Raw genomic sequence first — 55,450 nt, forward strand, 5'->3', positions numbered from 1 at the left:
GACGTGGATCTGCGTTCCATCATTGAGGGCGACCGCCGGTTCAAGGATGACGAGGATTCCTATGGCGACTACGGCTTCAGCAAGCAGGAGTTCGACGGTGAGGAACTGGTAGATGTACAGGAAGATCCGGATGATTCCGACGAGAGCTTTTCGGACTTCGATGGAGATTTTGAAGAAGAATAAGGAAGGGAGTGCCATTCATGCCAGAAACAACGAATCAGGCTGTATATCAGCCGATGACTTTCGACGCGATTCGTATCGGACTTGCGTCCCCGGAGAAGATCCGGGAGTGGTCAAGAGGCGAGGTGAAGAAGCCTGAAACCATCAATTACAGAACCCTGAAACCGGAAAAAGACGGCTTATTCTGTGAAAGAATCTTCGGACCCAGCAAGGACTGGGAGTGCCACTGCGGAAAGTACAAAAAGATTCGCTATAAAGGTGTAGTCTGCGACCGTTGTGGAGTAGAGGTTACAAAGTCAAATGTCCGCCGTGAGCGTATGGGCCACATCGAGTTGGCCGCTCCGGTGTCTCATATCTGGTACTTTAAGGGCATCCCCAGCCGGATGGGACTGATCCTGGATTTGTCTCCCCGTACACTGGAGAAGGTTCTGTACTTCGCATCCTACATTGTGCTGGACGCAGGCGATACCGAGCTTCAGTATAAGCAGGTACTGTCTGAAAAAGAGTATCAGGATATGCGTGAGAAGTATGGCAATCGTTTCCGGGTAGGCATGGGAGCAGAGTCCATCAAAGAGCTGCTGCAGGCCATCGATCTGGAGAAGGAGTCCGTAGAACTGAAAGCAGGCCTGAAGGATGCCAGCGGCCAGAAGCGTGCCCGTATCATCAAGCGTTTGGAGGTCGTAGAGGCCTTCCGTGAGTCCGGAAACAAACCGGAATGGATGATTCTGGATGCGGTTCCGGTTATTCCGCCCGATCTGCGTCCCATGGTACAGCTGGATGGAGGACGTTTCGCTACCTCCGACCTGAACGATCTGTATCGTAGAATTATCAACAGAAATAACCGACTGACCCGTCTTCTTGAGCTGGGTGCGCCGGATATCATCGTCCGCAACGAGAAGCGTATGCTGCAGGAGGCTGTAGACGCGCTGATCGATAACGGACGCCGTGGCCGTCCCGTAACCGGTCCGGGTAACAGAGCCCTGAAGTCTCTGTCTGACATGCTGAAAGGTAAGTCCGGACGTTTCCGTCAGAACCTGCTGGGTAAGCGTGTTGACTATTCCGGACGTTCCGTTATCGTCGTAGGTCCGGAGCTGAAGATTTACCAGTGCGGTCTTCCGAAGGAGATGGCTATCGAGCTGTTCAAGCCCTTCGTTATGAAGGAGCTGGTACAGAACGGTACCGCACATAATATTAAGAGCGCGAAGAAAATGGTAGAGCGCCAGGTACAGCCTGAAGTATGGGATGTACTGGAAGACGTGATCAAAGAGCATCCGGTTATGCTGAACCGTGCTCCTACACTGCATCGTCTTGGTATTCAGGCCTTCGAGCCGATTCTGGTAGAAGGTAAGGCTATCAAGCTGCATCCGCTGGTTTGTACCGCATTCAACGCAGACTTCGACGGAGACCAGATGGCAGTACATCTTCCCCTGTCCGTAGAGGCGCAGGCGGAGTGCCGTTTCCTGCTGCTCTCCCCGAACAACCTGCTGAAGCCGTCTGATGGCGGCCCCGTAGCCGTACCGTCTCAGGATATGGTTCTGGGTATCTACTACCTGACACAGGAGCGTCCGGGTATCGAAGGCGAAGGCAAGTTCTTTAAGAACCTGAACGAAGCCATCCTGGCTTATGAGAATAAAGTGATCCGTCTGCAGTCCAGAATTAAGGTTCGTGTAACCCGAAACCTGGCTGACGGAACCGAGATGACAGGTATCGTAGAGTCTACCCTGGGACGTTTCCTCTTCAATGAGATTCTGCCGCAGGATCTGGGCTTCGTAGACCGTACCATCCCGGGTAATGAGTTGGTACTGGAAGTAGACTTCCACGTAGGTAAGAAGGGCCTGAAGCAGATTCTGGAGAAGGTCATCAATACCCACGGAGCCACCAGAACCGCAGAGGTGCTGGATGACATCAAGGCCATGGGATACAAGTATTCCACCCGTGCGGCCATGACCGTATCCATTTCCGACATGACCGTGCCGCCTGAGAAGCCGGAGCTGATTCAGAAGGCACAGGATACCGTAGATAAGATTACACGGAACTATAAGCGTGGTCTGATTACGGAAGAAGAGCGTTATAAAGAGGTTGTTGAGACCTGGAAGGATACGGACGCGATCCTGACTAAGGCATTGCTGGACGGCCTGGATCGTTACAACAACATCTACATGATGGCCGATTCCGGAGCCCGTGGTTCCGATAAGCAGATCAAGCAGCTTGCAGGTATGCGAGGACTGATGGCCGATACCACCGGTCACACCATCGAGCTTCCTATCAAGTCTAACTTCCGTGAGGGTCTGGACGTTCTGGAGTACTTCATGTCAGCCCATGGAGCACGAAAGGGTATGTCCGATACCGCTCTGCGTACCGCAGACTCCGGTTATCTGACCCGTCGAATGGTAGACGTATCTCAGGATCTGATTGTCCGTGAGGTTGACTGCTGCGAAGGCAAGGGTGAGATCCCGGGCATGGTAGTAAAGGCCTTCATGGATGGCAAGGAAGAGATCGAGAGCCTGCAGGATCGTATCACCGGACGTTTCGCGTGCGAGACTGTATACGATAAGGACGGCAACGTACTGGTTAAGGCAAATCATATGATTACCCCGAGACGTGCAGCCGCTATTATAAAAAAAGGCGTAGATAAGGACGGCAATCCCATTGACAGCCTGAAGATCCGTACGATTCTGACCTGTAAATCCCACATCGGTGTATGTGCGAAGTGCTACGGCGCGAACATGGCAACCGGTGAGGCTGTACAGGTGGGTGAGGCAGTCGGTATCATTGCAGCGCAGTCTATCGGTGAGCCGGGTACACAGCTGACCATGAGAACCTTCCACAGCGGCGGTGTCGCAGGTGGAGATATCACACAGGGTCTTCCCCGTGTCGAGGAGCTTTTCGAGGCCAGAAAGCCGAAGGGACTTGCGATTATTACAGAGATTGCCGGAACCGTTACCATTCTGGATACCAAGAAGAAGCGCGAGATTCAGGTGACAGGCGAGGATGGAGAGTCCAAGATATACCTGATTCCTTACGGTTCCCGTATCAAGGTTCAGGACGGCCAGGTACTGGAGGCCGGCGATGAGCTGACAGAAGGTAGTGTAAACCCCCATGACATTCTGAAGATCAAGGGTGTACGTGCCGTACAGGATTACATGATCCGTGAAGTTCAGCGTGTATATCGTCTGCAGGGTGTAGAAATCGCCGATAAGCATATCGAGATGCTGGTACACCAGATGCTGAAGAAGATTCGCATCGAGGACAACGGAGATTCTGATTTCCTGCCGGGTACCTTAGTAGATATTCTGGAGTACGAGGATGCCAATGAGCGTCTGCTCGCAGAGGGCAAGCAGCCCGCAGAAGGCAAGCAGATTATGCTTGGTATCACCAAAGCATCTCTGGCTACAAATTCCTTCCTGTCCGCAGCATCCTTCCAGGAGACCACCAAGGTTCTGACCGAAGCTGCTATCAAGGGTAAAGTTGACCCGCTGATCGGTCTGAAGGAGAACGTACTGATCGGTAAGCTGATTCCTGCCGGAACCGGTATGAAGCGTTATCAGAACGTAAGACTGGATACCGATATGGAAGAGGAGAACGAACTGGACTTCGATGAGGAGCTGGATCTGGATGAAGAACTGGATGTGAACGAGGAGACCGATGAGAGTGCTGAGGAGACAGCCCTGGAGACAGAGGATGCCGAGGCAGAGGAGCCGGTTGAGGAGTAATCCGTAACAGAATCCGCATAGCATTTATAAAATAGAACTGCCGTTTCACAGAGATGTGGAACGGCAGTTTTTTATGGAATAGGAAATTCCGATAGAATTCCCTATTCCATAAAAGCAAGCAGAGCTTGCAAAGATGCGCACTCGGCGCAGTGGTAGATGGTTGCTGAAGCAACCGCGCCTCGGCGCGAGAATGTGCCAATGGCACATTCTTTCTTGTGGAATAGGAGAAATTTAGTTGACACTTACTTCTCCGGCCAGAATCTTCTGATAATCCTCGTAATTCTTCTGAAGGAGTTCCGGCGTGTTCAGCTCGTAGGGACATTTCTCCATACACTGTCCGCAGTGGAGACAGTCTTCGATTTTTTTCATATTCGCCTGCCAGGTTTCATTGAGCCAGGAGGCGGAAGGCGCCCGGCGCACCATCAGGGACATGCGGGCGCAGTTGTTGATGAGGATGCCGGCAGGACAGGGCATGCAGTAACCGCATCCCCGGCAGAATTCCCCGTTCAGTTCCTGCTTCTCTTTTTCGATAAAGGCGGAAATCTCCGCGTCCAGAGCGGGCGGTTCATCCATGTAGGAGAGCCATTCCTCCAGCTCTGTCATCTTCTGAATTCCCCAGATGGGAAGCACATTGTCAAACTGGGACATAAAGGCAAATGCGGCCCGGGAGTTATTGATGAGGCCTCCGGCCAGGCCTTTCATGGCGATAAAGCCCATGTGATGCTCCTCACAGAGCTTCACCAGCTCCAGCTCTTTTTCGGAAGAAAGGTAGCTTAAGGGATACTGGAGCGTCTCGTACAGGCCGGACTCGATACATTCTCTGGCCACGCCCAGCTTGTGGGCGGTGACGCCGATGTGGCGGATCTTTCCGGCAGCTTTGGCCTCCAGCATACACTCATACATGCCGGTGCCGTCGCCGGGGCGGTAGCACTGATCCACACAATGGAACTGGTAGATATCCAGATGATCGGTTTTCAGAAGCGTTAAAGAGGTCTCCAGCTGTTCCCGGAAGACCTCCGGGGTGCGTCCCATGGTCTTGCTGGCCAGATAGATCTGATCCCGCATTCCCTCAAAGGCATGGCCAAGCTTTTCCTCGCTGTCGCTGTAGGCCCGGGCCGTGTCGAAGAAGCGCATGCCTCCCTCATAGGCCCTGCGGAGAATGGAGGTGGCAGTCTCCAGATCCACGCGCTGGATGGGAAGGGCGCCAAAGGCATTCTGGGGAACCGTGATGCCGGTAGTTCCTAAAGTAATGGTTTTCATAGACAGTCTCCTTATCTTGTAATACCTGTTAAGTAATTGAGAAATCTTCTCAGATTCTGTTTGGATAGTTCTATTCTAGTACGGGGGAGAAAAATCTTCAAGAAAAACCTGATTTCAGAAAAAGCTGTACCTTCCGGCCGGAATCTGTGTATAATAAAAGACAGAAATAAGAGGAAAGAAGAAGGGAGCCGGCAATATGGTGAAGGTGGATCTGATCACCGGATTTCTGGGTTCGGGCAAAACCACATTTATCCGAACCTACGCTTCGTGGCTGATCAAGCAGGGATATCATATCGGAATTCTGGAAAATGATTTTGGGGCGGTGAATGTGGACATGATGCTGCTTCAGGATCTGGAGGGAGACCGGTGCGAACTGGAGATGGTCTCCGGCGGCTGCGATAGGGACTGCCACAGACGGCGGTTCAAGACCAAGCTCATTGCCATGGGCATGAGCGGCTACGACCGGGTGCTGGTGGAGCCCTCGGGCATCTTTGACGTGGACGAGTTCTTTGACGTGCTCCATGAGGAGCCGCTGGATCGCTGGTATGAGATCGGCAATGTGCTGGCCGTCGTGGACGCAAAGCTGGAGCCGAAGCTCTCCGTGGAGGCGGACTATCTGTTGGCCACGGAGGTGGCGGACGCCGGAATAGTCCTTCTCAGCAGAACCCAGGAGTCTTCCCAAGAGCAGATCCGGGAGACCAAGGCCCATCTGAACCGGGCCCTGGAGCAGGTAGGCTGCAGCAGAAGGCTGAAGGATATGGAGATTCTGGAAAAGAACTGGGCAGAGCTGTCAGATGGGGATTTTCAGCAGCTCTTGTCCTGCGGTTATGTGCCCTCGGACTATGAAAAGGCGGATATGGAAGAGGATCAGATCTTCGATTCCCTGTTTTTCATGCACCTGTGTCTGCCTGTGGACGAGCTGAAGCGGAGAGTGGAGGCAGTATTTCGGGATCCGGCCTGCGGTTCCCCCTTTCGGATCAAGGGCTTTATGCAGGTGGATGGGGACGGCTGGATCGAACTGAACGCCACCCGGCATGAGACAGTGATCCGCCCCATTTCCCGGGGCCAGGAGATTCTGATTGTCATCGGAGAACGGCTCTGTAAAGGGGCTGTGAAAGCTTATTTCCCGGAAGCGGGAGTATAAAAGGAGAAGGAGAACACTATGGCTGACTATGTAATGGCATTGGATGCGGGAACCACAAGCAACCGCTGTATTCTGTTTAACAAAAAGGGAGAGATCTGTAGTCTGGCTCAGCGGGAATTTAAACAGTATTTTCCCAAACCGGGCTGGGTGGAGCACGACGCGGATGAGATATGGGCCAGCATGCTGGGAGTAGCTGTGGAGGCCATGAACCGGATCGGAGCTTCCGCGGAACAGATCGCCGGAATCGGCATCACGAACCAGAGAGAGACGGCTATCGTCTGGGACAGGACCACCGGAGACCCCATCTATCACGCCATTGTGTGGCAGTGCCGCCGTACTTCAGAGTACTGTGATTCCCTGAAGGAAAAAGGGCTGACAGAGAAGTTCCGGGAAAAGACGGGACTGGTTATCGACGCATATTTTTCCGGTACCAAAATCAAATGGATCCTGGATCACGTTCCGGGAGCCCGGGAAAAGGCGGAGCGGGGCGAGCTTCTCTTCGGAACCGTGGAGACCTGGCTTATCTGGAAGCTGACTAAGGGAGCGGTTCATGTGACGGACTACTCCAATGCCTCCCGGACCATGCTCTTTAACATCAACACCCTGGAATGGGATCCGGAGATTTTGGAGGAGCTTCAGATTCCGAGGGTTATGCTGCCGGAGGTAAAGCCCTCCAGCTGCATCTATGGCGAGACGGATCCTTCCTTTCTGGGCGGAGCGATTCCATTGGCGGGAGCCGCAGGCGATCAGCAGGCAGCGCTGTTCGGCCAGACCTGTTTCCGACCGGGGGAAGCCAAAAATACATACGGAACCGGCTGTTTCATGCTGATGAATACCGGCGAGAAGCCCGTATTTTCCAGGCATGGTCTGGTAACCACCATCGCCTGGGGACTGGATAGTAAGGTGACTTACGCCCTGGAGGGGTCGATTTTCGTGGCCGGAGCAGCGATCCAGTGGCTGCGGGACGAGATGCATCTAATCGAATCCTCGGAGGATTCCGAGTACATGGCCATGAAGGTAAAGGATACCAACGGCTGCTATGTGGTTCCGGCATTTACGGGATTGGGCGCGCCCTACTGGGACCAGTACGCCCGGGGCACCATCGTGGGCATCACCCGGGGAGTGAACAAGTACCATATTATCCGGGCCACCCTGGAATCCCTGGCTTATCAGGTCCATGACGTACTGGTGGCCATGGAGGCAGACTCCGGTATTCGGCTGGAGGCTCTGAAGGTGGACGGCGGCGCCAGCGCCAATAACTTCCTGATGCAGACCCAGGCTGACATCATTGACGCGCCGGTGAACCGCCCCTGCTGTGTGGAAACTACGGCCATGGGAGCCGCTTATCTGGCAGGCTTGGCCACAGGCTACTGGTCCGGCGTCGACGAGGTCCGGAAAAACTGGGCCAGCGACCGGATTTTTGAGCCGGCCATCGGCGAAAAGGCCCGTCAGGAGAAGCTAAAGGGCTGGAAGAAGGCAGTGAAGTATGCCTACGGATGGGCGAAGGAAGAATAAATGGAAAAATCAGACAATAAAAATGATAGAAAACATTTGATAAAAAATTGACAAAGTATTCGATAAACTATATAATTAAATCTACTGAGAGACAGGAGAATTCAAAAGCTTCCAAAAGCTTAAAAAGGAGGAAAAGAGGGAATGCAGGAATTTGATGTAATAGTAATTGGAGGCGGCCCGGCGGGCTATAACTGCGCGGAGTACGCGGCGCACCATGGAAAAAAGGTGCTGCTGGTGGAAAAGAAGAGCCTGGGGGGAACCTGCCTGAATGTGGGATGTATCCCGACAAAAACCTTTCTCTACGCGGGGAAAATGTACCATTACGCGTCGGGAGCCGGAGAAGCGTACGGCGTAACGGCGGAGGGCGCGGTTCATGTGGATCAGGCTGCAGTAGTGGCAAAAAAAGACGAGGTTGTGAAAATGCTGGTGCAGGGCGTAGGCAGTGCCCTTCGCCGTAAGAAGGTAAAGGTAGTAAACGGAACAGCAAAGCTTGGCAAAGTGGAAGAAAAACCGGCGGTATTTGTAGAAGACGAGACCTACACAGCGGAGGATTTGATTCTGGCCACGGGTTCCACTCCGTCAGTGCCGCCCATTGAAGGCGTAAAAGAAGGTATGGCGGACGGAACGGTCATGACCAGCGACGAGATCCTGGATATGAAGGAGATCCCGAAGAAGCTTCTGGTTGTGGGCGGTGGAGTCATCGGCTTTGAGATGGCGGCTTATTTTCAGGAGGTTGGAGCGAAGGTAACCGTGATCGAGATGCTGGATAAGGTCCTGGGCGGCAATGATCGGGAGGTCAGCGAACTGCTTCAGAAAGAGCTGGAGAAAAAGGGCGTGACCTTCCATCTGTCCTCCGGAGTGAAAAAGCTGGCGGGAGGAGTCGTGACTTATGAAAAGGACGGAAAGCTTCAGCTGGCAGCCTATGATAAGGCTCTGATGTGCGTGGGCCGTCGGGCCAACAGCCAGATCGAGGGCCTGGAGAAGCTGGGCGTACAGACCGAGCGGGGAGCCATCGTGACAGATGAGCACATGCAGACCAACGTGCCGCATGTCTATGCCATCGGCGATGTGAACGGCAAAGTCATGCTGGCCCATGTGGGCTACCGGGAAGGTGAAGTGGCCGTGAACCACATCCTGGGGGAGGACGACGCCATGAGCTATGATGCGATCAGCGGCGTGGTTTACACCAGTCCGGAGGCGGCCTTTGTAGGTTTGTCCGAGGAGCAGGCGAAGGCGTCAGGCCGGAACTATGAGGTGAAAAAGGTATCCATCAATTTCAGCGGACGCCATGTGGCGGAGAACGGCTTAAGCAATGGTATCTGCAAGCTGATTGTGGACAGGGACAAAAAAACGCTTATCGGGGCGGCGCTGATGTCATCTTACGCGTCAGAGTATATCTATGCGCTGGCGCTGATGATTGACCTGAAGCTTCCGCTGAGACAGATTCGACGGACAATTTTCCCGCATCCCACGGTATGCGAGATTATCAGGGAAGCACTTATGGATTAAAGATACGACGGAATGAATGATGGGAACGGAAATGACAGCCTGGCACACGGGCAATGCGGGAATCGTAATACAGGTTTATAATATAGAAGGAAAAAGCAGTGCAGCCATCGGCTTCGACGTGTTCGCGAAGCAGCCCGGCGGAATTTACCCTGACACGCCGGAGGCGATCCGGCAGGAACTTCTGCGGGATATCCGGGAAAAGAAGCTGGAAACGCTGGTATTTACCCATGAGCACGCAGATCATTTCTGCCCGGAGGACGTGGCGGAGGCCCTGAAAATGAATCCGGATCTCCGCATCATTTCCACGGAGGAGACCATTCGGCGGATCCGGGCGCTGGAGCCGGAGGCGGGACGCCTTACGGCTGTGGAGGCGTCTGAACAGAAATACCGGATCGTGACCCTGCCGGGTATGCGACTGACCCTGTTCAACAGTATCCACATGGGCGACCGGTTTGCGGATATCCAGAACCTGGTCTGCCTTCTGGAGGCAGGTGGAAAGCAGCTGATGCTGCCCGGCGACGCCAGACCCGCAAAGTTTTTATATGAAAGGGCGGCAGCCTGGTCGCAGAAGATGGACTGGCTGATTGGCCCATTTCCACTGATGGGTCTGCCCTCCTCCCGGAGGCTGATAGCCCGGTATCTGGAATTGGGCCAGGTGCTGGCGGTTCATCTGCCCCGTCCCGATAAGGACACGGAGGGCTGGCGGAAAAACGCGCAGCATATCTGCGAGACGGCGGGCGACGGCCTGCCGGTACCGGTGTTCGGTGACGAGCCCGGAAAGCGCTACGAACTCTGAAAAATACCCAAAAAAGTCCCGAAAATCCAACGGATTTTTACAGAAAACCCCCTTGACACAGGGGGCTTTTCTTATTATACTAATCTAGTGTGCGCGAAAAGCATATGGTATTTTTGCGCGCCTGAAACAGTCGAATTACCGACACAGCAGCCTGACAGGGCCGGCAACATTGCCTGCCACTCATCACAGGAGGTGAAAGGAATGCCAACATTCAACCAGTTAGTTAGAAAAGGACGTCAGACAACTGTAAAGAAGTCTACAGCGCCCGCCCTTCAGAAAGGATTTAACTCTCTGAAGAAGAAAGCAACTGATACAGCCGCACCGCAGAAGCGTGGCGTTTGTACCGCAGTAAAGACCGCTACCCCGAAGAAACCGAACTCTGCTCTTCGTAAGATCGCCAGAGTACGTCTTTCCAACGGTATCGAGGTAACAAGCTACATCCCCGGAGAAGGACATAACCTTCAGGAGCATAGCGTTGTTATGATCCGTGGCGGTAGAGTAAAGGACCTGCCCGGTACCAGATATCACATCATCCGTGGTACCCTGGATACAGCAGGAGTTGCAAAGAGAAGACAGGCACGTTCCAAGTACGGTGCCAAGAGACCGAAAGACGCAAAGAAATAATTAAACGTATTTCAGCCGTCATCTGGTTTTGTAACAACGGTGTATCACAAACAGAACTATTCGTTGGATAGACAATTGTCTATATTGCCGGAATGAAATATCGTCCCTTAGGCTGCGGGTCGTATATAGATTTGCCGTGCACGACACAAGTAGAAAGACACATGTGAGTACCTGAGAATTAAGAGTGAATCTTACTGAATCACGGATTCGGTAAGCATGTATTAAGGAGGGAAGTATTGTGGCACGTAAAGGACATACTCAGAAAAGAGATGTATTAGCGGATCCGCTGTACAACAACAAGGTAGTCACCAAGCTTATCAACAACATCATGCTGGATGGTAAGAAGGGCGTGGCTCAGAAAATTGTTTACGGAGCATTCGAGAGAGTAGAGGCTAAGACAGAAAAGCCGGCTCTGGAAGTATTCGAAGAGGCAATGAACAACATCATGCCGCTTCTCGAGGTAAAGGCAAGACGTGTCGGCGGAGCGACCTACCAGGTTCCCATCGAGGTTCGCGCTGATCGTCGTCAGGCTCTGGCTCTGCGCTGGATGACTATGTTCTCCCGTAAGCGCGGTGAGAAGACCATGGAAGAGCGTCTGGCAAATGAGATTATGGATGCAGCAAACAACACAGGCGCATCTGTAAAGAGAAAAGAGGACATGCACAAGATGGCAGAGGCAAACAAGGCGTTTGCTCACTATCGTTTCTAATTATTTGAGGAGGAAAATCCCGTGGCTGGAAGAGAATATCCATTGGAGAGAACCAGAAATATCGGAATCATGGCTCATATCGATGCTGGTAAGACCACACTGACTGAGCGTATTCTGTATTACACTGGTGTAAACTATAAGATCGGTGATACTCATGAAGGTACTGCTACCATGGACTGGATGGAGCAGGAGCAGGAGCGTGGTATCACCATCACTTCCGCTGCTACAACCTGTCACTGGACGCTGCAGGAGCACTGCAAGCCGAAGCCGGGCGCATTAGAGAACCGTATCAATATCATTGATACCCCGGGTCACGTAGACTTTACGGTTGAGGTAGAGCGTTCCCTTCGTGTACTGGACGGCGCTGTCGGCGTGTTCTGTGCGAAGGGTGGTGTAGAGCCGCAGTCTGAGAACGTATGGCGTCAGGCTGATACCTACAATGTTCCCCGTATGGCATTCATCAACAAGATGGATATCCTGGGAGCAGATTTCTACAATGCAGTAGATATGATTAAGACCAGACTTGGCAAGAATGCCATCTGTCTGCAGCTTCCGATTGGTAAGGAAGACGAGTTCAAGGGAATCATCGACCTGTTCGAGATGCAGGCCTACATCTACAACGATGAGAAGGGTGAGGACATCTCCATCACAGAGATTCCGGAGGACATGAAGGACGAAGCAGAGCTCTATCACCAGGAGCTGATCGAGAAGATCTGCGAGCTGGATGACGACCTGATGATGCAGTACCTTGAGGACGAGGGAGCATCTATCGCGGTTGAGGATCTGAAGAGAGTTCTTCGTAAAGCAACCTGTGAGTGTACAGCTGTTCCGGTTTGCTGCGGTACCGCATACAGAAATAAGGGAGTTCAGAAGCTTCTGGACGCTATTATCGAGTACATGCCGGCTCCGACAGACATCCCGTCTATCAAGGGAACTGATATGGATGGCAACGAAGTAGAGCGTCACTCCTCTGATGACGAGCCGTTCGCTGCGCTTGCATTCAAGATCATGGCTGACCCGTTCGTAGGAAAGCTTGCATTCTTCCGTGTATACTCAGGAACCATGAATTCTGGTTCTTATGTATATAACTCTACAAAGCAGAAGAAGGAGCGTGTAGGACGTATCCTTCAGATGCACGCAAACAAGAGAGCAGAGCTGGACAAGGTATATTCCGGTGACATCGCTGCAGCAGTTGGATTCAAGTTCACCACAACCGGTGATACCATCTGTGACGAGCAGCATCCGGTAATTCTGGAGTCCATGGAGTTCCCGGAGCCGGTTATCGAGCTGGCTATCGAGCCGAAGACCAAAGCAGGTCAGGGCAAGATGGGCGAGGCTCTTGCAAAGCTGGCAGAGGAGGACCCGACTTTCCGTGCGCATACCGATCAGGAGACCGGTCAGACTATCATCGCGGGAATGGGAGAGCTGCATCTGGAAATCATCGTAGACCGTCTGCTGCGTGAGTTCAAGGTAGAGGCTAACGTAGGCGCACCGCAGGTAGCTTACAAGGAGACCTTCACCAAGGCTGTTGATGTAGACAGCAAGTATGCTAAGCAGTCCGGTGGACGTGGACAGTACGGACACTGTAAAGTCCGCTTTGAGCCGATGGACGCCAACGGAGAAGAGCTGTTTAAGTTCGAGTCTCAGGTTGTCGGTGGTGCGATTCCGAAGGAGTATATCCCGGCAGTCGGCGAAGGTATCGAAGAGGCTGCACAGTCCGGTATTCTGGGAGGCTTCCCGGTACTGGGTGTTCATGCTACCGTATACGATGGATCTTACCATGAGGTCGACTCCAGTGAGATGGCATTCCATATCGCTGGTTCCATGGCTTTCAAGGAGGCTATGCAGAAGGGTAATCCGGTACTGCTTGAGCCGATTATGAAGGTTGAGGTTACTACTCCGGAGGAGTACATGGGCGATGTTATCGGTGATATTAACAGCCGTCGTGGACGTATCGAGGGTATGGATGATATCGGCGGCGGTAAGATGATCCGCGGATATGTACCGCTTGCAGAGATGTTCGGTTACTCCACAGACCTGCGTTCCAAGACTCAGGGTCGTGGTAACTACTCCATGTTCTTCGAGAAGTACGAGCAGGTACCGAAGAATATCCAGGAGAAAGTACTCGCTGCTAAGAAATAATTATAAAAATAACTGCAATCCGGTATTTTTAGCCGGATTGCGGTAAAGAAATAAGCAAAATTCCTAAATTTTGCTTGAAAAATAAGGCTCTATGAAATATAATCAGAAGTAGCCGAGTTTTAATATCGAAACAGCAAAAAATCAACTTTTACCCTCAGGGTGAATGAATTCAAGGAGGACAATCAAAATGGCTAAAGCTAAATTTGACAGAACAAAACCGCATTGTAATATCGGTACCATCGGTCACGTAGACCATGGTAAAACTACTCTGACTGCAGCTATCACAAAGGTTCTGGCAGCTCGTGTTGCTGGTAACACAGCTACAGACTTCGAGAACATCGACAAGGCTCCGGAAGAGAGAGAGCGTGGAATTACCATCTCTACCGCACACGTTGAGTATGAGACAGAGAAGAGACACTACGCACACGTTGACTGCCCGGGCCATGCTGACTATGTAAAGAACATGATCACTGGTGCAGCACAGATGGACGGCGCTATCCTGGTAGTAGCAGCTACCGATGGTGTTATGGCTCAGACTAAGGAGCACATCCTTCTGTCCCGTCAGGTAGGCGTTCCCTACATCGTAGTATTCATGAACAAGTGCGACATGGTAGACGATGAGGAGCTGCTTGAGCTGGTAGACATGGAGATCCGTGAGCTGCTGAACGAGTATGAGTTCCCGGGAGATGACACTCCGATCATCCAGGGTTCCGCTCTGAAGGCTCTTGAGGATCCGATGGGACCGTGGGGAGACAAGGTTATGGAGCTGATGGACGCAGTTGATAGCTGGATTCCGGATCCGAAGCGTGCTACAGACCAGCCGTTCCTGATGCCGGTCGAGGACGTATTCACCATCACAGGTCGTGGTACCGTTGCTACCGGCCGTGTTGAGCGTGGTGTTCTGCATCTGAATGAGGAAGTTGAGATCGTTGGTATTAAGGAAGAGACTCGTAAGACCGTTGTAACCGGTATCGAGATGTTCCGTAAGCTGCTTGACGAGGCTCAGGCTGGTGACAACATCGGAGCTCTGCTTCGTGGTGTTCAGAGAACCGAGATCGAAAGAGGTCAGGTTATCGTTAAGCCGGGCAGCATCACCTGCCATACAAAGTTCACCGCTCAGGTTTACGTTCTGACAAAGGACGAGGGTGGCCGTCATACACCGTTCTTCAACAACTACAGACCGCAGTTCTACTTCCGTACAACTGACGTTACTGGCGTTTGCAACCTGCCGGCTGGTACAGAGATGTGCATGCCTGGTGACAACGTAGAGATGACCATCGAGCTGATCCACCCGATCGCTATGGAGCAGGGTCTTACATTCGCTATCCGTGAGGGTGGCCGTACAGTAGGATCTGGACGTGTTGCTACTATCATCGAGTAATCACAATTTATGCAGTAAAATCAAGGCTTCTGGGGAATTCCCCGGAAGCCTTTTTTTCGGTTACAAATGTGTAATTTTCTTGTCGTGGTTCTAGTTTGGTTCTAAAAATTCGTACTTTCTATTTTCAATGGATGTAATCTTCTATCGGAACATTGAATAATCGCAGGGTATCTTCCAGCCACATCTCATATTCTTCCTTATCCAAGAGGCCATCCGCAAGCTGCTGGTTGACTTTGTTCCAGTCAGGAATAAAGGTGGCGATCTGGGCGTTGGGAATGTCCAGAGCCAGGTGCGCCATGAGCTGGTTATCTTTCTGAGAGTAAGTCGTATTTCCTTTTATATGTAAGCCTCTGCGATCCAGGTCAATCAGAATGGCAAGAAAATCGGCAAAGGTTCGGACAGGCACAGTTCTGGGAGTAGAAATCTTTACACCCAACAGCTCATTCATCGAGATTTTTAATATATCACAAAACTTCTGTATTGTTTCCACAGGCGGCTCACTGTAGCCATTTTCATAATTGGAATATGAGGAATTGGTCAGCTCTAGCCGGGTGGCCATTTCTCGCTGGTTGATTCCGGCGTTCATCCGGGCCTGTTTCATTTTCTTTCCTACTTCTAAATATTCTCCTAAACGCATGATTTTATCCTCCTTGATACTAATTTAGCACAATGAGATACAGAAATCAATGTAAAAGATACAAGAATTTTAATAAATCATGTTGACAAATCAAAAAACTTGTATTAAATTAGAAATACAAGAAATTATGTAACAATACAAGGAATAAAAGAGGAGGAGTGAATTATGGGGACAAACTATATGATGACCGCGGACGAAGTAGCTGCGGAACTGGGGATTTCCAAGGGTCATGCTTATAAAATGATCCGGCAGATGAACGAGGAACTGGAAAAAGCCGGGTTCATCGTTGTAGCAGGTAAGATTCCGAGGGCTTTTTGGGAAAAGAAGTTTTTCGGATATCAGACGTCAGCGTAAGGAGGGATGGATATGCCAGCATATAAGGATGAAAAGCAAAATACCTGGTATTGTCTGTTTTATTACAGAGATTGGCAGGGAAACAAGAAGAAAAAGCAAAAAAGGGGGTTCCGAACAAAGAAAGAGGCTCTTGAGTGGGAAAACAACTATAAGTTAACGGCCAATGCAAACATGGATATGACGATGGGAGCGTTCGTGGAGATTTATTTCCGGGATAAAAAGGGAGAATTGAAAGAGAGGTCAGTAAAAAATAAACGATATATGATAGAAGCGCATATTCTTCCGTATTTTAAGGACAGACCCATGAACAGCATTACCCCGTCAGATATTATCCAATGGCAGAATGAAATGCGGACAAAGGGGTTTGCTCAGACCTATCTTCGTATGATACAGAATCAGATCACAGCGCTGTTCAATCATGCGAGCAATATTTACGGCCTGGGGAACAATCCCTGTAAAAAAGTAAAGAAGATGGGAAAGGCGGATGCGGACAAATTGGATTTTTGGACAAAAGATGAATACGACAAATTTATCAGCGGAATGGAGGAAGGGGACAGATATTACACAATTTTCGAGGTACTGTTCTGGACAGGCTGCCGGGAGGGAGAAATGCTGGCCCTGACAAAATCAGATATTGACTTTGCAAGGAATCAAATCAGTATTAGTAAAACCTATTACCGTGCGGAGGGACGGGATATTATTACGACGCCGAAAACGGAGCAGTCGGCAAGAGTCATTGATATTCCACAGTTTTTAACACAGGAGTTGAAAGATTATGTGGATAAACTCTATGGAATATCGGACAACGAGAGGATATTTCCCATCGTGCCGGAGGCGGTGCAGCATAAGCTGAAACGGGAGTGTGAGAAAAGCGGAGTAAAGAAAATCCGCGTACACGATCTCCGTCACAGCCACGTGGCTTATCTGATTCATCAGGGAGTAGAGCCCTTGATTATCAAAGAACGCCTGGGCCACAGGGACATCAAAATGACCCTGAATACCTACGGCCACCTGTATCCGAACCAACAGAGGAAGGTAGCGGATATGTTGAACAACCAAAAAGAAAAGAGCCTCAGCAGTGGCAACGGTAGAGGCACAAGATAACAGGAACACTCTGCTATTTCGATGTAAATACAACATCAGTATAGCAGAGTGTTTTATATATGATAAATAGAAAATGAGGTTTGTTCACAGAGAAACGAGAGCGTGACACGCTCCCGTAAAAGACAACCAGGACGGAAGTCACAGGGCGAGGACGGGAGTTTGAAGCTGCTCCGGGAGAGGCTTTAGAAGCCCTCGGCGTTTGAGAGCGAAATACACCCATCGCACAAACTTCGTTTATGCTCTGTGTATTTCGCCCTTGCAGGGGGCTTAGCTGCCGAAAGGCAGAGAGTTTGTAAACAGGCGCCGGAGCGCCTACTCACAAAGAAAGATGGTGTTGCTTATAGCGAGAAATTCATTTATTCAGTTATCGAAGTTGCCAAACGTAAAGGGCAGGATTAACTATATCGCCAATCCTGCCAGACAGGAAAATCTCTATGCCGTGTATGAAACTACGGAGCGGAAATTCTGGTCAGAACTGGCAAAATGTAATCAGGAAGAGTTCCGGAAGAGTGGAGCAGACGGCCAGTGTATTGAAGCCAGGGAATTGATTATTGCCTTGCCAGAGAGTTTTACGGAGTATTATCCCCGCCGCTATGTATTAGCGTTATTTACAGACCATTTTAAAGAACGGTACGGGGTAGAGTGCATTGCAGCACTGCACCACAATAAGCGAAAGACCAACTACCACATCCATCTGATTTTCTCGGAACGGAAGAAGCTGGAGAAGCCTATTATAAAGGTGGCTTCCAGAAACATGTTCTATGATGAACGAGGCGTCCATGTCAGGACGAAGAAAGAGATACTAGACGAGTATGGGGAGATAAGGCCGGGCTGCAGCGTCATAAAGAAGGGAGAGGTTTACGAAAAAAAGCTATTTGAAGCTAAGAACAGCTGGTTTAAAACGGCGGCTTTCCTGGATGAAGTGAAGCATTCTTACACAGAACTGATCAATCAGGAAGTGCCGGACGAGAAGCAGAAGCTGCAGGTATTCGAGCATGGCAGCTTGTATCTGCCTACTAAGAAAATTGGAAAGAACAATCCCAAGGCCGAGGAGATAGCAAAGGACAATGAAATGCGGAAGGAGTGGAATGCTACGGTGGATCAGGCATTGGTCAGCGGAGCGGCAGAGGAGCAGATCCGGGAGATAAAACGGGAGTGTATTTCGGAAGAGATAAAAGCGAGTATCAATAGGAGAGGAAAAAGGCCAGAGCTGTTTTGGCTGTATCTTTTCGAGGCAGTTTCCAAGCTGAAAGAGCTGATTGAGAAGGTAAGGGAAAGAGTAGCGGAGGCGAAAGAAGAAAGACTGGAGTTTCCGGTAAGAAGCCCGCTTGCAGCCAAATATCAACAGCTTAAAAAAATAAAGGATGAATTAGATAGTTGTAATGGTATTATTTTAAAGAATGAGCGGGAAATCAAAAAAGCTGAAGAAAACCTATCTCATTTAACGGGAGTGTTTCATAGAAAAGAAAGAGGTACGGTGCAAAGGTGGAAAGATGCATTGGAACGAGAAAGTATCAGCATGAAACAGAGACTTTCAAGGATAGTTCAAGAGTATGGCTATGAAACAGTCCAGGAGTTTATGCAAGAATACCAGAAAGCTCGGAATGAATACAAAGCGTATAGGGATGCAGTAGAAGAATGGAAGGAGAGGACAGAAGCGAAAGGGTTTATGGATATGCAGATCCGGGAAGCAAAGAAAAGGACGGAGGCCAAGGAAGAATACAGAGGTTATCATAGCAGTAGCAGAGGAGCCAGATAGTGAAGAATCCCTCAGGAGAGTGTCCTGGGGGATTTCATTCTGTTTGGGAATCCAGTAAAACGGAATAATCAACTTCGAAGATTTTAGCAAAATAGGTTAATTCAATATCCGTGACAAACCGTTTCCGGGCTTCAATTCTCTGGATAGCATTCTTGTCCAAATCTAAGCCAAGAAGCTGCAAAGCGTCAGCCAGTTCTCGTTGAGACCAGCCTTTTTCTATACGAAGATTACGGATAGCAATACCAGAGAGGTTATTCATGTTGTCGATTTTGTTCTTATACATAGCTCACCTTTTGACAATTACTAAATGTCATTTACTTTTCTTATAGTGTATGATAGGATTGCTATACAAATGACATTTACTAAGTGTCAAAGATAAGTTTAAGCGAGGTAAATATAGAAATGGATAGTGAATTAAAACTGACAACAGAGGTCTATCTGCTTTGGCAGACCCTTGATTCTTTACCGGAAAATGAGCAGCGATTCATTCGATTGATTATTGGATATGGTGCTAGTGGCCTGATTTCAGATGATGATTATAGTTTTCTGTTACAATACCTGATGGCGAAGGATAAGAAAATATATGAGCTTCAAAAACTAAAAGAATAGAATATTTGTTCTAAAAATCTTTCTGTTTCGTGAGATTATCTTGATGATATGTGCTAAAAATGTTATACTGATTCCAACCGATAACAAAAGAGAAAATGTTAGGAGAGATACTATGTCGGTATGTTATGATAAATTATGGAAAATTCTAATAGATAGGAAAATGAATAGAACTGAATTAAAAGATATGGCAGGAATTAGTTTTAATGTTCTGGCAAAGATGGGAAAAGGAGAAGCAGTTTCTCTTGAAAGTTTACACAAGATATGCAAGTCGTTGAATTGTGACATAGGAGATGTAATGGAATTTGCAAATGATGAACGGTAAGTGAATATGCTTAAAAAATAGTTTGAAGGAGGATATGTTGTGCAAAGACCATTAACATGTGTAGAAATATGTGCAGGAGCAGGAGGTCAGGCTTTAGGTCTTGCGATGGCTGGATTTGTCCATGTTGCACTTGTTGAATATGAAGCAGATTATTGTAATACATTGAAAATGAATCGGCCGGAATGGAATGTAATATGTGGGGATGTCCGTGAATTTAATGGAAGGCCATATCGGGGAGTAGATTTGTTAGCTGGAGGAGTTCCATGCCCGCCCTTTTCTATTGCAGGAAAGCAATTAGGAAAAGATGATGAAAGAGATTTGTTTCCGGAAGCAATACGGTTAATTAGAGAAATGAGACCAAGAGCTGTTATGTTGGAAAATGTGAGGGGATTTTTAGATAAAAGTTTTGCAGATTATAGGAAATACATATTAAAATCAATCGAAAACCTTGGATATGATGCGCAAATTAAATTGTTAAATGCATCGGATTTTGGAGTTCCACAGTTGAGGCCGAGAGTTGTGATAGTTGCAATTCGAAAAGATGAAAATATTTCATTTTCGTATCCAGAGGCGAATCCAGGCGGAGCGCCTACTGTTGGAGAGGTATTATATGATTTAATGGCGGAAAATAGATGGGAAGGAGCAAAAACTTGGGCTCAGAATGCCAATAAAATTGCGCCAACATTAGTTGGTGGCTCCAAAAAACATGGAGGACCGGATTTAGGACCGGTTAGAGCAAGAAATGCATGGGCCGAATTAGGTGTGGATGGAAAAGGTGTTGCAAATGAGGCACCTGAGATGAACTTTGAAGGTATGCCGCGTTTGACAAGCAGAATGTTGGCTAGAATACAAGGTTTTCCGGATACGTGGACTTTTGGAAAAAAGAAAACAGCAGCATGTCGAATGATAGGAAATGCCTTTCCGCCACCAGTAGCGCAGGCAGTGGGAGAAAAGATAAAGGAGTGTTTAGAATATGAATGCATTAATAGCGAATGCGAGATTTCATTTTCACGAGCGGTTGTTTGAAACAAATACATTAACTTTAACAAATGCAGGAGTAGTATCAAATGCAGATACCAGTAGCAGAGGATCAAAAGCGATAGCCAAAAAAATTGTAGAAATTTTAGTAGATGAGCATCATCACACAGCGAATATTGTTGATAAAATTTCTGGTCAGACACTTGGAAAACAGTTTGAATTGCTAACAATGGAGTTTTTGCAAGAAACGTTTCCGTATCTGCAAAATCTTCGACCAGGCCAGTGGTCTATATTACAGCTCGGAAATAACAACAGACTTAAAACAAGTGACTTTGAACAGTATGAACATTTAGCTTATTTGAGTGCATTAACAGCGGAAAATGCACAGTTAGCTGCGGCACTTGGAAATGATTATCTTGTTGCACCGGATGTAGTAATATATCGTAATCTTTGTGATGATGAGGAAATTAATAAGGAGCAGTGCATAGTAGACGATAATACAGGAAAAATGGCAGATATTAGAAAAGCAAATGGTGGAAAACCATTACTTCATGCCAGTGTATCGGCAAAGTTTACTATGAGAAGCGATAGGGCTCAGAATAGCCGTACAGAAGCATTAAATTTAATTCGTAATAGAAAAGGACATCTGCCACATATTGTTGTGGTAACAGCGGAACCTATGCCGAACAGATTGGCATCATTGGCACTTGGAACAGGTGATATTGACTGCGTGTATCACTTTGCGCTTTATGAATTGATTCGTGCGGTGAAAGAAGTAGGTTCGGAAGATGCTATTGAAACTCTGGAGACATTAGTACAAGGAAAAAGGCTGAAAGATATATCAGACTTACCTTTAGATTTGGCAGTTTAGAGGAAATAGGATAGAATTGCAAATGAAAAGTGTTTTTGTAATATTAGGAAACGGATTTACGATAGATTTTTTGCATAAATATAATGATTTCTTAAAGAATAAAGGAAAAAAGGATATACATATAGATGTTCAAAATTTGTTTCGATATGGAGAAGTAATTGGAACGCCATGGGATTCAAGACCAAGTTTTTTATCTTATAAGGTATGTCCTGCGTTATGGACTTTAGGTGCGCGCCCACATAGTAGCGTGGAGGAAAGTAATGCGCTAATAGAAGAAATCATTTCTTGTGCAAATATGTTTTTTGACTTTATTAATGATCCAGATCAAAAAGCAAAAAGATTGAGTATGATAAATTCAAATGATGATAGAATATACTTGCGTGCTTATTGTGAATTAATAGTTTATTTAAGACAATTATTTTCGTGGTATGATTCATTGATAGATAATACTTTGCTTCAAGAATTTGCCTTAACATATACAGATTGGGGCTGGCTTTCATTTTTGAGAGAGTTAGATTTAAAAGAATATAAGAAAATTATTTTTGTATCATATAATTATGATGTGTGGCTAGAAAGAATATTAGAAGTGCTGGGAATGAAATATGGAGTATATGGTTTTACAAATAACAATGATACGGTTATAGAAATAATAAAACCGCATGGTTCTATCAGTTTTGTACCTAAAAATCATAATGATATGTATGATATAAATTATAATATAGATGTAGATGGATTGAAGATAGACGAATTAACGTTGCAATATGATTCTCTAACAAAATATTCAACAGGAGCAATTATTCCGCCAGCGGGAGATTCTGCAAGATTAAAAATCACTTCATCTTGGGCAGATACTATTCGCAAGGAAGCAATAAAAAAGGCAAAAGAATTATCAAATGAAAATGAGAGCATGGTGATAATGTGTGGAATTTCATATTGGCATGTTGATAGAAGAGAAATTGATGAATTATTGATTAACCTTAATTCGGATACAGAATTTACATTTATTAATCCTGTTCCACCGAGAGATTTAAACGCTGTATTAAGTAGTATTTTTAAAAATTATGTATTGCAGACATCATCAGACAATATAGGAGGAATTATAAATGGCTAAATTCTTTGAAAGAAATTCGACGAAGCTTACAATATCGGAGTTTTATGATAACTATACATTGAAAAAATATAATTTTGATGCAAGTTATCAACGTAAAAGTAATGTGTGGGTTGAAGATAAAAAATCTTTTTTAATAGATTCTATAATGAAGAATTATCCTGTTCCAGCTATATTTATGCGGCCAATTGTGGATGAAAATGGAAAAACAAAATATGATATAGTAGATGGAAAGCAAAGACTTCAAGCAATCATTAGTTTTATAGAGGGAAAAATACCATTGACAACATATTTTGCTGAGGATGGTTTCTTGGACGAAGATAATCGACATCTAGCAGAAAATATTGCTGGAAAAAGTTTTGAAGATATAAAAAATGAAAAAATAAACGGAGATTATATCAAACAATTTTGGACATATGCATTGCAAATTGAGTATCTGTATGAGAATGATTTAGAATTGGTTTCATCTGTATTTGATCGTTTAAATAGGAATGGAGAACCCCTTAATCCCCAAGAACTAAGGAATGCAAAGTATTCAACGACACCGTTATTGAAATTAGTAAAAAAATTATCTGAAATGTCTTTTCTGAAGGATAAATTTGAACGATTAAAAATAGAGCGTATGGAAGACGAAGAATTTATTTCTGAATTGTTATTTTTGGTTTTAAATAAAAAACCGTTAGATTCAACACCAAGTACACTTGATGCACAGTATGAAAAATATAAAGATAATAAAACTGTACTTGCTGAAGGAGAAAAAGAATTTAATAAGATCATAGAATTTATGGAAGAGTTACAATTGGATTATGAAAATAATAAGAGGCTGTGTTGGACAACACATTTATATACATTATTTTCATTGGGGTGGTATTGTATAAATAACGGGGTAGAGGTTGGAAAGATAAAGACTCCGGTAAAAGAATTTTATTGTGAGTATTTTTCAAAAAGTACAAAATACAATGGCCATTTAAAAGAATATAAAGATGCAGCTTCAAGTAGAACACGTTCTGCAAGTCAGAAAAATAATAGAATGAATGCATTGCTTAAATATTGTAAAGTTGAAGTTAAGAAGTCGGTATAGTTGTTGGTTCTAATATGGTTCTAAAAATTTTAAAAACCACAAATATTACACGAAAACCTGAATAATACGAACCAACAAAGCAAGTAAAATCAATCCCAAACAAATAGATTCCTTCTCAAAAGCACCGTGAGGGTGGCCGTACAGTAGGATCTGGACGTGTTGCTTCTATCATCGAGTAATCTCTAATTGTAGAGCCAAATAAAGAGTGAATCTTTCCACAACCCTTGAGAAATCAAGGGTTGTGTTTTTTTATACATCAAAAAGGAATAACGAACAAATGAAAAAGCCACCTACCCCAATTTGATGGTAAATGGCTTAGTGGCTCTAAAATGGCTCTAATTTTTTTTGCTATCGCTCTTTTTTTCTTGAAATTGCTTCTCCAAATACTCGTTTCGCAGCTTCAATCTGGTGACGGTATCCAGCTCCTGATAGGTTTTCCTGGTTACCGGGAATGGAGAGTAGTCGGAGACTTTCTGCTTTTTCCAGATGTCAAACATTTCCTTGGGCGTGAAGTAGGATTCATAACTTTCACGGCTCTCGTTTAAGGAAGCAAGAAATTGGCACATATCAGCATTATATGGGTAGTCTTTCTCATTCCCGTAAAACTTGATACTTGCATACCAGCGGTTTCCCTCGGTTTCTCGGTCATTAAAGAGTTTATCGTTGATTTCTAATTCATATCGAAGTTCCCGTACCTCATTCATTTCCAGAAGAAAATTGACAATATCCCCCATAGAGGCCAGAGAAATCTCATTATCTGAAATACCAAAGAGCCAATCCAGAGATACATGGTACTGCTTGGCGATAGCATAGAGTACCTCATTGGAGGGAGATACTGTACCATTTTCATAACTGGACAGGGTTGACTGCTTAATTCCCAGATTCTTGCAGAAGTCATTCTGGTTTAAATGCAGACGTTTACGGAGCTGTTTAATTCTCTCGGCTATCTGAATTGTATTTTCCATACGGACACCTCTTTCAAACTGGATTTCTTATAGTATAGCATTTTCAATAAATATTGACAATAACAATAAATATAAAAAATATAAATATTTATTATTGACATAAATGATATGCAATGATAAAATATCATTGACACTAATAAATAACAAAAACAATGATAAGAAAGGGGAGATTGAATGAAAGAAAATTATTTACTGACTGCCGGGGATGTGGCAGAAGTATTGGGGATTTCCAAAGGCCATGCGTATAAGCTCATAAGAGAGTTGAACGAGGAATTGAAGGCCAGTGGTTACCTGATTGTTGCCGGGAAGATTCCCAGGGCATTTTTTGAAACGAAATTTTACGGTTATAGTCAGACAGCATGAAAGGGGGAATACGATGTCAGTTTCAAAGGATGAAAAGACCGGAAAATGGACAGTGCAATGTTATTACGAAAACTGGAAAGGGGAGAAGAAGCATAAGAAAAAGCGAGGTTTTACTACGAAAAAGGAAGCTCTGGAGTGGGAAAGAGACTTTTTGAGAAGCACATCTGCGGATCTGGAAATGACGTTGGGAGCTTTCGTGGATATATATTTTCGAGATAAGGCGGGAGAACTCAAAGATCGTACAATTAAAAATAAGCGTTATATGATAGAAGTCCACATTCTACCATATTTTGCGAATAAGCGTATGAGTGAGATTACACCAGCGGACATTATTCAGTGGCAGAACGAAATCAGAGCGAAGGGATATGCAGCGACCTACCTTCGTATGGTACAGAACCAGCTCACAGCGTTGTTTACACATGCGAGTAATATCTATAACCTGAAAAATAATCCCTGCAAAAAGGTTAAGAAAATGGGAAAGGCGGATGCAGATAAATTGAGCTTTTGGACAAAAGCGGAGTATGACACATTTATAAAAAGGATAGATCCGGACAGTCGGTATTATGTGATTTTTGAAATACTCTTCTGGACAGGATGTAGAGAGGGAGAAATGCTGGCGCTTACAAAGGATGATATTGATTTTGAAAATAACCAGATCAGCATCACAAAGACCTATTACAGAACAGGTGGAAAGGACGTTATTACAACACCAAAGACAGAGCAGTCGGTCAGAGTGATTCATATCCCGGAGTTCCTGAAAAAGGAAATTGAATCTTATGTAAACCGATGTTACGGATTGAAAAATGATGAAAGACTGTTCCCGATTGTGGCAGAAGCAGTACAACACAAGTTGAAACGGGAATATGAAAAAGCAGGATTGAAGCCGATTCGGGTGCATGATTTTCGTCATAGTCACGTGGCCTACCTTATCAATCAGGGGGTACAGCCTCTGATTATCAAGGAACGTCTGGGACACACAGATATTAAAATCACAATGAACACCTATGGCCACTTATACCCGAACCAGCAAAAGAATGTGGCCAACATGCTGGAAGCGGCAAGAAATGAAAATGTCCCTGTCGATTGACAAGGACATTTCCCTACAAAGGCAGAGCCTATGTAACTATATCTCGCAAATATAGTATAACAAAAGCTCTGCTGAAACTCAATGGAATGTTTTAGTGGAGGATGTAAATGGAAGAAAAAAGAGAGAAAAATTATCGTTTAATCAATATGAATGATGTGGAGGCCAGAAAGGTAGACTGGCTGTGGTATCCCTATATTCCTTATGGAAAAGTGTCGATTGTGCAGGGCGATCCGGGAGAGGGAAAAACAACATTTATCCTGCGGCTGGCGGCGCTGCTCACAAAGGGAGAACCGCTTCCGGGGGAGGAGGGACAGAATCCCAGGGAACCTATCAACGTGATATATCAGAACGCAGAGGACGGCCTGGAAGACACCATAAAGCCCCGCCTGCTGGAGGCAGGAGCTGACTGCAGCCGGGTGATGGTTATAGACGAAAGCCTTAAGAGCCTGACCATGACGGATGAAAGGCTGGTCAGGGCGATTAAAGAAACAGGGGCGAAAATGGTAGTCTTAGATCCGATACAGGCCTATCTGGGGGCTAACGTGGATATGCACCGGGCAAATGAGATCCGGGCGGTTCTGAAACGGCTGGCAAGGATAGCCGAAGAATGCGACTGCGCTATTATCCTTATCGGTCACATGAACAAGGCCAGCGGCAGCAAATCTACTTACCGGGGGCTTGGTTCGATAGATTTTCAGGCAATGGCCCGGAGTGCGTTGGTGGTTGGCCGGGTAAAGAACGATCCGACCTTGCGTGTAATCGCCCATGACAAGAGCAGCCTTGCACCGGAGGGAGCTTCGATTGCGTTCCGGCTGGACAAGGAGAATGGCTTTTGCTGGGAAGGTCCCTGTGATATCACGGTGGATGAGCTGCTTTCCGGGACGAGTAAAGGAGAGAAAACAAAGGACGCAAAATCTTTTTTGTTGGAGATTCTGGCGGATGGTCAGAAATCCTGCAATGAAATCATGGACGCAGCAAAGGAGAAAGGTATCAAAAAGAAAACACTCTGGAACGCCAAAAAGGAATTGAATATTGATAGCGTAAAGGTTGGAAGTCAGTGGTACTGGATGCTGTAGCCGGGGAAGATGGCAAGATTCCCTTTTCTATAGACAGGGTGATCTTGCTATCTTGAACGGAAGAAGCAGAAAAGCCCCCGGCAGGGCGCAACAGCAGCTTTTGATGGACACTTGTGTCTGTCAAAAGTGCTTTTGCGTTACTTTCGACGAAAGTAACAAAGCCTGCGCCGTTTCCGGCGCTTATAAGACAGATAAAAGGAGAGATACCTATTGGAGAGAACAATCAGCGGAATGATGGGGAAAGGCTCGGTCAACCACAACACGAGAGCATTTAGCGCGAAGAATGTGGACAGAGAGCGGAGTGTCAACAACGTGAAATTTTGCCATAAGAGTATCAAAAAAGTATACCATGAACTTTTCGACGAAGCCCTGGAACGGTACAACGCAAAGCAGAAACGGAGTGATAGAAAGATAGACAGCTATTATGAGAAAATCCGGCAGAGCAAGCAGGAAAAGTTGTTCCATGAGGTCATTTTTCAGATTGGAAATAAGGACGATACCAATGTGAAAAGCGAGGAGGGGCAGCTTGCAAAGGAAATTTTGGTAGATTTCATGCAGGATTTTCAGGAGCGGAATCCCAACCTTTATGTATTTTCGGCACACCTGCACATGAACGAGGAGACGCCGCATGTCCACATAGATTTCGTTCCCTTTATCCGTAATAGCAAGCGTGGCCTTGACACCAGAGTATCGCTGAAAGGCGCACTGGCGGAGCAGGGATTCCGTGGTGGGACACGGGGCGATACAGAGTGGAACCAGTGGATAGAATCAGAGAAGCAGGAGCTTGCTCTGGTCATGGAGCAGTACGGAGTGCGGTGGAAACAGCTCGGAACTCATAACAAGCATTTATCGGTACTGAATTATGAAAAACAGGAACGGGAGAAAGAATTATGGGAGCTGCAGCAGACGATTACGTCGAGCAGGGAAGACCTGCTGGACATCTATGATAGGCAGGACGAAGCAAGAGAACGGATAGAACGTACACGTGAAAGAAAGGAGCGATTAGAGGATGAAATAGACGAGCTATTTGCTACCAGTGAAGAACTTCATTCCGATACAGAAGCATTAAAGGAAACCAGAAATCAGTTGCTGTCAGACAATGAGGAATTGGAGAAACAGCAGAAGAAGTTGCAACGGGAACTGGATAAAATGGTGGAATCGAAAGAGATCATGGAACAAAATATTCATGCTTATGATGAAGAATTGCGGTGGCAGCTTCCGGATCCGGGAGCCTTAATGAGCGCCAAGGCCTATCGGGACAAGAAGGCGTTGCCGCTGCTGGAAAAACTGAAAGAGCTGGTAAAGAACCTGACGATCAAAAGTGTACAGCTTGCAGAGACGGTAAAAAGGCTGACAGACCGGGTAGATACGCTGGAATCACAGGTAAGTTATCTACGGGAGAAAACCAGAGATCAGCGGGACAGAATCGAGGAGCTGGAGGAGAAAGAAATAAATTTCGAATATTTGAAAGATTACCTCGGTAAAAGTGAGGTGGAGGGGATTGTGGAATACGCAAGGTCAAAAGAGCAGGCCGACAGAGAAAAGGAACGTTACTATGGAAGAGACAGATAGCGAGGAAGCGGGAGTATGACAGATATGGAAAAGAAAGTCCTGATGAGGATATGTACTAAAATTGTGGCGGAAACAGAACTTTATGTGACAGATCCGGAAATGCAGAACCTGATAGACTGGGTTTGCGTGTCGGGGCAAATAAAGGAGAATAACAATAGAATCCGGGAACTGACCGGGGAATATAAGCAGATAGAATCGGGCTGCAGGGAGGGGGTGAGAGAGAAGCTGGAACGTATGAAAGAGGTCTGTAGGGAACGGGATAATCTATTTGAACAGCAGAATGATTTAAAAGAGCGGCAGCGGCGGATAGAAAAAGCGTTGTAATAATGAATGCAGGGGCGTGGCAGTATATGCTGCGCCTTATAGCTGACAATGTATTTGCTGTTTGACAGTAGAGGAGGAGACAGGTAAAATAGTACATAAAACTGAATAGTTTGAGCTGAATTTTATTTTTTACCCATATACTAAAGTTTAATAGAGTATATAGTGAAGCAGTATGCGACTAATAAATCTTTTGGTTTATCGGTACAATGTAGGTATCATAGACCAGAGGAGAGGTGTATATTGCTTGCGTGTAGAAGAGTATATTCCATTGAGAATAACAGAGTTATGCGAAAAACGAGGATATACCAAGTATCGCCTATCTCAACTTACAGACATGTCACAAACAGCGTTAGCAAATATTATAAACCAGAAGAGTATACCAACTGTTGTGACACTAGAGAGAATCTGTGAAGCATTCGGCATTACATTAGCGCAGTTCTTTGTCGAAGATGGCGGCAGATTAAATCTGACAGAAGAGCAAAACGAGATACTTGAAATATGGGATGGCTTGGAGACAAAGGAACGGGAAATATTCCTATCCTTTATCAGAAGCCTAAAGAAGTAAGGACAGTTCAACTAGGATTGAGCTGTTCTTTTTTGTATGAGAGGAGAGAACGGGCGCAAAGGAAAAATAAGCAGGAGGATAGACAAATGGAAAAAGAATTAGAATTAACAATAGAAGGATATCTGCTTTGGCAGACCCTTGATTCCTTACCGGAAAATGAACAGCGATTCATTCGATTGATTATTGGATATGGTGCCAGTGGCTTGATTTCAGATGATGATTATAGTTTTCTGTTGCAATACCTGATGGCGAAGGATAAGGAGTTGTATGAGGCCAGGGAGAAGATTAAGAGGCTTTCATAAAGGACGGTTTTGTAGTAGAATAGAGGTGTACAAATCGGAATTTGAAAGGATGATGATATGATGGATAAATTAAAAAAGAACATGGTTTTCTACCTACTGTTGCTGATAGATTTTTATATCGTTCCTTGGTTTATAAAAAACACAGGAAGTGCAATGATTGTTATGTTAGTAATTATTCCTCTAATATGTTTAATAACCTCTGTTTTTTATGGGATTAGGAATGGTTTTAACTTCTGGTATATTTTGATTGTAGCAATAATGTTTGCGCCATCTATATTTATATTTTATAACTCAAGTGCATGGGTTTATGTAGTTGGATATACTGTTATTGCATTATTGGGAAATTTAATAGCATTGCCATTAAGAAAAAGATAACTTCCAGTTTGTAGAAACATTGGTTGTTAATTGTATAAACATGGTGCCAGCACCATGTGACGAGAACTAACACGGAAAAATCATCTGCTGTGAGAGTGGCTCTATTTTGGCTCTAAAAATTTCAAAAACGCCTGAAAACAAGGTGTAAAAATAAATAATACGAAGAAAAATATATAGGAAAATCAATGAAAAACACGTTGATTTAAAAAGGCAAGACTCGTGAGGGTGGCCGTACAGTAGGATCTGGACGTGTTGCTACAATCGTCGAGTAATCTACGCGAAAGCAATGAGATAAGCGCCGAATAGGCGATGAAAAACAGCCCTTTGTGCTTGCACAAAAGGGCTGTTTTTTATTGAATATGCGGGCATTTAACGAATGCCCGCGACCGAGGAAATGCATGGCATTTTCGAGGTTTGGCGCTTGTCTGAATCAAGGCTTCTGGGGATTTCCCCGGAAGCCTTTTTTATGTCTGTATGTGTGAAAATAGAGCTGAGCAGTGCCAAAACGGTGCCAAAAATCAAAATTCCGGTGCTTTTATAGAACCAAAATAGAACCACGGGTGGTATTTTACCAGCCTTTGATCTGTTTGATTTGCTCTGCCCGTTCCGGATCTCGGTGATATTGAAGCTTGAGTTGTATGGTGTCTACGACTTCTTTTCTGGCCTCGTCGTCGAGTTGATAAAAAGATGTAAGTAGATTATCTACGTCCGGCATACTGTTTTTTCCGAAAAGATACATCAGCGGGAACATAGAATTCTTCAGATATGTTTTTACACGGCTGCCATCCAGGGCTCCGTTCAGTCCGTCCGGCAGTGTCGGATAGATTTCTTCTTCCTTAATCGTTCTGGAGAAGGGAGGCAGAATGAATGGCAGATTACAAGTATATGATGAATGCCGAAGATGTAGCAAGGGAGCTAAACTGTTCAAAATCTCATGCCTACAAGCTGGTCAGGAGAATGAATGCTGAGCTGGCACAGCAAGGATATCTTACCATAGCAGGTAAGATTCTGAGAGCATACTGGGCAGGAGTGGAATGCTACGGTGGCTCAGGCATTGGTCAGCGGAGCGGCAGAGGAGCAGATCCGGGAGATAAAGCCGGAGTGTATTTCGGAAGAGATAAAAGCGAGTATCAATAGGAGAGGAAAAAGGCCAGAGCTGTTTTGGCTGTATCTTTTCGAGGCAGTTTCCAAGCTGAAAGAGCTGATTGAGAAGGTAAGGGAAAGAGTAGCGGAGGCGAAAGAAGAAAGACTGGAGTTTCCGGTAAGAAGCCCGCTTGCAGCCAAATATCAACAGCTTGAATCAATCCAAAGAAAGCTGGATGATCAGAACGAAGCCATTTTCAACAGGGAGCTTGAACTGGGACGGGTAAGGAATGAACTGGCCTGTGCGACAGGGATATTTAAGAGGAAAGAGCGGAAAGATCTGCAGGAGCAAGTGGATTCATTGAAACAGCAGGTAGCAAGCATGAAACGCTGGCTATCTGGGATTGTACGGGAGCATGGATATGAAACAGTCCAGGAGTTTATGCAGGAATATCAGGCGGCCAGAAAAGAGTATAAAGCATATAGGGCTGCGGTGGAAGAATGGAGGAGGCGGACAGAAGCGAAAGGGTTTATGGATATGCAGCTCCGGGAAGCAAAGAAAAGAACGGAGGAGAGAGAAGAATACAGAGGTTATCGTAGTAGTGGCAGAGGAGCCAGATAGTGAAGAATCCCTCAGGAGAGTGTCCTGGGGGGATTTTATTCTGCCTGGAAATTCAGTAAAACGGAATAATCAACTTCGAAGATTTTAGCAAAATAGGTTAATTCAATATCCGTGACAAACCGCTTCCGGGCTTCAATTCTCTGGATAGCATTCTTGTCCAAATCCAGGCCAAGAAGCTGCAAAGCGTCAGCCAGTTCTCGTTGAGACCAGCCTTTTTCTATACGAAGATTACGGATAGCAATACCAGAGAGGTTATTCATGTTGTCGATTTTGTTCTTATACATAGCTCACCTTTTGACAATTACTAAATGTCATTTACTTTTCTTATAGTGTATGATAGGATTGCTATACAAATGACATTTACTGAGTGCCAAAAATAAGTTTAAGCGAGGCAAATATAGAAATGGATAGTGAATTAAAACTGACAACAGAGGTCTATCTGCTTTGGCAGACTCTTGATTCTTTACCGGAAAATGAGCAGCGATTCATTCGTTTGATTATTGGATATGGTGCCAGTGGCCTGATTTCGGGTGATGATTATAGTTTTCTGTTGCAATACCTGATGGCGAAGGATAAGGAGTTGTATGAGGCCAGGGAGAAGATTAAGAGGCTTTCATAAAGGACGGTTTTGTAGTAGAATAGGGGTGTACAAATTGGAAGTTACAGAAGGAGAGTTTATGAATATGATGTTTGATTTATTTGATTTGATTTTTCCAGTTATGTTTTTACTGATATTTGGGATGATCCTATTTACCTTTATAAGTGGAATAAGAACTTGGAATAAAAATAATAATTCTCCCCGTTTAACGGTGGAAGCCAGGGTGGCTGCCAAGCGACAGAATACGACACATCACAACGAGCCGGTTGGAGGAGACACTTCAGGAACTCACGGGTATCATACTACCACCAGCACCTCTTATTATGTTACTTTTGAGGTGGAAAGCGGTGATCGGATGGAATTTTCTGTATATGGAAAAGAGTATGGAATGCTGGCAGAAGGAGACGAAGGAAAGCTGACATTCCAGGGAAGTCGTTATCTGGGATTCGAGAGGGCTATTGAAAAATAGAAGTAGAATTTCAAGTTTGTAGAATTAAGAAAATTGGTAGTTGACAAGGAGTTTTGATAGCGTGAAAAAAATATTTCTTAAAATTGTGATAGGGGTTGTTCTTGTTTGTATTTTATTTGTTTGTTTTCTTTATACGAACAATGAGATCGGCGTGACTTCATCTAAGCTGGAGGCAGATATTCGTTCGTCGCAGAAGATTAAGGATGATTGGACGGTCGATGGAAGCGTTTCCAGCACGATGGCTGCATATATTTCTTACCCTCAGGATTTGAGTGACCATTCTTTTTCCGTCTATGTCAACCGCCCTGGTCTTTCCTTTGGATACTTTTTCCGTGGGGGTGGAAACCTTTCGGGGGTTCAAAGAGGAATTGCCGAGTACACCGTAGAAGGATATAATGAGCGAGCATTTATTTCTATGAATCAGCAACAGGTAACACAGCTTGAAATAGATGACGGCAACACAATTCAAGTGCTTGACATTGACAGCAATAAACCTTTTGCGATTGTTTTGCCTATAAATGCGGGAACCATTACATTCTATGATGTGAATGGCAATACTGTGGAATACTGGAACAATTCTCTTTGACAACTTCCAGTTTGCCGAAATATCTTTCTAACTTTCCCTATTTTACAGGCTTTTCAGCCTGTGCATTAGTGAAATGATATGTATTTTCCCTTATTTTTGCCCTTATGAGATAATCGTAAGGGAAATAAGGGAAAGTTTTATTTAGTCATTGCCTGCCACTTTATCAAGTAACCTTGCAGATTCCCGCTTGGCTTTTCTTGTAGAGTGTGCATAGACATTCATGGTGGTACTGACATCTGAGTGCCCTAACAGTTCCTGCACATCCTTTGGTGCTGCTCCATTTGCCAGAAGGTTGCTTGTGTAGGTGTGTCGCAGCTGGTGAAAATGAAATCCTTCAAATCCATCCAGTTTCTGAGCAATCTTCCTGCAAACAATTCCTAACGTGCTTGGCAGTTCCAGACTTCCATCCGGTCTTAAGCAGACAAAGGATATTTCCTTATAATCCTCTGGAACATTCTCTGTTCCGTCCAGATGATAGAACTCATAGTAAACTCTGTTTTTGTCTTTTACTTCTCTGTAGTAGTTTTTGTGGTAAAGTTCTCCGTACTGCATTCGGTTTTTAAGCTGTTCCTTTCGGGCATTGCGAAGAATCTCTGCCAGCGTATCTCCAAAATCAACAATCCTTACCTTTTTTCGTTTGGTTGGTCCGATGATATTCTTGTGCCTTGAACCATCATATCGGATACTGCGTCTGATTGTAAGGCACTGTTCTTCAAGATTTACATCCTGCCATGCCAGACCACAGGCTTCACCGATACGAAGTCCTGCATAATAAGCTATCTGGATTGGAAGTATTGCCGGTGGATTGTAATCCTGTAGAAATTCAATCAGTCTTTCATAATCCTCTCGTGGAATTGGCTGTATATCGCCATCCATGTCATCATCGGAAAACAGGTTAACCTCATCCGTCTGGTATTTCAGCTTAATATACTGCATCGGATTGAAAGTGATATATTGCTTTGGTGATACTGCAAATCGGAATGACTGCTGTAATACTGCCGAGAAAGAACGAATGTAATCTTTGCTATAACCTTTTCTTTCTGAACCATCTGGATAAGTGCCACCAAAGGAAAGCAGATTGAAGAAGGCTTGTAAATGCTCAGATGTTACATTTTTCAACTTTCTCTCTGAAATTGGATGCTTCTTGATGTGGGTAATAGCACCGAGGTAATTCTGGACTGTCCCATTACTGAGAGTACCGGTCTTTAATTCTTCCTCTGCCCATATATCAAGTAATTCTCCAACTGTAATATTTTCCGACTTTGCAATGAATTTCTTGCTTTCGTAATCGTCCATTGCCTGACGGAGCAGTTTTTCCGTTTCACTTTTGCTTTCTGTTCCAGCGTATTCTTTCTGAACCAGATTTCCGCTTGCATCTTCTACATAGAAGCGGTAGTACCATTTCTTTCCTTTTTTTCTTACAGATCCTTTTGCCATAATCGTGTGTCTCCTTTCGATATCAGACAATCGGAACTGATGAAATGCTTCTTGCGTGTAGGCATCTTATGGACAAGTCCATAAGCCAATTCGCCGCTCGTCAAATCTGTAAACAGCCTGACTCGCTCGTGCTCATTGTATCATAACTCCGGTTGTCGTTCTATACCGAATCGGAATCCTCATACGAAACTTCTGATAAAAGATTTTCAAGCCTTTGTTCTGCCATTTCCGGTTTCTTGGAATAGAGCCTTACAATATCTGCCATGTCATTAAAAGCATTAACAGTATGGGTGATCTCCCGGAGAAACATAATCTCGTTATATTCATCATTCGATTCAAACCCCATTACCTTTGCAATATCCGATTCATTCGTGCTGCCCTTGTAATTCTTGCAGGCAAACTGGAATGATTCCAGAAACAGGTTATATTGCTTTAACATTAACAGCAGTAAATCTTTTGAAAAAGCATCTTCCTTTTTATTAAGGTCGAAAGGTAACTGTTTGAGAATATCGCCCATTGCATCACGAATCTGTAATTCTTTCTTATCCGTAATATCGGTTTCGTATTCATCGGTTTCCCCCTTGAGCCATTCAATAGATACATGAAGTGCTTCCGAAAGACCTTCCAGCACCATCTTTTTGGTATTGTCAATCGAACCATTCTCATAACGCAGGATTGTGGAAGCGGTAACTCCCATCTTCTCTGCAACATAAGGCTGTGTCAGATTTAATTCCAGACGACGCTGTTTTGCCCTGCTGCCTATCAGCTTGCGTAGTTCTTTATCTTTCATGCTGATTGCCTCCTTTTTCGGTATGTATGAATTATAGCATGTACCTTACATAATTGCAATATGCAATTTAATGATTACTTTTAAAATTTCATAACGCTTGACAACGCAATATAAAACCGCTATACTAACAGCACAACAAAAATTGCATAATGCAATTTAACAGGAGGTGACAAGATGACGGAAAGAAAGATTGCATTATCCATCGAGGAAGCAGCCGACTATACAGGAATTGGAAGAAACACTTTGAGAAAGCTGGTTGAATGGAAGAAGCTTCCGGTATTAAAAGTCGGAAGAAAAGTCCTTATTAAAACTGACATTCTGGAAAAGTTCATGGAAGCCAACGAGGGGCGAGATCTGAGGGATAAAGGAAATGTAAAAGCTGTCACAAGAAATGTGGCAACTTAAAAAGGCGGCTTCCTACGAAACCGCCAAAGGTTCTATCAGACCGAAGCCATGATATACCTACACGCAAGAGGATTATACCATGTGCTTCTCCTGATATGCAACCGGGAACTGTTGTTTACCGGAAAAAGAAAGGATGAAGACGATATGGCGAAATCAACAAAGACTTATGAAGAAAGAATACGTGCATTAGAGAAAAAGGAACAGGAAAGCATTGAAGCTACAAAAAAGCTCATAGCACAGCGGAAGGAACTGGAAAAGAGAAAGAAAGTGGAAGAAAGTAAAAAACGAACCCACAGGCTCTGTCAGATTGGAGGAGCGGTGGAATCAGTTCTTGGCTGTCCGATTGAGGAGGAAGATTTACCAAAGTTGATAGGCTTCTTAAAAAGGCAGGAAACAAACGGGAAGTTTTTCTCAAAAGCGATGCAGAAAGAATTAGTTACAGACATGGAGGAAGTGTAATGGCGGAGGGAGTGGGTTTTCCATTCCCTTCATTGCCTTTGAATGAAGGGCGCACTTATGGACAACCAGAGGTCGTCCTTATAAGTTTGCCACAAGTGGCAACCGGTCTGCGCTTACGCTTGCCGGGCTCGTTCCGTCGGCGGGGCTTTCAGCCAGACCTGCTCATGCCGCAGGGGACACTCTTGCGCAGAGGGCGTTCCGACAGCTTCACTCCTGCCAAACCAGAAGAAGATGCTGTCGGAAATCAATGCCGGATACGGCAGAAAGGGGGAATCATAACATGGCGATATTTCATTTTACAGTAAAGATTGTCGGACGCAGTAAAGGAAAATCTGTCATATCCGCATCTGCATATCTTAACGGAGATGTGATGAAGAATGAGGAAACAGGCAGGATCAGCTACTATACTTCCAAAAAGGAAGTCGTCTACACCAGTCTGATGATGTGCGAAAATGCACCTCCTGAATGGCTGCATGTACCGGAAGAAAATATAAAAAGGTTTCAACTGTCTATCCGTTATAAAAGAGCGGATGATAAAGATGCCGCACTGGAAAAGTTTAAAATCACATTTCAGAAACAGCGGCTATGGAATGAGGTATTGAAGATAGAAAAAAATGCAGATGCACAGCTTGGACGCTCATTTGAATTTTCCCTGCCGAAAGAATGGAGCAGACAGGAACAGATTGATTATACAACGGAATATATTCAAAAGACTTTCGTGGATAAGGGAATGTGTGCCGACTGGAGCATACACGATAAGAATGATGGAAACCCGCATGTGCATTTACTTGTAACCATGCGACCGTTCAATCCAGACCATTCATGGGGCAGCAAAGAAGTTAAGGAATGGGATTTTGTCAGAGATACTGACGGAAATATCGTAGTTGATGAATCCCACCCGGACTGGTGGCAGGATAAGAAAAATCCTGACCGGCATGGAATCCGTATTCCGGTACTTGATGAAAACGGAGTACAGAAAGTCGGGGCAAGAAACCGAAAACAATGGAAACGGGTTCTGACCGATGCTACCGGCTGGAATAATCCAAAGAATTGTGAGTTATGGCGAAGCGAATGGGCTAGGATGTGTAACCGGCATTTATCCATAGACAATCAGATTGACCACCGCTCTTATGAAAGACAGGGCAAATTAAAAGTCCCTACGATTCATGAGGGTGCGGATGCAAGAAAGATTGAGGAAAAATATCTCACCGGACAGATAAGGAAAGGTTCATGGAAGGTTGAGGAAAACCAGATGATTAAAAAAACAAAATGCACTGCTGCAAAAGGTAATTGCAACCTTTGGTAAGGTATCCGGTGCATTGTCTATGTGGAGGGAGTGTTTGAATGACATTAGAAGAAAGCAAAGAAGTAATTCCCATGATGGAAGCAATGATTACACAGATAGAGGGACAACAGAATATCATGGCAGAGATGCTTCAGGAGATACAGGAAAAGGACGAGAAGCTGATGTGCTTTCAGGAGCAGGAAGAACGATTGCAGCAATTAGAGAAAGAATTATCAGAGCTGCTTCAAATCTTGCCGGATACAGAAGAACTGCTGATGCTTCTGGAAGAAAAGGCAGACCAGATACAGCGACTTACAGACGAGAATCAGCAATGGCAGGAATTAGCACAGAAATTAAACAGCGAGAACCGGCTATTGCAGAAACAGAACAGCGAATTGCTGACATTGAACAGCAGATAGAGAAAGCGAGGGATATAGATGATAGAATACGAAAACTCAAAGAGCAACGATCAACTGGAAGAATTGCTACTGCTGACGGAGCAGATGCAGGAAGAACTCGACCAGAAAGACCGGACTATCGAGGAACTGAAAGTGCAGCTCGACGAATCGCTGACCTTGAACGAGAGGTTAAACAGCGAGAACAGAGCAGGGAACATTCAAGCCTTAAAGAACGACTTGAGGAAAACAAAAGAATTATTGCAGAGCGAGAAAAAGAAAACGCACACCGCCCAAGCCATGATAGAGGAATGTCGAGATAAGCAGAGACAGGCAGAACATGAACGGGATTATGCACTCTCCCATCAGAAAAAAGTAGAGATACCGGTTGAAAAGCCGGTGCTCTATCAAAAGTGCGGGAATTGTAAACAGACAGCTTATCTGAAAGCTAAGGAAAGGTATGATACACAGAGAGAAAAACTGGCAGGCAGATATAAAGCAAAAACAGCTATATATGAAGCATTGATGTTTCTGCTGATATGGTATTCCGTATCAACTACTCTTTTTCAGATGATACGGTCAAAAATATTTATTTCTGATTGCGTGGTATTCTTTGATACAATCGCCACTTTTATACAGAACATTGCAGGATTGACTATACTGGCAGGGAAGAATGTGGCACAAGTTAGCAATGGAATATCCAATCCTGTCGTTGCCGGAATTATATACTGGATGATAAGAATACTGATTTCCGGTGGATGTCTGGTGGGTGTGGGAATACTTTTGGCATTCATCGAAATAAAGATTGTAGGTCTATATAAGAAATACTGTTGGGACAGTATTACCATAATGGTAATACTTATAAGCATGGCAACAGCTATCTACTTTGGGAAGTGGATAAAGACAACATTGCCAATCAATCTGCTATTTCTTTTATTATTCGTGCAACTGGTATATGTTGGAATCAGGTGGTATGTAAGGGGATGGCGAGAAACAAGGGGATATCATTAAAACAAAAATACCGATATTTTATTGGTACTATATGTCTTTATTTTCGTGCTAATATATATTATCATATTAGCACGAGGAGTGTAAGCATGGAACTGGAAATAGAGCATTTAAGCAAGCAGTTCAAAGACAAAACAGCAGTAAATGATATCAATCTGCAAAGGCGGGCGGGGCTGTCAACGGCGGCGCGTATGGCGCCGTTCATCTTGACCGTTGACTGGCTCGGCTGGCTTTGCTATTGCCTTGTAGTAAATACAAATAGAAATGATTGCTGTAATCACTTCCGTGACCCAAAACGCATTCCAGACGCCAACGGCCCCGAAAAACCTGCTGAGTAAAAACGCGGCCGGGATGATGACTACTACATACCGGCAAAGGGAAATCAGTAATGAAGGAGTGCCTTTTCCAAGTCCCTCCAATGCGCCGGAAGATGTAACGGAAACCGCAGAAACGATAAACCCAGCACCGATGATACGCAGAGCCGTTTCCCCGGCTTGAATCGTCGCTTCTGTGTGGGTAAACAGCCCCATAAGCTGGCCGGGGATCAGAAGGCATATCACTGTTCCAAGTACCATAATGATACCGCTCATGCACAAGACAATCTTATAAATCTGACTGACCCTTTTGTTCTCGCCCGCGCCGTAGTTATAGCCGATCAGGGGGCGCATCCCCTGCACAATGCCATTCGCCGGCAGATAGATGAAAGTCTGTAATTTGTAATAGATTCCCAAAACCAAAATATACACTTCGGAAAATGCTACTAAAATAGCATTGAGCGCCGAAATCAAAAGAGACGGAAGTGCAAGATTCAAGGTGGCAGGAATGCCGATTGAATATAGCTTCAATACCATTCCTTTGCCGGGCAGAATGTACTGCCTGCGAATATGTACGCGGATTGGCCGCACAAAATAAACGACCAGATAAATTGCCAGCGTCAGAGTTTGCCCGATACCGGTTGCCAGCGCAGCGCCTTCGATTCCCATTGCCGGGAATAAGCCATAGCCAAAAATCAGAACGGGGTCTAAGACAATGTTTGTGATGCACCCGCACATCAGGCTTATCATGGTTGTTTTCATGTTTCCTACTGCCTGGAATATTTTCTCGAATGTTACACCAACAATGATAATCAATGTAAAAGCGAACGCAACAACAGAATAGCGGACGCCAAGTTCAATCACTGTCTCGGATGAAGTGAACATTCCTAAAAAAGCCGGCATCATTGCGATACAGCAGACTGTCATGACAACGCCATGAATCACGGCAAGCACAAGTCCCTGCGTTGCAGCCTGATCCGCTTTCCTGTTATCTCTAGCGCCCAGATAGAAGGCGATGACTGCGTTGATTCCAACGCCAAATCCAATTCCGACAGCATTGATGAAATTTTGAACCGGGTAAACCAGTGATAACGCCGTCATAGCTTCCTCGCTAATCTGTGCGACGAAAAAGCTGTCGATAATGTTGTATAGAGAATTAACCAGCATGGATAAAACCATAGGCAGGGTCATGGATAAAATCAGCGGTAATACCGGTTTTTCTTTCATAAAAGTTTCATTCATTCGTGATTGCCTCCGGTGTTTCTTTTCTTGTCATAAAACAGATCGGATCTTTTCGGAAGCCAAAGGGTTCATAAAACTGTTCAGCCTCTTCCGTGATCAGCATTCCCAGCAGGGAACGGTATGTGTCTTCTGCCGTAATCGCCTTTAGGAGAGAGGCGCCCACACCCCTGTGCCGGAAATCTGCATCCACAACAACATCACAAATATAATACTGGGTGGCATAGTCTGTTATCACTCTTGCAAATCCGATTTGTTTTCCGTCGGCGGTATAGGCTCCATAGCAGATAGAGTGTTTCCATGACTCCATAATTGCTTCTTTCTTTCTGTTGCATGCCCATACGGTCTGTGATAGAAGGCGAAGTACGGTTTCTGTTTGCAGAGCATCTAGCCCTTTTTTAATATGTATTTCCATATCGTCTCTCCTTTTCCTGTTCTTACTGTGTTTTTGTACCGCTGCAAAGCGTTTCTTTTTTTCTGCCTGCTCGGAAGATCAGAAGCGCCAGAACGAATGTTGCCGTTTCTGTGACAGGGAAGGACAGCCAGATCCCTGTAATCTTCAGGAGTTTTTCCAGCCCCCACATGAATGAAATGAGCAGCAGAAACTGACGCAGTAGCTGGATCAGCATACTTGGAAAGACCTGTTCTGTTGCCTGAAGATAGGTGGAGATCATGGTAGACCATCCGCAGAACAGGTAGCTGACCGCCATAATCCGCATAGCGGATATTCCAAAGGAACGCATGGATTCCGACGCCGTAAATAATCCCAAAAGCTGCGCCGGAAAGAGGATGACGGTCAATGTTCCCAGTATCATCATACCGGAGACCAAAGCGGTTCCGTAGCGGAAAGCAGAGTGCAGCCTATCTCTGTTTCCCGCACCGTAGTTAAACCGCATAATAGGAAGACAGCCCTGGATCAGCCCGTTGACCGTCATGACAATCAACTGCTGCACCTTAAAATACGCACCGAAGAAAGCGATTGCCGTATCGGAATAGGCGACCAGAAAAAAGTTTACAAAAGTCACCATAAAAGAACTAAGGGCATTCATAATAAAAGACGGCAGTCCAAGGGTGAAAATACGGCCAATCAGCCACTTTTGCAAATGAAATCCTTTGATCTTTATCCGCACTTTCTGCTTTTTGCCCAGCAGCAAGGCAAATGCCAAAATCATGGATAACAAATAGCCCGCAACAGTAGCCACCGCAGCGCCACGGATTCCCATAGCCGGAAAAACACCAATACCAAAAATTAGGAGTGGGTCGAATACAAAATTAACGACCACTCCTGCAATCTGGAAGCACATGGGAGCAACCATGTTCCCGGTAGCCTGTATCATCTTCTGGATTGCGATATGCGCCATGTTAGGAATTTGCATGAACGAACATACGCTCATATAGGCCATACTCAACTGATAAATTTCTTCATTATTGGTGAATGCTCCAAAGTAGGGTTTCATAATCAGTAATGACAGAAGATTGAGCAAAGCACCAATTCCAAAGGCCAGTAACAATCCATGTGTGACGGTGGTATTTGCCTCATCCTGCTTTTTCTCCCCAAGATACCCTGCAATCAGTACATTCACGCCGACACCGATCCAGATAGACGCCGCATTCATCAGTGTTGTAATCGGGAATGACAGAGAAACAGCCGTTAGTGCATTCTCACTCAACCGCGCTATAAACGCACTGTCTATCAGATTATAGGAATATTGCAGGAACATGGAGATTAGCGGCGGTATCGACATTTGCCAAATGAGCCTTCCAACAGGAGCAACCGCCATTTTATTATTGGTCTGCATACTTTCCCTCCTCTCCACAAATTGTCCGGCGCAAAAAAATTGCGCCGGACAGCGGGACATTAAATCCGAACAATATAGTTTTGTTTGCGTGCAGCGGGATGACCGGCTTCCTGGGCCGGATAACCCAATGCAATCGCCCCGACGCCACGCAAGGTTTCCGGTAGCTTCCACTCCCGCAGGAGAGCCTTGCCGCTTTCACTGTCAAAAATCTCACGTTCCCGATGTACCCATACGGTTCCCAGGCCAAGGGCATGGGCAGCGAGCATCATATTTTCAAGGACGCAGCTTCCGTCCTCAACAAAGGTGTTTGCGGAGCCATCTGCCAAAACCAGGATCACGACAGGTGCGCCATAATAAGGGTCTGTGTTGCTCCCCATCACTTCTGCGTTTAGTTTTGCAATCTCCTTCCTATATTTTGGGTCCGTAATTGCAATGATGGTTGGAGATTGATGTCCTCCGCCGGTAGGAGCGTAAGTCCCTGCTTCCAGTACAGCGTCCAAAGCCTCGGAGGGGACAAACTCTGATTTATAAGCCCTTACACTGCGGCGCGTCTTGATCAGAGATAAGAAGTTGTTTTCCATAAAAAATCATCCTCCATTCTGTCAACATTTCCGAGATGCAGGCAACAAAAAAGCCACACAACTATCACTAGACAGTTGTGTGGCAAAAAGATGACCGAATCCGGAAAAGTCCACTCAAATTTTACGGTTATTATTATAGCGAACTTTCAGGAGACCGTCAAGCATCAATCATTACGGAATTGTGGAGGCTGTCTATTGCTTTTTTGTGTTACTTTATGGCACATGAGCATCATTTGAAGGTATTAACCGTCCAAACGAAGATGGCACGGTTACAGAATTAGACGGCTTGGCAGCTATCAAGTACAAACAAGATTTATATAAAACATCCGCTGGTGAAGTGACCCCGGATAGGATTAAATCGGCTTTGGAAACTTATCAAAGCTGCGTTCGAGAATATGGGCCAGTCGAGGAAGAGGGCCTTCCTCTGGCTGTAAATATTGAAAAAATCGTCCCGATCCGTCCCTTGCTGAAAGGTCTGTCCGAAGCGTTTGCTGATCCATTAACAGGCATTGGTGCTGATTTAATGGATATTGACCCGAATGACATTGACGGAGCCTATTATGAAAAGTGCGCAGAAGATTTACAGGATGTCATGCGAAATGAGCAAAGAGAAGACGAAACCGCACAGCAGAAAGCTCTTGAAAAATATTCAGAACTTGATACGCCTTTTTATCTTCATTCTGGAATTTCTAAAGATGCATTTGATTATATTGAGTTTTATATTTTGTTCCTTGCTATTTTGTGCGTGGCAACCGCAGCTCCTACTTTTGCCGGAGAATATCAAACGGGCGGTGACAGCATCCTGCGAACTACCAAATACGGGCGTAACCAATTAGCAATTACAAAAATTCTGGCGGCATTTACACTTTTCGTTGTTACTTTCCTTGTCGGGATCACGGTACACATTCTGATTTTAGATGCAGCGTTCGGGACGGATTGCTTAAAAACATCGTTTCAGATGCTATACTCTATCATTAACCTGCCAAACATCAATCTGGGGCAGTTGCAGATAATTCTCGCAGCAGCGGGCTTGATTTCTGTATTAGCAACGGTTAGCTGTACGTTGTTACTGTCTGCAAAATGTAAAGACACATTGACAGTTTTGCTGATCTCTATTGTAGTTCTTCTCATGCCGCTTTTTGCTTATGTGCGATGGGAGCAACATGGCTCTCTACCATACTTCCATTTGCTGGAATTGGTATGCAGAACAATTTCCTTTATCAGCTTGCAAATTTCAATTATCTGAATATCGGTGGAATGAGTTTCTGGACACCGCATGTTATTTTGATTTCGGCAGGAATTGAATTATTTGTGTTTACATTCTTGGCGATTCATTCCTATTGCAGACATCAGGTAGCATAAAAGAAGTTCAAAATAGAATGAATTGATTATCTGTCGCACGACGGCAAAAGAAAAAAAGCCGTCGTACAGCAGACATATTTTCACGCGCTTATGAAACGGCGGCTTTGATTTTCAGAGCCGCCGTTTCTTTGCGTTTACACAAACCTATAATGAATCTTCCGGAAATATTGTGGTTAATAGCGATTTAAACTGTTGTATTTGTTTAAAAATTAAAAAATGTCTAATGAGTCTTCCGCATCTACCCACATCTGCAAATTTCCATCAAGATATAATTTCGCATATTCAAGAGGTTCATCAATGGCGAGTGCGTTTAATGCACAGTCTGATCCTGGTGTGGTTTTTAAGTTCTTTTCAGCTTCCCAACAGTCAATGCGGAGCATATAGCCAACAGAGGTGTAAACATCAATACTGTTGCGCTTGGGAGTGTATTCTGCAAATATTGTTCTCATCGTATCAAATCTCCTTATCGTTAAATCAATCATTTGTTGCAAAAATCAGAAGCATTTCAATCAGTTCACCATGCCACTTTTATTTTGTGTTATACTGTTTTATATAATTTTCTTGCCCTTGTTTTTGCCCTTATTAGAGTTCGTAAACACTGGTGGGACGATATAACACAAGGGAAACAATAAGGGAAAGCTCACCTGCGATAAACTTTGTGTTTTCAAGGGATTGAGAGATATTTGATAATAAAATATAACAGTTACTAAATTCCTTGGAATATATGAAATCTCAATTCCAGTTTGAGGAGGGACTTTACATGAAAAGGAGTATATCAAAGATTATCGGTTTGACAATGTTGATTATAGCTATTGTATTTATAATGTTTGCATTGAATCATCCAGAAAAGAGTTTCCCTTGGAGTAATACAATTACTTGGTTACTGTATGGTGTATATTTTCTTGTGACAGTAGTGCTGCTTATTGCTCCTAAGATAAAGAAGTGAAAAATTCCAGCTTTTAAAAGAAAAAATCAGAAATTTGGCGAAGGAGTGTGAATGGATGAAAAAGAAAATGATTCTATCAATAGCGTTTCTGATCAGTTTATTACCAATGTTATTTAACCAATATGGTGGATTAAAAGGTGTACAGGAAATTACCGGCTTGATAAATCTGCTCAATCCTATTGGAATGGTGTCTGTCATTTTGTTTGTTTTAGGAGTATGGTTTCCCTTCAAGAAGCGAGGTATTAGTAAAGGTTTAGGCGCATTAGGCACGATTGGGATCGTGGTCTCCGAAATATATAAATTTCTCACCTGGCATACATTGACTGTCACCGGTGAAGTCAGTTTACAGAATAGCATTCGATTAGCATTCCCCGAGTTTTACATAGGATTGACCATTTCTTTGGTAATGGTGATTGCTTATTTTGTGATTGACAAGTAAACTTGGCATAAAGATAACTTCCAGTTTTTGAAACTGAGAAATCGGAATTTACTTTTACTTAGACATACAAACTGTTGACAGTAAAACTCCTATATAGTATTATTTGATAAAATACTATATAGGAGTTTTTGTGTGAAAATGAATGGCGGATTTCTTGTTACCAAAATAAAACAACTTGGAGATCGAATCTTTGAGAAGATTCTCAGCGAAAAGAATATTGATGCGTTTAACGGAGCCCAAGGGCGTATTCTTTATGTACTGTGGCAGGAAGATGGAATCTCAATCAGGTCACTCTCGATTAAATGTGGATTAGCGATAACTTCTCTTACTACGATGCTGGAAAGAATGGAAAATCAAGGGCTGATAAGACGTGTTCAGTCTGAAGCGGACAAAAGGAAAACACTCCTGTTTCTGACTGAAAAAGCACATGCCTTAAAGGACAAATACGATTCTGTATCTGATAAAATGGGCAGTATTTACTACAAAGGTTTTTCGGAGGAAGAAATTACCCAGTTTGAGGAATGCCTCGACCGTATCAGAAAGAATCTTGAGGAGTGGCAGAAATCATGAGTATTTGTATCAAAGATCAGATTCAAAACATGAATATCGTCATCGGATGTACAGTGGGGTGTGCATATTGCTATGCCCGCAATAATGTGAAACGCTGGCATATGATTGATGACTTTGCTGACCCTGAATTCTTTCCGGGTAAGCTCAAGATGATGGAAAAGAAACGTCCGCAGAACTTTCTTCTTACCGGCATGAGCGATCTTTCCGGCTGGAAGTCAGAATGGAGAGACGAGGTATTTGAAAAAATCCGTGAAAATCCACAGCATCAGTTCCTGTTCCTTACAAAGCGACCAGATCTGCTGGATTTTGATACAGATTTGGAAAACGCATGGTTTGGTGTTACGGTGACGAGAAAAGCAGAACTGTGGCGTATTGACGCACTACGGGAAAATGTCAGAGCAAAACACTATCATGTTACCTTTGAGCCGCTATTCGACAATCCAGGTTCAGTTGATCTTTCCGGGATCAACTGGATCGTTGTCGGCACCATGACTGGAGTTCAGAGCAGGAAGGTTCATACGGAGCCGGAGTGGGCATGGTCTCTGACAGATCAGGCGCATATGCTTGACATTCCGGTATTTATGAAGGAAGATCTTGTCCCTATCATAGGGAATGAAAATATGATTCAGGAAATGCCGGATGAATTCAATAAAGTGTTGGAGGTACAGAGTTTATGGCAGAAGTAATAAATGGAATCCTCATTAATGAGGCGGAAACAAAGAACATCATGACCAAGTCCAGTCTGCCTGTAGGCGGTTACTCGGTCAATCCATATGTAGGCTGTACACACGCCTGCAAGTATTACTATGCTTCTTTTATGAAGCGCTTTACCGGACACAAGGAGGAATGGGGCACTTTCCTTGATGTGAAGCATTGGCCGGAAATTAAGAATCCGAAGAAATATGCCGGACAGCGGGTGGTCATCGGTTCTGTGACAGATGGCTACAATCCACAGGAGGAGCAATTCGGGAATACCAGAAAACTTCTGGAGCAGCTGATCGGCAGTGACGCAGATATTCTGATCTGCACAAAGTCGGATCTTGTGGTACGAGATATTGATCTGCTGAAGAAGCTTGGACGAGTAACCGTTTCATGGTCGATCAACACACTAGATGAAAATTTCAAGAACGATATGGACTCTGCTTCTAGCATTGAGCGCCGTATCGCTGCTATGAAGCAGGTATATGAAGCAGGTATCCGTACAGTCTGTTTCGTATCTCCGGTATTCCCCGGTATCACGAATTTTGAAGCAATCTTTGAGCGGGTAAAGGATCAGTGCGATCTGTTCTGGCTCGAAAATCTTAATCTTCGAGGCGGTTTCAAAAAGACAATTATGGATTATATCGCCGGAAAATATCCTGATCTTGTACCACTTTACGACGAGATCTATAACAAGCATAACCGCAGCTACTTTGAAGCACTTGAAGTAAAAGCTGAGGAAATGGCTAAGAAGTATGATTGTCCCTTTGTGGATAATGAAATGCCTTATGGCAGAGTCCCGCAGGGACATCCGGTGATCGTAGATTATTTCTATCATGAGGAAATCCGAGGGACAGAGAATACAGGAAAAAGAAATCGTTAATCTAAACGAAAATTAAACTGATGATGGTGGTGAGATTTATTTATCGCCATTTGAAATCGAGAAGTTCTTGTTTGAAAAATAGAGAAATTGTAAAATTGAAGAAAAAAGAAATGCACAGTTCTTAGCTTATCGGGAGCTGTGCATTTTTGTAAATAAATACTTTTAATTAGCCGATTACGGCGTCCTCTGCTGTAAAATGTTCCAGAGAATTTTCTTTTACCTGAATGCAGATATAAGTAATTCCGGAAATATCGGATGCAAAAAACTGACGCTTTGCAGCAGGTGCGATTTTTAGCCAGTCTCCAGTTGAAAGGCTGATTTCTTCTCCATCAATTATGGCTTTGCCGTTACCTGAAAGAATTCCATAGATTTCTTCATTTTCTTTATGAGAATGAACAAATGGGACATTTGCTCCTGCAGGTAGTTCGTTTAAACTGATTTCTGCACCTGTTAAAGACAACTTTTCATGCAGTTCAATTCGGTTTTCCTTTCCAATAGTTGTTTTTGTGTAATTTGTCATAATAATACCTCCATAGTTGATTTGTAGTTTCTGGTTGCTTGGTATTAGTATAGTGTGAGACACATACAAAAACAAGTACGCACCTTTTTGTAACTGTACACTCAAAATTGAATGTGTTACAATAGACTCGGAGGTGAGAATTATGCGAGCAAAAGAAGAATTACCGGAATGCCCAGTTGCAACAGCGGTATCTCTCATCGGAGGAAAATGGAAACTGCTGATTTTGCGTAACTTGAAAGAGCGCCCATGGAGATTCAATGAGCTACAACGAAGTATAGATGGTATTTCACAAAAGGTTTTGACAGATAGTTTAAGATAAATGATGAGTGATGGACTGGCATATCGCCACGATTACCATGAGCAGCCACCGAGAGTCGAATACGGATTAACGGAACTCGGAACAAAAATGCTTCCAATTGTTAATTCACTTGCTGACTTTGGTAACTACTATAAATCACTTATTGAACAGAATTAAGTACGTTAGTATTTGAAAAGCTCGAACAATCGGAATTTGAAAGGAGTGTTTTCAATGGCAAGCAAGAAAGTCGAAATGTATGCTAAAAAACGATATGAATTAGATGAAATCAAAAATAAAATCAAAGAAGAATTTGATAAACGTAAGTTCTCCGATGTGGAATTCAAAGACGAAATTATACGTGAATTGGGAGACACCAAAACACTACTATTAATTTTTGAAAACTGGTTTTTACGAACAAGAAGTTATGCCAGTTTAGTAATTATGTTATCCGAGTATCAGGGGTATCAGAGTGCAGATATTATTGCCACTGGTGGTAAAGAAGCTTTCTTTTCTTTTGGTGCAGAAGGTGACTTTGCAAAGTTTGGAGAAGATGCTTTGAAGAATTTAGGCTTTCAAGGAAAAGTTAGATAAATTCAAGTTTACAGAACTGAATCAAAAGAGCTCGAAGGAGCTCTTTTTCCTTTTTTATAATAGTATCATTATGGTATAATAGAGACATTAAAATCGGAATTTATCAGAAAATGAGGAATAGTTGAAATGGAGGCGCTATAATAACATGAAGATTGAAGGGAACCAGAAAGAACTGGATGCAATGGTAGAATTTCATAAGGGAAACCGTGTCGAGGGGCTGAGACTGCAAGAAGAATTTGCAGCGGAATTTCGTAAGGAGTATAAAGACAAAGCTCACTGTCCTTGCCTGAAAGCCTGTCGTTATCACGGAAACTGTAAGGAATGTGTAGCAATCCACAGAGCGCATCAGGAACATGTTCCTAATTGTATGCGACCATTGATTAATAAAAAATTGAAATTGATGTCAGAATTAACAGAGCATACCTTGGCAAATGAAATAGAAGCTCCACATGAGATTTTAAGAAAATAGGCAAGTCAAATTCCAATTTGTCGGGAAGTTGCAGAGAGCGTAAAATCGGAATATTGCTGCTATCAATATTTGAAAAATTGTGCTGATTTAACAGAAGTTTTTATAGGAGACACGAATGTGATAACAGAAATAATTTTTTCGGATTATTATAGAACATTTTTATTGTGTATATTATCTATTGGGGTTGTTTTTTTATGCGAAATGCAAGTATAAGAAAAAAAGTACTTGCATTAGCAGGATACGAATTTATTGTATTTTTACTTTTTCTTTGGATATTTATTGTATGCATAATTTTTACTGAATTTGATTATGAATCAATAATAGCTATTGTGCAATGGGAATTAAAGTGGATACTTTATTTTACAATAAGTATAATATTGCAGTTTGCAATGTACTATTTTTTCTGGAAAAAAAGTAAAATATTAAAGATAGTGACTTTACTATTTAGTCTTATTATTGTTATTGTCCCATTGCATGTATTTGATTTTACTTGAAATAACAAAATAAAAAAATGAAATCCGACAAATGCAAACTATAAAACAAATAGAGCAAACATAATCAGTTTATTTATATGCGTAATATTGTACAGACTTATGTGTATTGTATGAAAGAACGATAAAATTCAAGTTTGACGGAGTAATGGATATGAAAATCAGAGAAGTGAATGAAAATAAAAAGCAGTTTATATCATTATTGCTATTAGCTGATGAACAGGAGAGCATGGTTGATCGCTATCTTGAAAAAGGTAATATGTATGTACTTGAAGATGGTAATGTAAAAGCTGAATGTGTTGTCACCGATGAAGGTAACGAAATACTTGAAATCAAGAATATCGCAGTCGATCCGGAAAATCAAGGAAAGGGCTATGGGAAAGCACTAATTGATTTTCTTGCCAGTAAATATGCAGATGAATATTCTGTTTTGCAAGTTGGAACAGGTGACAGTCCGTTGACCGTACCATTTTATGAAAAATGCGGATTTGTCCGTTCTCATAATATTCCGAATTTCTTTACGGACAATTATGACCACCCAATTTATGAGTGTGGTGTACAGTTAAGAGATATGGTATATTTGCAAAGATGTTTATAACTTTCAGTCTGTAAGTGTAATCAGCCCCTTTCCGGTGCCAAAACGGTGCCAAAATTTGTTTTTACTGCTTAACCTCTTTCTTTGCCCGTATAGATAACAAGTTCACTTTTTATACCATTCAGCTCAATGATATTTTCAGAATCCGATGTATCAAACCGATCTGTCGGTTGTCCATTTTTCTTATAAAAAATGTTTGTTCCAATTCCTTTTGTAACTGCTGTAAATACACTGTTTTCAGGAATATGGATTCTTGATGTTGCTGATATCTGGTTGATATCAACTTCACCATTTAATGAATTGCATAATACTTCCATGTCAAGATTACAGTTTATTTCGACTGTACCAGAAACATCATCTAAGGTAACGTGCGATGTCTTTACATCTAGCTCGATACTGTCACATTTAAGGGAGTGAATTTCCACAGTTTCCGTATTAACAGCACATTCAATCTGACCAATATATGGAGAAGGAATCTGTACAAAGATGCTGACAGCCTCTTTAGCAGTTGCTTCCGTAACGCCATTCATCCGTTTTACATCTACATCAATTCGCTTTCTGATGTCATCTATTTTGATTTTAAAATCATTCTGTAGTGTGGGGAGCGTATCAGATACCAGACGGATCCGAATTTTCTCACCTTTGTATCCGCATAATACGAATCGCTTTGCTCCACCGAATTTCATATCATAGCGCTTGGGTTCATCAATATCATATTCTGTTACACTTTCAAAGAGATGCTCTGAATTCTTTTGAGATGCTTTTTCATTAGAAAGCAATTCATCAATAGAAATATCAAACAATGATGAAATTGACTTAATATTTTCAAGGTCGGGAATACCGGTGTCTGTTTCCCATTTTGTGACAGCCTGTCTTGATACACCAAGCTTTTCTGCTAATTGTTCCTGTGACATACTTGCTTGTTTGCGTAAGGATTTTAACTTTTCTGCAAATGTCATGTTCTGTGACCTCCTCTGTAAATGATAGTACTTATAACAATTTAATTCATCATAAAGCAATGGTGATGATTAATTTTAGTATAGAAAAGAGTAATTTTTACTACAAGCAAGCAGGGATTGCATTTCAACTATTTCTGCTACTTTGCGTGGCATTTCCGATTTTTCTATGATTTCATGGTAAATATATATTAACACACTCTTTATAATGTCAGGACATATGTTTTTCATATGGAGAAAAATCTTATGAAAAAACTACTATTATTTTGTGTTATACTATTTTATATGATTTTCTTGGTTTCTGTTGTCGCTACGGTCGGCGCAAAGCGGACATCCATCGGATGTCCTGCACCCTTGTATTTGCCCTTATCAGAGTTTGTAAACACTGACGGGACAATATAACACAAGGGAAACAATAAGGAAAAGCTTACCTGCGACCAATCCAGTGTTTTCAATGGTTTGCGGAGAACTTGATAACAAAATATAACAGTTAAATTTCTTAAAACGGGTGAAATCTCAATCGAAATTTGACAAAGGAGTGTGATTATATGGGTAAAGCGATTTTGGCAGCAATCGTTACATTGATTGTTGGTTATTTATAGCAATTCAACTTTTTAATGCAGCAGCGGTGAATTGCATATCGCAAAGATGCCGTTTGAATGTTGCACTAATTTCTTGACTTGCGATAAAATTTGCGATAAACGATTTTTGGAAGGAATATAATCATGTCGAAAGATGAATATTTGATCACAGATCCACCCCTTAAAGCGCTGACTGTTTTTGCGATGCCGATGATCCTTGGCAGCTTTTTTCAACAAGTATACAATATGGCCGATTCCATAATAGTTGGTCAATTTGTTGGCTCCTCGGCACTTGCGGCTGTTGGTGCTTGTGCTGCACTGACCAATGTTTTTATTTGTGTGGCGCTTGGTGCTGGTGTGGGCGCAGGTGTGCTTGTAAGCCGCTATTTTGGTGCAAAAAATTATGGTAAAATGAAAACCATTGTGTCAACGTCCCTGATCAGCTTTCTGATCTTAAGCGTTGTCCTTGGTGTCTTTGGCTTTTGCTTTTCTCATTTCATGATGAGCGGATTACAGACCCCTGCCGATATATTGGAAGAAGCAGTATTGTATCTGCGTGTCTACTTTGTGGGTTTCCCGTTTCTATTCATGTACAACATTCTTTCCACCATGTTCACTTCCATCGGTGAATCCAAAATTCCGTTGGGACTGCTGATATTCTCATCTATCCTGAATATTTTTATGGATCTCTGGATGGTGGCTGGTCTTGGTCTGGGGGTGTTTGGTGTAGCCCTTGCGACCTTGATCGCACAAGGAATTTCTGCCGTGTTTTCGTTTTTGCTCTTTCTGTCTCGGATGCGGCAATACAAGAGCTCCTTTAGCAGGTTCGACCGGCAGGAGCTGTATTCCATGCTTCGCATTGCGGTACCATCGGTTTTGCAGCAGTCCACAGTGTCTATCGGTATGATGATCGTGCAGGCAGTGGTAAATCCCTTCGGCACACAGGCACTTGCCGGGTATGCGGCAACGATGCGGGTAGAAAATGTTTTTTCGCTGATCTTCGTATCCATCGGCAATGCAGTTTCGCCGTTTGTATCCCAGAATCTTGGCGCAAAGAAAATTGAGCGTATCAAAAAAGGCTACCATGTTGCACTGGTGCTGGATCTGTGCTTTGCAGTTCTTGCTTTCGTGGTCATTGAAACACTGCACACACAGATTTCCTCGTTGTTCTTGGGAAAAGACGGAACCGCGTTGGCCTATCAGGTGTCCGGTGATTATATGAGATGGCTTGGTTACTTTTTCATCTTCATGGGCATCAAGATGGCAACCGATGGCGTTCTTCGCGGACTTGGAATCATGCGGCCGTTTCTTATTGCAAATATGGTAAACCTTGCAATCCGCTTGTCTGTTGCTTTGATTTGTGCACCGCGTTTTGGCATTGCTTTTGTTTGGCTTGCAGTCCCGGCAGGTTGGCTTGCAAACTTCCTTATTTCCTATGCGGCGCTCAGAAGATCGTGGCCAGAGGATAAAGCAGCGGTATCTCAATGATTTCATGCAGTGGAGAGGTGCTTTGTTCTGACGGGTTTCACTTACAGAGAATGTGACGCGAGAAAAATTCGCCGGTGTTCCGTGTGATGATAAAAATAGACCCCGGCAAGTGATATGTACCCCCAATACTGGACACTCAGTATTGGGGGGTATTTTTATGAAATACAGTTATGAGTACAAAAAGCAATGCGTGGAATTGTATTGACAAGGGAAATGGCCAGAAATACCAGTGCAAATGGTTGGACGGAGATAACGAGTAAAGGCAACCAGCCTAAGGATTAAGCCACCTTGCCCAAACGGAATAAAAATCCCCAGTAGCTGCAACTACTGGGGATTTTGTTGCCCTTACGGACTACTCACTACTTTTTGCCTATGCATATAATAGCATATATGCTAGACAATTTCAAGTGTTCCCTTTTTTAACTTTTGACAAACGATATTAAAAAAGAATTAAGTTTTTGGTTAAAAAATAGTATGGTATAATGAATCCAACATAAAAAAGATAGATGAGCGAAAGAAATATAACGAAAACGCTATTTGTAAAGCATATGGAAAAGGAATGATGCTTATGCCAATCCCGTTTGTTCTGGGAGGAATCATAGATATTCAGTATTAGGGAATTGGGTGTTTAATTGCATGGGTAATATGGTTTATTATGTTTATCCTATTGCTTATGGACAGACAGAAAAGAGAAAGCTTGTAGTAGAATAGGGGTGTGCAAATCGGAATTTGTGGAACTGGAAACTTGGATTATATGAGGAGAGGTGAATAGAGGATGTTTGATCCAATGAGTATTATAGTTCCAATCGTGTTTATTATTGTGATTGGTATTATTATTTTTTCTTTGGGACAGGGATTTGTTACGTGGAATAAGAATAATCAGTCACCCAAATTAACTGTGTCAGCTATTATTGTTGCGAAGAGAGAAAACATTACACATCATCAATATGCAAATGCAGGTGATGTGAGTGGAGCACATGGATTCTATACTACAACAAATACGATGTATTATGTGACATTTCAGATGGAAAGCGGAGATAGAATGGAGTTTCAGGTGTCTGGAATAG

General features: G+C 43.9%; 61 protein-coding genes and 2 pseudogenes (2 of these 63 running past the window's edge). 49 read left to right on the plus strand and 14 right to left on the minus strand.

All coding sequences use genetic code 11. The features are described from left to right. Both rpoB and rpoC read left to right on the plus strand, forming a co-directional pair. Nucleotides 1–183 carry the end of a DNA-directed RNA polymerase subunit beta gene (rpoB, locus tag H8S44_RS12775; protein ID WP_186873805.1) on the plus strand. The gene continues 3,741 nt to the left of window position 1, outside the view, so 183 of the gene's 3,924 nt are visible here — the last part of the coding sequence; the start codon falls outside the window, past its left edge; the stop codon is at nucleotides 181–183. A 17-nt stretch (nucleotides 184–200) separates the two neighbouring features. Continuing rightward, nucleotides 201–3,893: a DNA-directed RNA polymerase subunit beta' gene (rpoC, locus tag H8S44_RS12780; RefSeq protein WP_186873806.1), complete on the plus strand. Its 3,693-nt coding sequence runs from the start codon at nucleotides 201–203 to the stop codon at nucleotides 3,891–3,893. Between the two features lie 231 nt (nucleotides 3,894–4,124). On the opposite strand, the gene H8S44_RS12785 is transcribed toward rpoC, so the two are convergent. After that, nucleotides 4,125–5,153: an aldo/keto reductase gene (locus tag H8S44_RS12785; RefSeq protein ID WP_186873807.1), complete on the minus strand. Its 1,029-nt coding sequence runs from the start codon at nucleotides 5,151–5,153 to the stop codon at nucleotides 4,125–4,127. A 196-nt stretch (nucleotides 5,154–5,349) separates the two neighbouring features. Between H8S44_RS12785 and H8S44_RS12790 the strand changes: the two genes are divergently transcribed. The 8 genes from H8S44_RS12790 to tuf all read left to right on the plus strand — a co-directional run bounded on the left by H8S44_RS12790 (nucleotide 5,350) and on the right by tuf (nucleotide 14,973). Then, nucleotides 5,350–6,297 (plus strand): GTP-binding protein, encoded by a 948-nt coding sequence (locus H8S44_RS12790; RefSeq protein WP_186873808.1) that lies wholly within the window; start codon nucleotides 5,350–5,352, stop codon nucleotides 6,295–6,297. Nucleotides 6,298–6,315: 18 nt separating this feature from the next. Continuing rightward, nucleotides 6,316–7,812: a glycerol kinase GlpK gene (gene glpK / locus H8S44_RS12795; protein ID WP_186873809.1), complete on the plus strand. Its 1,497-nt coding sequence runs from the start codon at nucleotides 6,316–6,318 to the stop codon at nucleotides 7,810–7,812. Nucleotides 7,813–7,953: 141 nt separating this feature from the next. Next, on the plus strand, nucleotides 7,954–9,321 hold the full coding sequence (lpdA, locus tag H8S44_RS12800; RefSeq protein ID WP_186873810.1) for a dihydrolipoyl dehydrogenase: 1,368 nt from the start codon (nucleotides 7,954–7,956) through the stop codon (nucleotides 9,319–9,321). 16 nt (nucleotides 9,322–9,337) lie between these two features. Continuing rightward, nucleotides 9,338–10,117, plus strand: coding sequence for an MBL fold metallo-hydrolase (locus tag H8S44_RS12805; protein ID WP_186873811.1), 780 nt, complete (start codon nucleotides 9,338–9,340; stop codon nucleotides 10,115–10,117). A 201-nt stretch (nucleotides 10,118–10,318) separates the two neighbouring features. Next, nucleotides 10,319–10,741, plus strand: coding sequence for a 30S ribosomal protein S12 (gene rpsL, locus H8S44_RS12810; RefSeq protein ID WP_186873812.1), 423 nt, complete (start codon nucleotides 10,319–10,321; stop codon nucleotides 10,739–10,741). Nucleotides 10,742–10,979: 238 nt separating this feature from the next. Then, nucleotides 10,980–11,450: a 30S ribosomal protein S7 gene (gene rpsG / locus H8S44_RS12815; RefSeq protein WP_178038305.1), complete on the plus strand. Its 471-nt coding sequence runs from the start codon at nucleotides 10,980–10,982 to the stop codon at nucleotides 11,448–11,450. A 21-nt stretch (nucleotides 11,451–11,471) separates the two neighbouring features. Further along, nucleotides 11,472–13,592, plus strand: coding sequence for an elongation factor G (fusA, locus tag H8S44_RS12820; RefSeq protein ID WP_186873813.1), 2,121 nt, complete (start codon nucleotides 11,472–11,474; stop codon nucleotides 13,590–13,592). Between the two features lie 187 nt (nucleotides 13,593–13,779). Then, on the plus strand, nucleotides 13,780–14,973 hold the full coding sequence (gene tuf / locus H8S44_RS12825) for an elongation factor Tu (protein WP_186873814.1): 1,194 nt from the start codon (nucleotides 13,780–13,782) through the stop codon (nucleotides 14,971–14,973). Nucleotides 14,974–15,097: 124 nt separating this feature from the next. On the opposite strand, the gene H8S44_RS12830 is transcribed toward tuf, so the two are convergent. After that, nucleotides 15,098–15,610 carry a helix-turn-helix domain-containing protein gene (locus H8S44_RS12830; protein WP_186873815.1) on the minus strand — a complete coding sequence of 171 codons (513 nt, stop codon included), beginning with the start codon at nucleotides 15,608–15,610 and terminating at the stop codon, nucleotides 15,098–15,100. A 165-nt stretch (nucleotides 15,611–15,775) separates the two neighbouring features. Between H8S44_RS12830 and H8S44_RS12835 the strand changes: the two genes are divergently transcribed. The 3 genes from H8S44_RS12835 (at nucleotide 15,776) to H8S44_RS12845 (ending at nucleotide 18,827) form a co-directional block, all read left to right on the plus strand. Then, entirely contained in the window at nucleotides 15,776–15,964 is a 189-nt protein-coding gene (locus H8S44_RS12835) for a MerR family transcriptional regulator (protein ID WP_186873816.1), read from the plus strand. A gap of 12 nt (nucleotides 15,965–15,976) precedes the next feature. Beyond that, entirely contained in the window at nucleotides 15,977–17,068 is a 1,092-nt protein-coding gene (locus tag H8S44_RS12840; RefSeq protein WP_186873817.1) for a site-specific integrase, read from the plus strand. Nucleotides 17,069–17,396: 328 nt separating this feature from the next. After that, entirely contained in the window at nucleotides 17,397–18,827 is a 1,431-nt protein-coding gene (locus H8S44_RS12845; RefSeq protein WP_186873818.1) for a MobA/MobL family protein, read from the plus strand. A 34-nt stretch (nucleotides 18,828–18,861) separates the two neighbouring features. On the opposite strand, the gene H8S44_RS12850 is transcribed toward H8S44_RS12845, so the two are convergent. Continuing rightward, nucleotides 18,862–19,110 (minus strand): helix-turn-helix domain-containing protein, encoded by a 249-nt coding sequence (locus H8S44_RS12850; protein ID WP_186873819.1) that lies wholly within the window; start codon nucleotides 19,108–19,110, stop codon nucleotides 18,862–18,864. Nucleotides 19,111–19,229: 119 nt separating this feature from the next. Between H8S44_RS12850 and H8S44_RS12855 the strand changes: the two genes are divergently transcribed. The 6 genes from H8S44_RS12855 to H8S44_RS12880 all read left to right on the plus strand — a co-directional run bounded on the left by H8S44_RS12855 (nucleotide 19,230) and on the right by H8S44_RS12880 (nucleotide 23,796). Further along, complete coding sequence (locus H8S44_RS12855) at nucleotides 19,230–19,436, plus strand: hypothetical protein (RefSeq protein ID WP_186873820.1); 207 nt, start codon at nucleotides 19,230–19,232, stop codon at nucleotides 19,434–19,436. A gap of 112 nt (nucleotides 19,437–19,548) precedes the next feature. Then, complete coding sequence (locus H8S44_RS12860; RefSeq protein ID WP_186873821.1) at nucleotides 19,549–19,758, plus strand: helix-turn-helix domain-containing protein; 210 nt, start codon at nucleotides 19,549–19,551, stop codon at nucleotides 19,756–19,758. Nucleotides 19,759–19,797: 39 nt separating this feature from the next. Continuing rightward, a complete protein-coding gene (locus tag H8S44_RS12865; RefSeq protein ID WP_186873822.1) occupies nucleotides 19,798–20,784 on the plus strand; it encodes a DNA cytosine methyltransferase in 987 nt (328 codons plus the stop codon). Next, entirely contained in the window at nucleotides 20,732–21,607 is an 876-nt protein-coding gene (locus tag H8S44_RS12870; protein WP_186873823.1) for an NgoMIV family type II restriction endonuclease, read from the plus strand. Before H8S44_RS12865 ends, H8S44_RS12870 begins: the two co-directional genes overlap by 53 nt. A 22-nt stretch (nucleotides 21,608–21,629) precedes the next feature. Further along, a complete protein-coding gene (locus H8S44_RS12875; RefSeq protein WP_186873824.1) occupies nucleotides 21,630–22,718 on the plus strand; it encodes a hypothetical protein in 1,089 nt (362 codons plus the stop codon). Beyond that, nucleotides 22,711–23,796 (plus strand): DUF262 domain-containing protein, encoded by a 1,086-nt coding sequence (locus H8S44_RS12880; protein ID WP_186873825.1) that lies wholly within the window; start codon nucleotides 22,711–22,713, stop codon nucleotides 23,794–23,796. The genes H8S44_RS12875 and H8S44_RS12880 overlap by 8 nt, the downstream gene beginning before the upstream one ends. A 335-nt stretch (nucleotides 23,797–24,131) precedes the next feature. On the opposite strand, the gene H8S44_RS12885 is transcribed toward H8S44_RS12880, so the two are convergent. Continuing rightward, complete coding sequence (locus H8S44_RS12885) at nucleotides 24,132–24,761, minus strand: helix-turn-helix domain-containing protein (protein WP_186873826.1); 630 nt, start codon at nucleotides 24,759–24,761, stop codon at nucleotides 24,132–24,134. Nucleotides 24,762–24,935: 174 nt separating this feature from the next. On the opposite strand from H8S44_RS12885, the gene H8S44_RS12890 reads away from it, so the two are divergent. From H8S44_RS12890 to H8S44_RS12935, 10 genes are all read left to right on the plus strand, one after another. Beyond that, nucleotides 24,936–25,124: a MerR family transcriptional regulator gene (locus tag H8S44_RS12890; protein ID WP_186873827.1), complete on the plus strand. Its 189-nt coding sequence runs from the start codon at nucleotides 24,936–24,938 to the stop codon at nucleotides 25,122–25,124. A 13-nt stretch (nucleotides 25,125–25,137) separates the two neighbouring features. Next, nucleotides 25,138–26,211, plus strand: coding sequence for a site-specific integrase (locus H8S44_RS12895; protein WP_186873828.1), 1,074 nt, complete (start codon nucleotides 25,138–25,140; stop codon nucleotides 26,209–26,211). A 107-nt stretch (nucleotides 26,212–26,318) separates the two neighbouring features. Further along, complete coding sequence (locus H8S44_RS12900) at nucleotides 26,319–27,287, plus strand: AAA family ATPase (RefSeq protein WP_186873829.1); 969 nt, start codon at nucleotides 26,319–26,321, stop codon at nucleotides 27,285–27,287. 231 nt (nucleotides 27,288–27,518) lie between these two features. Continuing rightward, nucleotides 27,519–28,859, plus strand: a complete 1,341-nt coding sequence (locus H8S44_RS12905; RefSeq protein WP_186873857.1) for a plasmid recombination protein — start codon at nucleotides 27,519–27,521, stop codon at nucleotides 28,857–28,859. A gap of 15 nt (nucleotides 28,860–28,874) precedes the next feature. Continuing rightward, a complete protein-coding gene (locus tag H8S44_RS12910; protein ID WP_186873830.1) occupies nucleotides 28,875–29,183 on the plus strand; it encodes a hypothetical protein in 309 nt (102 codons plus the stop codon). 244 nt (nucleotides 29,184–29,427) lie between these two features. Further along, nucleotides 29,428–29,748: a helix-turn-helix domain-containing protein gene (locus H8S44_RS12915; protein WP_158365038.1), complete on the plus strand. Its 321-nt coding sequence runs from the start codon at nucleotides 29,428–29,430 to the stop codon at nucleotides 29,746–29,748. A gap of 86 nt (nucleotides 29,749–29,834) precedes the next feature. Then, nucleotides 29,835–30,050 (plus strand): hypothetical protein, encoded by a 216-nt coding sequence (locus tag H8S44_RS12920; RefSeq protein WP_186873831.1) that lies wholly within the window; start codon nucleotides 29,835–29,837, stop codon nucleotides 30,048–30,050. A 57-nt stretch (nucleotides 30,051–30,107) separates the two neighbouring features. Then, entirely contained in the window at nucleotides 30,108–30,425 is a 318-nt protein-coding gene (locus H8S44_RS12925) for a hypothetical protein (protein WP_186873832.1), read from the plus strand. A gap of 867 nt (nucleotides 30,426–31,292) precedes the next feature. Further along, nucleotides 31,293–31,562 (plus strand): hypothetical protein, encoded by a 270-nt coding sequence (locus H8S44_RS16980; protein WP_330593577.1) that lies wholly within the window; start codon nucleotides 31,293–31,295, stop codon nucleotides 31,560–31,562. Next, entirely contained in the window at nucleotides 31,468–32,130 is a 663-nt protein-coding gene (locus tag H8S44_RS12935; protein ID WP_186873833.1) for a hypothetical protein, read from the plus strand. Before H8S44_RS16980 ends, H8S44_RS12935 begins: the two co-directional genes overlap by 95 nt. A gap of 35 nt (nucleotides 32,131–32,165) precedes the next feature. Here the strand turns inward: H8S44_RS12935 and H8S44_RS12940 are convergent, their stop codons facing one another. Next, a complete protein-coding gene (locus tag H8S44_RS12940; RefSeq protein WP_186873834.1) occupies nucleotides 32,166–32,414 on the minus strand; it encodes a helix-turn-helix domain-containing protein in 249 nt (82 codons plus the stop codon). A gap of 119 nt (nucleotides 32,415–32,533) precedes the next feature. Between H8S44_RS12940 and H8S44_RS12945 the strand changes: the two genes are divergently transcribed. The 3 genes from H8S44_RS12945 (at nucleotide 32,534) to H8S44_RS12955 (ending at nucleotide 33,783) form a co-directional block, all read left to right on the plus strand. After that, nucleotides 32,534–32,749, plus strand: coding sequence for a hypothetical protein (locus H8S44_RS12945; RefSeq protein WP_186873835.1), 216 nt, complete (start codon nucleotides 32,534–32,536; stop codon nucleotides 32,747–32,749). A 67-nt stretch (nucleotides 32,750–32,816) separates the two neighbouring features. Then, the gene (locus tag H8S44_RS12950; RefSeq protein ID WP_118543096.1) at nucleotides 32,817–33,197 is read left to right on the plus strand and encodes a DUF2500 domain-containing protein; all 381 of its coding nucleotides are present in this window, start codon (nucleotides 32,817–32,819) and stop codon (nucleotides 33,195–33,197) included. Nucleotides 33,198–33,258: 61 nt separating this feature from the next. Next, nucleotides 33,259–33,783, plus strand: a complete 525-nt coding sequence (locus H8S44_RS12955) for a hypothetical protein (RefSeq protein ID WP_118662133.1) — start codon at nucleotides 33,259–33,261, stop codon at nucleotides 33,781–33,783. A gap of 141 nt (nucleotides 33,784–33,924) precedes the next feature. Here the strand turns inward: H8S44_RS12955 and H8S44_RS12960 are convergent, their stop codons facing one another. Together H8S44_RS12960 and H8S44_RS12965 are read right to left on the minus strand one after the other, a co-directional pair. Then, nucleotides 33,925–35,220 carry a tyrosine-type recombinase/integrase gene (locus H8S44_RS12960; protein ID WP_186873836.1) on the minus strand — a complete coding sequence of 432 codons (1,296 nt, stop codon included), beginning with the start codon at nucleotides 35,218–35,220 and terminating at the stop codon, nucleotides 33,925–33,927. Nucleotides 35,221–35,380: 160 nt separating this feature from the next. Beyond that, nucleotides 35,381–36,010 (minus strand): helix-turn-helix domain-containing protein, encoded by a 630-nt coding sequence (locus H8S44_RS12965; RefSeq protein ID WP_186873837.1) that lies wholly within the window; start codon nucleotides 36,008–36,010, stop codon nucleotides 35,381–35,383. A gap of 174 nt (nucleotides 36,011–36,184) precedes the next feature. Between H8S44_RS12965 and H8S44_RS12970 the strand changes: the two genes are divergently transcribed. The 5 genes and pseudogenes from H8S44_RS12970 to H8S44_RS12990 all read left to right on the plus strand — a co-directional run bounded on the left by H8S44_RS12970 (nucleotide 36,185) and on the right by H8S44_RS12990 (nucleotide 39,565). Further along, on the plus strand, nucleotides 36,185–36,415 hold the full coding sequence (locus H8S44_RS12970) for a helix-turn-helix domain-containing protein (RefSeq protein WP_003505382.1): 231 nt from the start codon (nucleotides 36,185–36,187) through the stop codon (nucleotides 36,413–36,415). Between the two features lie 144 nt (nucleotides 36,416–36,559). Further along, nucleotides 36,560–36,874 (plus strand): relaxasome subunit MobC, encoded by a 315-nt coding sequence (locus H8S44_RS12975; RefSeq protein ID WP_186873838.1) that lies wholly within the window; start codon nucleotides 36,560–36,562, stop codon nucleotides 36,872–36,874. Beyond that, entirely contained in the window at nucleotides 36,874–37,179 is a 306-nt protein-coding gene (locus H8S44_RS12980) for a hypothetical protein (RefSeq protein WP_118049357.1), read from the plus strand. Before H8S44_RS12975 ends, H8S44_RS12980 begins: the two co-directional genes overlap by 1 nt. Beyond that, nucleotides 37,155–38,877, plus strand: a pseudogene (locus H8S44_RS12985) (MobA/MobL family protein). Before H8S44_RS12980 ends, H8S44_RS12985 begins: the two are co-directional and overlap by 25 nt. After that, entirely contained in the window at nucleotides 38,855–39,565 is a 711-nt protein-coding gene (locus H8S44_RS12990; RefSeq protein ID WP_186873839.1) for a DUF6040 family protein, read from the plus strand. The pseudogene H8S44_RS12985 and the gene H8S44_RS12990 overlap by 23 nt, the downstream one beginning before the upstream one ends. A gap of 173 nt (nucleotides 39,566–39,738) precedes the next feature. Here the strand turns inward: H8S44_RS12990 and H8S44_RS12995 are convergent, their stop codons facing one another. From H8S44_RS12995 to H8S44_RS13010, 4 genes are read right to left on the minus strand one after another with little or no spacing between them, the layout of a single operon-like run. Beyond that, nucleotides 39,739–41,118 (minus strand): MATE family efflux transporter, encoded by a 1,380-nt coding sequence (locus tag H8S44_RS12995; protein ID WP_117767819.1) that lies wholly within the window; start codon nucleotides 41,116–41,118, stop codon nucleotides 39,739–39,741. After that, nucleotides 41,111–41,530: a GNAT family N-acetyltransferase gene (locus tag H8S44_RS13000; protein ID WP_117496007.1), complete on the minus strand. Its 420-nt coding sequence runs from the start codon at nucleotides 41,528–41,530 to the stop codon at nucleotides 41,111–41,113. The genes H8S44_RS12995 and H8S44_RS13000 overlap by 8 nt, the downstream gene beginning before the upstream one ends. Nucleotides 41,531–41,552: 22 nt before the next feature. Beyond that, the gene (locus H8S44_RS13005) at nucleotides 41,553–42,914 is read right to left on the minus strand and encodes an MATE family efflux transporter (protein ID WP_117767820.1); all 1,362 of its coding nucleotides are present in this window, start codon (nucleotides 42,912–42,914) and stop codon (nucleotides 41,553–41,555) included. Between the two features lie 59 nt (nucleotides 42,915–42,973). Continuing rightward, nucleotides 42,974–43,495 carry a nitroreductase family protein gene (locus H8S44_RS13010; protein WP_117767821.1) on the minus strand — a complete coding sequence of 174 codons (522 nt, stop codon included), beginning with the start codon at nucleotides 43,493–43,495 and terminating at the stop codon, nucleotides 42,974–42,976. A 286-nt stretch (nucleotides 43,496–43,781) separates the two neighbouring features. On the opposite strand from H8S44_RS13010, the gene H8S44_RS13015 reads away from it, so the two are divergent. After that, entirely contained in the window at nucleotides 43,782–44,741 is a 960-nt protein-coding gene (locus tag H8S44_RS13015) for an ABC transporter permease subunit (protein ID WP_243167608.1), read from the plus strand. Between the two features lie 325 nt (nucleotides 44,742–45,066). On the opposite strand, the gene H8S44_RS13020 is transcribed toward H8S44_RS13015, so the two are convergent. Beyond that, on the minus strand, nucleotides 45,067–45,306 hold the full coding sequence (locus H8S44_RS13020; RefSeq protein ID WP_055197850.1) for a DUF6061 family protein: 240 nt from the start codon (nucleotides 45,304–45,306) through the stop codon (nucleotides 45,067–45,069). Nucleotides 45,307–45,617: 311 nt separating this feature from the next. On the opposite strand from H8S44_RS13020, the gene H8S44_RS13025 reads away from it, so the two are divergent. The 5 genes from H8S44_RS13025 to H8S44_RS13045 all read left to right on the plus strand — a co-directional run bounded on the left by H8S44_RS13025 (nucleotide 45,618) and on the right by H8S44_RS13045 (nucleotide 48,394). Continuing rightward, on the plus strand, nucleotides 45,618–45,803 hold the full coding sequence (locus H8S44_RS13025) for a hypothetical protein (RefSeq protein WP_186873840.1): 186 nt from the start codon (nucleotides 45,618–45,620) through the stop codon (nucleotides 45,801–45,803). A 55-nt stretch (nucleotides 45,804–45,858) separates the two neighbouring features. Continuing rightward, nucleotides 45,859–46,242, plus strand: coding sequence for a hypothetical protein (locus H8S44_RS13030; protein ID WP_003864124.1), 384 nt, complete (start codon nucleotides 45,859–45,861; stop codon nucleotides 46,240–46,242). Between the two features lie 132 nt (nucleotides 46,243–46,374). Next, the gene (locus H8S44_RS13035; protein WP_186873841.1) at nucleotides 46,375–46,812 is read left to right on the plus strand and encodes a radical SAM mobile pair system MarR family transcriptional regulator; all 438 of its coding nucleotides are present in this window, start codon (nucleotides 46,375–46,377) and stop codon (nucleotides 46,810–46,812) included. Further along, entirely contained in the window at nucleotides 46,809–47,498 is a 690-nt protein-coding gene (locus H8S44_RS13040) for a radical SAM mobile pair protein A (RefSeq protein WP_186873842.1), read from the plus strand. The genes H8S44_RS13035 and H8S44_RS13040 overlap by 4 nt, the downstream gene beginning before the upstream one ends. Continuing rightward, nucleotides 47,486–48,394, plus strand: a complete 909-nt coding sequence (locus H8S44_RS13045) for a radical SAM mobile pair protein B (RefSeq protein WP_186873843.1) — start codon at nucleotides 47,486–47,488, stop codon at nucleotides 48,392–48,394. The genes H8S44_RS13040 and H8S44_RS13045 overlap by 13 nt, the downstream gene beginning before the upstream one ends. Nucleotides 48,395–48,560: 166 nt before the next feature. Here H8S44_RS13045 and H8S44_RS13050 read toward each other — a convergent pair whose 3' ends face one another. Next, nucleotides 48,561–48,914, minus strand: a complete 354-nt coding sequence (locus H8S44_RS13050; protein WP_117495883.1) for a cupin domain-containing protein — start codon at nucleotides 48,912–48,914, stop codon at nucleotides 48,561–48,563. A 142-nt stretch (nucleotides 48,915–49,056) separates the two neighbouring features. Here H8S44_RS13050 and H8S44_RS13055 point away from each other — a divergent pair. The 4 genes and pseudogenes from H8S44_RS13055 to H8S44_RS13070 all read left to right on the plus strand — a co-directional run bounded on the left by H8S44_RS13055 (nucleotide 49,057) and on the right by H8S44_RS13070 (nucleotide 51,361). Further along, nucleotides 49,057–49,389 (plus strand): annotated as a pseudogene (locus tag H8S44_RS13055) (winged helix-turn-helix transcriptional regulator). Nucleotides 49,390–49,443: 54 nt separating this feature from the next. Continuing rightward, nucleotides 49,444–49,803 carry a DUF6054 family protein gene (locus tag H8S44_RS13060; RefSeq protein ID WP_186873844.1) on the plus strand — a complete coding sequence of 120 codons (360 nt, stop codon included), beginning with the start codon at nucleotides 49,444–49,446 and terminating at the stop codon, nucleotides 49,801–49,803. Between the two features lie 145 nt (nucleotides 49,804–49,948). Further along, on the plus strand, nucleotides 49,949–50,272 hold the full coding sequence (locus H8S44_RS13065) for an LPS biosynthesis protein (RefSeq protein WP_186873845.1): 324 nt from the start codon (nucleotides 49,949–49,951) through the stop codon (nucleotides 50,270–50,272). Nucleotides 50,273–50,911: 639 nt separating this feature from the next. Beyond that, complete coding sequence (locus tag H8S44_RS13070) at nucleotides 50,912–51,361, plus strand: GNAT family N-acetyltransferase (protein ID WP_456298170.1); 450 nt, start codon at nucleotides 50,912–50,914, stop codon at nucleotides 51,359–51,361. A 68-nt stretch (nucleotides 51,362–51,429) separates the two neighbouring features. Here H8S44_RS13070 and H8S44_RS13075 read toward each other — a convergent pair whose 3' ends face one another. Next, nucleotides 51,430–52,317: a helix-turn-helix transcriptional regulator gene (locus tag H8S44_RS13075; RefSeq protein ID WP_186873847.1), complete on the minus strand. Its 888-nt coding sequence runs from the start codon at nucleotides 52,315–52,317 to the stop codon at nucleotides 51,430–51,432. Between the two features lie 722 nt (nucleotides 52,318–53,039). Between H8S44_RS13075 and H8S44_RS13080 the strand changes: the two genes are divergently transcribed. Beyond that, a complete protein-coding gene (locus H8S44_RS13080) occupies nucleotides 53,040–54,383 on the plus strand; it encodes an MATE family efflux transporter (protein ID WP_186873848.1) in 1,344 nt (447 codons plus the stop codon). Between the two features lie 775 nt (nucleotides 54,384–55,158). Then, nucleotides 55,159–55,450, plus strand: the 5' portion of a protein-coding gene (locus H8S44_RS13085) for a DUF2500 domain-containing protein (RefSeq protein ID WP_158365200.1). 77 nt of this gene lie beyond the right edge of the window; only the first 292 of its 369 coding nucleotides appear in the window; the start codon lies at nucleotides 55,159–55,161; its stop codon lies beyond the right edge, outside the window.

This window comes from Anaerosacchariphilus hominis, from assembly GCF_014290175.1.
Lineage (GTDB): Bacteria > Bacillota > Clostridia > Lachnospirales > Lachnospiraceae > Laedolimicola > Laedolimicola hominis.

Excerpts from the sequence above, each read along its gene's own strand:
- H8S44_RS12845 (WP_186873818.1), top strand. The coding sequence starts at position 17,397 with ATGGTGTTGCTTATAGCGAGAAATTCATTTATTCAGTTATCGAAGTTG.
- lpdA (WP_186873810.1), top strand. The coding sequence starts at position 7,954 with ATGCAGGAATTTGATGTAATAGTAATTGGAGGCGGCCCGGCGGGCTAT.
- H8S44_RS13065 (WP_186873845.1), top strand. The coding sequence starts at position 49,949 with ATGAAGATTGAAGGGAACCAGAAAGAACTGGATGCAATGGTAGAATTT.
- H8S44_RS12855 (WP_186873820.1), top strand. The coding sequence starts at position 19,230 with ATGGATAGTGAATTAAAACTGACAACAGAGGTCTATCTGCTTTGGCAG.
- H8S44_RS13050 (WP_117495883.1), bottom strand. The coding sequence starts at position 48,914 with ATGACAAATTACACAAAAACAACTATTGGAAAGGAAAACCGAATTGAA.
- H8S44_RS12975 (WP_186873838.1), top strand. The coding sequence starts at position 36,560 with ATGGCGAAATCAACAAAGACTTATGAAGAAAGAATACGTGCATTAGAG.
- H8S44_RS12905 (WP_186873857.1), top strand. The coding sequence starts at position 27,519 with ATGATGGGGAAAGGCTCGGTCAACCACAACACGAGAGCATTTAGCGCG.
- H8S44_RS12995 (WP_117767819.1), bottom strand. The coding sequence starts at position 41,118 with ATGAATGAAACTTTTATGAAAGAAAAACCGGTATTACCGCTGATTTTA.
- H8S44_RS12950 (WP_118543096.1), top strand. The coding sequence starts at position 32,817 with ATGTTTGATTTATTTGATTTGATTTTTCCAGTTATGTTTTTACTGATA.
- H8S44_RS12850 (WP_186873819.1), bottom strand. The coding sequence starts at position 19,110 with ATGTATAAGAACAAAATCGACAACATGAATAACCTCTCTGGTATTGCT.
- H8S44_RS12860 (WP_186873821.1), top strand. The coding sequence starts at position 19,549 with ATGTCGGTATGTTATGATAAATTATGGAAAATTCTAATAGATAGGAAA.
- H8S44_RS13075 (WP_186873847.1), bottom strand. The coding sequence starts at position 52,317 with ATGACATTTGCAGAAAAGTTAAAATCCTTACGCAAACAAGCAAGTATG.
- H8S44_RS13060 (WP_186873844.1), top strand. The coding sequence starts at position 49,444 with ATGGCAAGCAAGAAAGTCGAAATGTATGCTAAAAAACGATATGAATTA.
- H8S44_RS13025 (WP_186873840.1), top strand. The coding sequence starts at position 45,618 with ATGAAAAGGAGTATATCAAAGATTATCGGTTTGACAATGTTGATTATA.
- H8S44_RS13005 (WP_117767820.1), bottom strand. The coding sequence starts at position 42,914 with ATGCAGACCAATAATAAAATGGCGGTTGCTCCTGTTGGAAGGCTCATT.
- H8S44_RS12835 (WP_186873816.1), top strand. The coding sequence starts at position 15,776 with ATGGGGACAAACTATATGATGACCGCGGACGAAGTAGCTGCGGAACTG.
- H8S44_RS12970 (WP_003505382.1), top strand. The coding sequence starts at position 36,185 with ATGACGGAAAGAAAGATTGCATTATCCATCGAGGAAGCAGCCGACTAT.
- H8S44_RS13010 (WP_117767821.1), bottom strand. The coding sequence starts at position 43,495 with ATGGAAAACAACTTCTTATCTCTGATCAAGACGCGCCGCAGTGTAAGG.
- H8S44_RS12885 (WP_186873826.1), bottom strand. The coding sequence starts at position 24,761 with ATGGAAAATACAATTCAGATAGCCGAGAGAATTAAACAGCTCCGTAAA.
- H8S44_RS12805 (WP_186873811.1), top strand. The coding sequence starts at position 9,338 with ATGATGGGAACGGAAATGACAGCCTGGCACACGGGCAATGCGGGAATC.
- H8S44_RS12945 (WP_186873835.1), top strand. The coding sequence starts at position 32,534 with ATGGATAGTGAATTAAAACTGACAACAGAGGTCTATCTGCTTTGGCAG.
- H8S44_RS16980 (WP_330593577.1), top strand. The coding sequence starts at position 31,293 with ATGGCAGATTACAAGTATATGATGAATGCCGAAGATGTAGCAAGGGAG.
- H8S44_RS13045 (WP_186873843.1), top strand. The coding sequence starts at position 47,486 with ATGGCAGAAGTAATAAATGGAATCCTCATTAATGAGGCGGAAACAAAG.
- H8S44_RS12785 (WP_186873807.1), bottom strand. The coding sequence starts at position 5,153 with ATGAAAACCATTACTTTAGGAACTACCGGCATCACGGTTCCCCAGAAT.
- H8S44_RS12830 (WP_186873815.1), bottom strand. The coding sequence starts at position 15,610 with ATGCGTTTAGGAGAATATTTAGAAGTAGGAAAGAAAATGAAACAGGCC.
- H8S44_RS12980 (WP_118049357.1), top strand. The coding sequence starts at position 36,874 with ATGGCGGAGGGAGTGGGTTTTCCATTCCCTTCATTGCCTTTGAATGAA.
- H8S44_RS12925 (WP_186873832.1), top strand. The coding sequence starts at position 30,108 with ATGATGGATAAATTAAAAAAGAACATGGTTTTCTACCTACTGTTGCTG.
- rpoC (WP_186873806.1), top strand. The coding sequence starts at position 201 with ATGCCAGAAACAACGAATCAGGCTGTATATCAGCCGATGACTTTCGAC.
- H8S44_RS12890 (WP_186873827.1), top strand. The coding sequence starts at position 24,936 with ATGAAAGAAAATTATTTACTGACTGCCGGGGATGTGGCAGAAGTATTG.
- H8S44_RS13070 (WP_456298170.1), top strand. The coding sequence starts at position 50,912 with ATGGATATGAAAATCAGAGAAGTGAATGAAAATAAAAAGCAGTTTATA.
- H8S44_RS12960 (WP_186873836.1), bottom strand. The coding sequence starts at position 35,220 with ATGGCAAAAGGATCTGTAAGAAAAAAAGGAAAGAAATGGTACTACCGC.
- H8S44_RS12895 (WP_186873828.1), top strand. The coding sequence starts at position 25,138 with ATGTCAGTTTCAAAGGATGAAAAGACCGGAAAATGGACAGTGCAATGT.
- H8S44_RS12870 (WP_186873823.1), top strand. The coding sequence starts at position 20,732 with ATGAATGCATTAATAGCGAATGCGAGATTTCATTTTCACGAGCGGTTG.
- H8S44_RS12965 (WP_186873837.1), bottom strand. The coding sequence starts at position 36,010 with ATGAAAGATAAAGAACTACGCAAGCTGATAGGCAGCAGGGCAAAACAG.
- H8S44_RS12940 (WP_186873834.1), bottom strand. The coding sequence starts at position 32,414 with ATGTATAAGAACAAAATCGACAACATGAATAACCTCTCTGGTATTGCT.
- H8S44_RS12880 (WP_186873825.1), top strand. The coding sequence starts at position 22,711 with ATGGCTAAATTCTTTGAAAGAAATTCGACGAAGCTTACAATATCGGAG.
- rpsL (WP_186873812.1), top strand. The coding sequence starts at position 10,319 with ATGCCAACATTCAACCAGTTAGTTAGAAAAGGACGTCAGACAACTGTA.
- H8S44_RS12900 (WP_186873829.1), top strand. The coding sequence starts at position 26,319 with ATGGAAGAAAAAAGAGAGAAAAATTATCGTTTAATCAATATGAATGAT.
- H8S44_RS12875 (WP_186873824.1), top strand. The coding sequence starts at position 21,630 with ATGAAAAGTGTTTTTGTAATATTAGGAAACGGATTTACGATAGATTTT.
- H8S44_RS13040 (WP_186873842.1), top strand. The coding sequence starts at position 46,809 with ATGAGTATTTGTATCAAAGATCAGATTCAAAACATGAATATCGTCATC.
- H8S44_RS12920 (WP_186873831.1), top strand. The coding sequence starts at position 29,835 with ATGGAAAAAGAATTAGAATTAACAATAGAAGGATATCTGCTTTGGCAG.
- glpK (WP_186873809.1), top strand. The coding sequence starts at position 6,316 with ATGGCTGACTATGTAATGGCATTGGATGCGGGAACCACAAGCAACCGC.
- H8S44_RS13080 (WP_186873848.1), top strand. The coding sequence starts at position 53,040 with ATGTCGAAAGATGAATATTTGATCACAGATCCACCCCTTAAAGCGCTG.
- H8S44_RS12990 (WP_186873839.1), top strand. The coding sequence starts at position 38,855 with ATGATAGAGGAATGTCGAGATAAGCAGAGACAGGCAGAACATGAACGG.
- H8S44_RS13020 (WP_055197850.1), bottom strand. The coding sequence starts at position 45,306 with ATGAGAACAATATTTGCAGAATACACTCCCAAGCGCAACAGTATTGAT.
- H8S44_RS12840 (WP_186873817.1), top strand. The coding sequence starts at position 15,977 with ATGCCAGCATATAAGGATGAAAAGCAAAATACCTGGTATTGTCTGTTT.
- tuf (WP_186873814.1), top strand. The coding sequence starts at position 13,780 with ATGGCTAAAGCTAAATTTGACAGAACAAAACCGCATTGTAATATCGGT.
- H8S44_RS12910 (WP_186873830.1), top strand. The coding sequence starts at position 28,875 with ATGACAGATATGGAAAAGAAAGTCCTGATGAGGATATGTACTAAAATT.
- H8S44_RS12790 (WP_186873808.1), top strand. The coding sequence starts at position 5,350 with ATGGTGAAGGTGGATCTGATCACCGGATTTCTGGGTTCGGGCAAAACC.
- H8S44_RS13000 (WP_117496007.1), bottom strand. The coding sequence starts at position 41,530 with ATGGAAATACATATTAAAAAAGGGCTAGATGCTCTGCAAACAGAAACC.
- H8S44_RS13030 (WP_003864124.1), top strand. The coding sequence starts at position 45,859 with ATGAAAAAGAAAATGATTCTATCAATAGCGTTTCTGATCAGTTTATTA.